The sequence below is a fragment of the Pseudomonas sp. yb_5 genome (assembly GCF_043103865.1).
GTDB lineage: Bacteria > Pseudomonadota > Gammaproteobacteria > Pseudomonadales > Pseudomonadaceae > Aquipseudomonas > Aquipseudomonas putida_Y.
The window spans coordinates 1-48,527 of record NZ_JBICKE010000019.1 but is presented as its reverse complement, the minus strand read 5'-3'; the positions used below and the strand labels follow the sequence as shown (position 1 = coordinate 48,527).

Annotated in this window: 36 protein-coding genes and 2 pseudogenes; 23 read left to right on the top strand and 15 right to left on the bottom strand. The window is 62.1% G+C overall.

Annotation, left to right across the window (positions count from 1 at the left end; all coding sequences use genetic code 11):
- Nucleotides 1-120: 120 nt before the first annotated feature.
- Together mcpH and ACF8GF_RS02515 are read left to right on the top strand one after the other, a co-directional pair.
- Nucleotides 121-1,194 (top strand): annotated as a pseudogene (gene mcpH / locus ACF8GF_RS02520) (methyl-accepting chemotaxis protein McpH); the annotation flags it as partial.
- 126 nt (nt 1,195-1,320) lie between these two features.
- Nucleotides 1,321-2,058: a methyl-accepting chemotaxis protein gene (locus tag ACF8GF_RS02515; RefSeq protein ID WP_370588310.1), complete on the top strand. Its 738-nt coding sequence runs from the start codon at nt 1,321-1,323 to the stop codon at nt 2,056-2,058.
- Between the two features lie 34 nt (nt 2,059-2,092).
- Here the strand turns inward: ACF8GF_RS02515 and ACF8GF_RS02510 are convergent, their stop codons facing one another.
- Nucleotides 2,093-3,133, bottom strand: a complete 1,041-nt coding sequence (locus ACF8GF_RS02510; protein ID WP_176683563.1) for a low specificity L-threonine aldolase — start codon at nt 3,131-3,133, stop codon at nt 2,093-2,095.
- Nucleotides 3,134-3,406: 273 nt separating this feature from the next.
- On the opposite strand from ACF8GF_RS02510, the gene ACF8GF_RS02505 reads away from it, so the two are divergent.
- The 7 genes from ACF8GF_RS02505 (at nt 3,407) to fdhA (ending at nt 12,461) form a co-directional block, all read left to right on the top strand.
- Nucleotides 3,407-4,660 carry a serine hydroxymethyltransferase gene (locus ACF8GF_RS02505; protein WP_021782655.1) on the top strand — a complete coding sequence of 418 codons (1,254 nt, stop codon included), beginning with the start codon at nt 3,407-3,409 and terminating at the stop codon, nt 4,658-4,660.
- 15 nt (nt 4,661-4,675) lie between these two features.
- Nucleotides 4,676-5,926, top strand: a complete 1,251-nt coding sequence (locus tag ACF8GF_RS02500; protein WP_003255680.1) for a sarcosine oxidase subunit beta family protein — start codon at nt 4,676-4,678, stop codon at nt 5,924-5,926.
- Between the two features lie 14 nt (nt 5,927-5,940).
- Complete coding sequence (locus ACF8GF_RS02495; protein ID WP_003255679.1) at nt 5,941-6,276, top strand: sarcosine oxidase subunit delta; 336 nt, start codon at nt 5,941-5,943, stop codon at nt 6,274-6,276.
- Nucleotides 6,273-9,287: a sarcosine oxidase subunit alpha gene (locus tag ACF8GF_RS02490; protein ID WP_021782656.1), complete on the top strand. Its 3,015-nt coding sequence runs from the start codon at nt 6,273-6,275 to the stop codon at nt 9,285-9,287. Before ACF8GF_RS02495 ends, ACF8GF_RS02490 begins: the two co-directional genes overlap by 4 nt.
- A gap of 170 nt (nt 9,288-9,457) precedes the next feature.
- Nucleotides 9,458-10,090: a sarcosine oxidase subunit gamma gene (locus ACF8GF_RS02485; protein ID WP_014589391.1), complete on the top strand. Its 633-nt coding sequence runs from the start codon at nt 9,458-9,460 to the stop codon at nt 10,088-10,090.
- A 12-nt stretch (nt 10,091-10,102) separates the two neighbouring features.
- Nucleotides 10,103-10,960 (top strand): formyltetrahydrofolate deformylase, encoded by an 858-nt coding sequence (gene purU, locus ACF8GF_RS02480; RefSeq protein ID WP_016714526.1) that lies wholly within the window; start codon nt 10,103-10,105, stop codon nt 10,958-10,960.
- A gap of 301 nt (nt 10,961-11,261) precedes the next feature.
- Nucleotides 11,262-12,461: a formaldehyde dehydrogenase, glutathione-independent gene (fdhA, locus tag ACF8GF_RS02475; RefSeq protein ID WP_011953256.1), complete on the top strand. Its 1,200-nt coding sequence runs from the start codon at nt 11,262-11,264 to the stop codon at nt 12,459-12,461.
- Between the two features lie 53 nt (nt 12,462-12,514).
- Here the strand turns inward: fdhA and ACF8GF_RS02470 are convergent, their stop codons facing one another.
- A complete protein-coding gene (locus ACF8GF_RS02470; RefSeq protein WP_392487843.1) occupies nt 12,515-13,489 on the bottom strand; it encodes an RHS repeat-associated core domain-containing protein in 975 nt (324 codons plus the stop codon).
- Nucleotides 13,490-13,582: 93 nt separating this feature from the next.
- Nucleotides 13,583-13,822: a hypothetical protein gene (locus ACF8GF_RS02465; RefSeq protein WP_176683474.1), complete on the bottom strand. Its 240-nt coding sequence runs from the start codon at nt 13,820-13,822 to the stop codon at nt 13,583-13,585.
- On the opposite strand from ACF8GF_RS02465, the pseudogene ACF8GF_RS02460 reads away from it, so the two are divergent.
- Nucleotides 13,745-13,994: pseudogene (locus ACF8GF_RS02460) on the top strand (formaldehyde dehydrogenase, glutathione-independent); the annotation flags it as partial. The gene ACF8GF_RS02465 and the pseudogene ACF8GF_RS02460 overlap by 78 nt on opposite strands.
- Before the next feature lie 203 nt (nt 13,995-14,197).
- Here the strand turns inward: ACF8GF_RS02460 and ACF8GF_RS02455 are convergent.
- Nucleotides 14,198-15,121, bottom strand: coding sequence for an RHS repeat-associated core domain-containing protein (locus tag ACF8GF_RS02455; RefSeq protein WP_392487842.1), 924 nt, complete (start codon nt 15,119-15,121; stop codon nt 14,198-14,200).
- Between the two features lie 193 nt (nt 15,122-15,314).
- Here ACF8GF_RS02455 and ACF8GF_RS02450 point away from each other — a divergent pair, with 193 nt between their 5' ends.
- Nucleotides 15,315-15,890, top strand: a complete 576-nt coding sequence (locus ACF8GF_RS02450) for a DUF2780 domain-containing protein (RefSeq protein ID WP_020191608.1) — start codon at nt 15,315-15,317, stop codon at nt 15,888-15,890.
- 312 nt (nt 15,891-16,202) lie between these two features.
- Here the strand turns inward: ACF8GF_RS02450 and ACF8GF_RS02445 are convergent, their stop codons facing one another.
- Nucleotides 16,203-16,661 carry an RHS repeat-associated core domain-containing protein gene (locus ACF8GF_RS02445; RefSeq protein ID WP_256122341.1) on the bottom strand — a complete coding sequence of 153 codons (459 nt, stop codon included), beginning with the start codon at nt 16,659-16,661 and terminating at the stop codon, nt 16,203-16,205.
- Nucleotides 16,662-16,872: 211 nt separating this feature from the next.
- Entirely contained in the window at nt 16,873-17,760 is an 888-nt protein-coding gene (locus ACF8GF_RS02440; RefSeq protein ID WP_076402456.1) for an acyltransferase, read from the bottom strand.
- A 182-nt stretch (nt 17,761-17,942) separates the two neighbouring features.
- Between ACF8GF_RS02440 and ACF8GF_RS02435 the strand changes: the two genes are divergently transcribed.
- The 4 genes from ACF8GF_RS02435 (at nt 17,943) to creD (ending at nt 22,143) form a co-directional block, all read left to right on the top strand.
- The gene (locus ACF8GF_RS02435) at nt 17,943-18,443 is read left to right on the top strand and encodes an ATP-dependent zinc protease (RefSeq protein ID WP_176683559.1); all 501 of its coding nucleotides are present in this window, start codon (nt 17,943-17,945) and stop codon (nt 18,441-18,443) included.
- A 147-nt stretch (nt 18,444-18,590) separates the two neighbouring features.
- On the top strand, nt 18,591-19,271 hold the full coding sequence (gene creB, locus ACF8GF_RS02430) for a two-component system response regulator CreB (RefSeq protein WP_176683558.1): 681 nt from the start codon (nt 18,591-18,593) through the stop codon (nt 19,269-19,271).
- Nucleotides 19,271-20,707 carry a two-component system sensor histidine kinase CreC gene (gene creC / locus ACF8GF_RS02425; protein ID WP_392460596.1) on the top strand — a complete coding sequence of 479 codons (1,437 nt, stop codon included), beginning with the start codon at nt 19,271-19,273 and terminating at the stop codon, nt 20,705-20,707. Before creB ends, creC begins: the two co-directional genes overlap by 1 nt.
- 107 nt (nt 20,708-20,814) lie before the next feature.
- Nucleotides 20,815-22,143: a cell envelope integrity protein CreD gene (gene creD, locus ACF8GF_RS02420; RefSeq protein WP_392460595.1), complete on the top strand. Its 1,329-nt coding sequence runs from the start codon at nt 20,815-20,817 to the stop codon at nt 22,141-22,143.
- 165 nt (nt 22,144-22,308) lie between these two features.
- Here creD and ACF8GF_RS02415 read toward each other — a convergent pair whose 3' ends face one another.
- From ACF8GF_RS02415 to aceE, 5 genes are all read right to left on the bottom strand, one after another.
- Nucleotides 22,309-22,932, bottom strand: a complete 624-nt coding sequence (locus ACF8GF_RS02415; RefSeq protein WP_392460594.1) for a glutathione S-transferase — start codon at nt 22,930-22,932, stop codon at nt 22,309-22,311.
- A 3-nt stretch (nt 22,933-22,935) separates the two neighbouring features.
- The gene (msrA, locus tag ACF8GF_RS02410) at nt 22,936-23,604 is read right to left on the bottom strand and encodes a peptide-methionine (S)-S-oxide reductase MsrA (protein ID WP_010951691.1); all 669 of its coding nucleotides are present in this window, start codon (nt 23,602-23,604) and stop codon (nt 22,936-22,938) included.
- Between the two features lie 168 nt (nt 23,605-23,772).
- Nucleotides 23,773-26,463, bottom strand: a complete 2,691-nt coding sequence (locus ACF8GF_RS02405) for a putative bifunctional diguanylate cyclase/phosphodiesterase (protein ID WP_392487841.1) — start codon at nt 26,461-26,463, stop codon at nt 23,773-23,775.
- 409 nt (nt 26,464-26,872) lie between these two features.
- Entirely contained in the window at nt 26,873-28,507 is a 1,635-nt protein-coding gene (gene aceF / locus ACF8GF_RS02400) for a dihydrolipoyllysine-residue acetyltransferase (protein WP_339444533.1), read from the bottom strand.
- 13 nt (nt 28,508-28,520) lie between these two features.
- On the bottom strand, nt 28,521-31,166 hold the full coding sequence (gene aceE / locus ACF8GF_RS02395) for a pyruvate dehydrogenase (acetyl-transferring), homodimeric type (RefSeq protein WP_003255651.1): 2,646 nt from the start codon (nt 31,164-31,166) through the stop codon (nt 28,521-28,523).
- A 383-nt stretch (nt 31,167-31,549) separates the two neighbouring features.
- On the opposite strand from aceE, the gene glnE reads away from it, so the two are divergent.
- The 8 genes from glnE (at nt 31,550) to ACF8GF_RS02355 (ending at nt 41,646) form a co-directional block, all read left to right on the top strand.
- The gene (gene glnE, locus ACF8GF_RS02390; protein WP_392460592.1) at nt 31,550-34,483 is read left to right on the top strand and encodes a bifunctional [glutamate--ammonia ligase]-adenylyl-L-tyrosine phosphorylase/[glutamate--ammonia-ligase] adenylyltransferase; all 2,934 of its coding nucleotides are present in this window, start codon (nt 31,550-31,552) and stop codon (nt 34,481-34,483) included.
- 202 nt (nt 34,484-34,685) lie between these two features.
- Entirely contained in the window at nt 34,686-35,735 is a 1,050-nt protein-coding gene (gene waaF, locus ACF8GF_RS02385; RefSeq protein WP_392487840.1) for a lipopolysaccharide heptosyltransferase II, read from the top strand.
- The gene (waaC, locus tag ACF8GF_RS02380) at nt 35,736-36,794 is read left to right on the top strand and encodes a lipopolysaccharide heptosyltransferase I (protein ID WP_176683550.1); all 1,059 of its coding nucleotides are present in this window, start codon (nt 35,736-35,738) and stop codon (nt 36,792-36,794) included. It begins immediately after the preceding gene.
- Nucleotides 36,794-37,918, top strand: coding sequence for a glycosyltransferase family 4 protein (locus ACF8GF_RS02375; RefSeq protein ID WP_176683549.1), 1,125 nt, complete (start codon nt 36,794-36,796; stop codon nt 37,916-37,918). Before waaC ends, ACF8GF_RS02375 begins: the two co-directional genes overlap by 1 nt.
- Nucleotides 37,915-38,721 carry a lipopolysaccharide core heptose(I) kinase RfaP gene (gene rfaP, locus ACF8GF_RS02370; RefSeq protein ID WP_176683548.1) on the top strand — a complete coding sequence of 269 codons (807 nt, stop codon included), beginning with the start codon at nt 37,915-37,917 and terminating at the stop codon, nt 38,719-38,721. The genes ACF8GF_RS02375 and rfaP overlap by 4 nt, the downstream gene beginning before the upstream one ends.
- A complete protein-coding gene (locus ACF8GF_RS02365) occupies nt 38,721-39,455 on the top strand; it encodes a lipopolysaccharide kinase InaA family protein (protein ID WP_176683547.1) in 735 nt (244 codons plus the stop codon). The genes rfaP and ACF8GF_RS02365 overlap by 1 nt, the downstream gene beginning before the upstream one ends.
- Nucleotides 39,452-40,204 (top strand): lipopolysaccharide kinase InaA family protein, encoded by a 753-nt coding sequence (locus ACF8GF_RS02360; protein WP_392487839.1) that lies wholly within the window; start codon nt 39,452-39,454, stop codon nt 40,202-40,204. The genes ACF8GF_RS02365 and ACF8GF_RS02360 overlap by 4 nt, the downstream gene beginning before the upstream one ends.
- Nucleotides 40,204-41,646, top strand: a complete 1,443-nt coding sequence (locus ACF8GF_RS02355) for a lipopolysaccharide kinase InaA family protein (RefSeq protein ID WP_392487838.1) — start codon at nt 40,204-40,206, stop codon at nt 41,644-41,646. Before ACF8GF_RS02360 ends, ACF8GF_RS02355 begins: the two co-directional genes overlap by 1 nt.
- 18 nt (nt 41,647-41,664) lie before the next feature.
- Here ACF8GF_RS02355 and ACF8GF_RS02350 read toward each other — a convergent pair whose 3' ends face one another.
- From ACF8GF_RS02350 to ACF8GF_RS02335, 4 genes are all read right to left on the bottom strand, one after another.
- Nucleotides 41,665-44,451, bottom strand: a complete 2,787-nt coding sequence (locus ACF8GF_RS02350) for a dermonecrotic toxin domain-containing protein (protein WP_392487837.1) — start codon at nt 44,449-44,451, stop codon at nt 41,665-41,667.
- A 66-nt stretch (nt 44,452-44,517) separates the two neighbouring features.
- Entirely contained in the window at nt 44,518-44,703 is a 186-nt protein-coding gene (locus ACF8GF_RS02345; protein WP_176683543.1) for a hypothetical protein, read from the bottom strand.
- Entirely contained in the window at nt 44,700-45,812 is a 1,113-nt protein-coding gene (locus tag ACF8GF_RS02340; RefSeq protein ID WP_176683542.1) for a PepSY domain-containing protein, read from the bottom strand. Before ACF8GF_RS02340 ends, ACF8GF_RS02345 begins: the two co-directional genes overlap by 4 nt.
- A gap of 56 nt (nt 45,813-45,868) precedes the next feature.
- Entirely contained in the window at nt 45,869-48,301 is a 2,433-nt protein-coding gene (locus ACF8GF_RS02335; RefSeq protein ID WP_176683541.1) for a TonB-dependent siderophore receptor, read from the bottom strand.
- Nucleotides 48,302-48,527: the final 226 nt, after the last annotated feature.

The following is a 48,527-nucleotide window of genomic DNA, read 5'->3' as shown; positions in this document are numbered from 1 at the left end:
CCGCATTCGCGGCTGAACCCGCTCCTACAGGGTGCATCTGATTGCTTCAGATCACTGGATTAACTGGATACGCAAGTGTATACACTTTCCGCAGAACAATAATGTGCGGGGAGTAGGGGCATGCGTATCTGGCGTAAGAGCATTCAGTGGCAATTGATCACCAGCATGGGCGCTGCCTTGCTGGCGAGCATCTTGGTTGTAGTCATTATCTTCACCGTGGCGCTCAACCGCCTCACCGACCGCTACCTGGTCGACACTGCCCTGCCTGCCAGCATCGAAGCCATCCGCAACGACATCGAGCGCATGCTGGGCCAGCCGCTGGTCGCTGCAGCGGACGTTGCCGGTAACACCCTGCTGCGCGACTGGCTTGCTGCCGGTGAAGATCCCGCGCAGGCACCCCAATTCATCGAATACCTGGCCGCCGCCAAGCAGCGCAATCAGGCCTTCACTGCGCTGTTCGCCTCGACCGAAACCGGCCACTACTACAACGAGAACGGCCTGGACCGTACCCTCAGCCGCAGCAACCCCAAGGACAAGTGGTTTTACGGTTATATCGACAGCGGCGCCGAGCGGTTCATCAACATAGACATCGATGGTGCCACCGGCGAGCTGGCACTGTTCATCGATTATCGTGTGGAAAAGGAAGGCAAGCTGGTGGGTGTGGCCGGCATGGGCCTGCGCATGACCGAGTTATCGAAGCTGATCCACGACTTCAGCTTTGGCGAGCACGGCAAAGTGTTTCTGGTACGCAACGATGGTTTGATCCAGGTGCATCCCGATGCTGCCTTCAGTGGCAAGCGTCAGCTTGCCGAGCAGCTTGGCGCGGACGCAGCCAAAGGCGTCATGACCGGAGGCGGGAGCCTGCGTAGCAGCCGCTTCAGCCGTGACGGTGAGCGCTACCTGGCGCTGGGCCTGCCGCTGCGCGACCTCAACTGGACCCTTGTGGCTGAAGTGCCAGAGTCGGAAATTTACGCGCAAATGCATCAGGCCGTCTGGCTGACCAGCCTGATCGGTGGCGCCGTAGCGTTGGTGTCACTGCTGTTGGTGGTACTGCTGGCGCGAGGCCTGGTGCGGCCGATCCGCCGCGTTACCGCCGCATTGGTTCAGATTGGCGGTGGAGCGGGTGATCTCAGCCACCGCCTGGACGATTCGCGCCAGGATGAACTGGGTGACCTGGCCCGTGGTTTCAACCGCTTCCTGGACAGCCAGCGCAGCCTGATCGGCGAGGTGCTGAGTACCTCCGAGCGGCTGCGGCGGGCCGTGGAGCAGGTAACCCAGGTGGTGGACAACACCGCCGAGCGCTCCGGGCGCCAGCAAGAGATGACCGAAATGGTCGCCACTGCTGTACACGAGATGGGCCTGACCGTGCAGGACATTGCCCGCAATGCCGGCGATGCGGCCCAGGCGTCGCAGTCGGCACGAGACGAGGCGTTGCAGGCCCGCGAGGTGGTGCAACGATCCATTCGTGGCATCGAGGGGATGTCGGGCGACATCGGCAAAGCGGCCGATGCGGTCAGCCAACTGGCCGACGAAGTCGCCTCGGTCGATGAAGTGCTCGCGGTAATCCGCAGCATTTCCGAGCAGACCAACCTGCTCGCGCTGAACGCTGCGATCGAGGCCGCGCGGGCAGGGGAGATGGGGCGCGGGTTCGCTGTGGTGGCCGATGAAGTTCGTACGCTGGCCAGGCGCACACAACTGTCCACCGATGAAGTGCAGCAGATGATCCAGCGGCTGAAGTTGGGTGCAGGTTCGGCGGTGAGTTCAATGCAGGCAGGGCAGCAGGCAACCGGCAGTGGTGTGGAGTCGAGCCAGCGCACCGGGGCATCGCTGAGCGCGATTACCGACCAGGTAGAGCACATCAGTGACATGAACCATCAGGTGGCCACGGCTACCGAGGAGCAGTCGGCGGTGACCGAGGAAATCAACCGGACAGTGCAGGGGATTTCCGATTTGGCGCGTGAGACGGCGGCTGAGGTGCAAGGGTGCCGCGAGGAGTGCCAGGCGTTGCGTGGGTTGGCTGATGACCTGGCGCGGCAGATGGGTGGGTTCAGGCTCTAGATCGCCGGGGCCGCAAGACGGCCCCGGCACTTGCTCAGCCACCAATGATCGTGCGGATATCCGCGGCCAGCTCACGCACCCGCGCTTCTTCGGTATCCCACGAGCACATGAAGCGCGCGCCACCGTTGCCGATAAAGGTATAGAAGCGCCAGCCCTTGCCCCGCAGCGCCTCGATGGCGTGCTCCGGCATCTGCAGGAACACCCCGTTGGCCTCAACCGGGAACATCAGCTCTACTCCCGGCAGGTCACTGACCAACGATGCCAGCAGCTGCGCGCAATGATTGGCGTGGTTGCCATGGCGTAACCAGGCGCCATCTTCCAGCAGCCCGACCCAGGGCGCCGACAAGAAGCGCATTTTCGACGCCAGTTGCCCTGCCTGCTTGCAGCGATAATCGAAGTCTTCGGCCAGTTGGCGGTTGAAGAACAGAATTGCCTCGCCTACCGCCATGCCGTTCTTGGTGCCGCCAAAGCACAGCACATCCACGCCGGCCTTCCAGGTCAGTTCGGCCGGGCTGCAGCCCAGGAATGCGCAGGCATTGGTAAAGCGTGCGCCGTCCATGTGCAGGTTCAGGCCCAGCTCCTTGCAGGTGGCGCTGATCGCCTTCAGCTCGTCGGGGCGGTACACCGTGCCTACTTCGGTAGCCTGGGTAATGGTCACCACGCGCGGCTTGGGGTAGTGGATATCCTGGCGTTTGAGCGCCACTTCGCGGATCGACTGTGGCGTCAGCTTGCCGTTGACGCTGGCCGCCGTCAGCAGCTTGGAGCCGTTGGAGAAAAACTCCGGTGCACCGCATTCGTCGGTTTCGACGTGGGCGGTCTCGGAGCAGATCACGCTGTGGTAGCTCTGGCACAGAGACGCCAGGGCCAGGGAGTTGGCCGCGGTGCCGTTGAAGGCGAAGAACACTTCGCAGTCGGTTTCGAACAGATTGCGGAAGTACTCCGATGCACGCTCGGTCCACTGGTCGTCGCCGTAGGCGCGGTCGTGGCCGCGGTTGGCTTTTTCCATCGCCGCCCAGGCTTCGGGGCAGATACCGGAATAGTTGTCGCTGGCGAATTGTTGGCTCTTGTCTGTCATGGCACGGTCCTGTGAACGACGCAGAACAGCACTCTAAACCATCGATTCAGCACTTGCCTATACAACCCGTGCAGCGATTTCTGTTCATTACTGTGCCGGCCTCTTCGCGGGCGCGCCCGCGAAGGGGCCCGCATGGGCGGCACAAAGAGAATGTCGTAAACGCGCCATTGCAAGGCGTGCGCAGGCATCTGACCCGACCCCGCCAGTCATAACATCGCCACAAAGGGCCACAGTGCCCCACGACAAAAAACGATCGCTGCCGGGAGATACACAATGTTCAGCAAGCAAGACCAGATCCAGGGTTACGACGATGCACTGCTGGCGGCGATGAATGCCGAAGAACAGCGCCAGGAAGATCACATCGAGCTGATCGCCTCGGAGAACTACACCAGCAAGCGCGTCATGCAGGCCCAAGGCAGCGGCCTGACCAACAAGTACGCCGAAGGCTACCCGGGCAAGCGTTACTACGGTGGCTGCGAGCACGTAGACAAGGTAGAAGCCCTGGCCATTGAGCGCGCCAAGCAGCTGTTCGGTGCCGACTACGCAAACGTCCAGCCGCACTCCGGCTCGTCGGCCAACGGCGCGGTCTACCTGGCCCTGCTGCAAGCCGGTGACACCATCCTGGGCATGAGCCTGGCCCACGGTGGCCACCTGACCCACGGCGCCAAAGTGTCGTCCTCGGGCAAGCTGTACAACGCTGTCCAGTACGGTATCGACACCAACACCGGCCTGATCGACTATGATGAAGTCGAGCGCCTGGCGGTCGAGCACAAGCCGAAAATGATCGTTGCCGGTTTCTCGGCCTACTCCAAGACCCTCGACTTCCCACGCTTCCGCGCCATCGCCGACAAAGTGGGCGCACTGCTGTTCGTCGACATGGCCCACGTTGCCGGCCTGGTTGCCGCTGGTCTGTACCCGAACCCGATCCCGTTCGCCGATGTGGTCACCACCACCACCCACAAGACCCTGCGCGGTCCGCGTGGCGGCCTGATTCTGGCCAAGTCGAACGAAGAGATCGAGAAAAAGCTGAACGCCGCTGTATTCCCGGGCGCCCAGGGTGGCCCGCTGATGCACGTGATCGCTGCCAAGGCGGTGTGCTTCAAGGAAGCGCTGGAGCCTGAATTCAAGGCCTACCAGCAGCAAGTGATCGAAAACGCCCAGGCCATGGCCAAGGTGTTCATCGACCGTGGCTACGATGTGGTTTCCGGTGGTACCGACAACCACCTGTTCCTGGTCAGCCTGATCCGTCAGGGCCTGACTGGCAAAGACGCCGACGCCGCCCTGGGTCGTGCGCATATCACCGTCAACAAGAACGCCGTGCCGAACGACCCGCAGTCGCCGTTCGTCACTTCGGGCCTGCGTATCGGCACCCCGGCCGTCACCACCCGCGGCTTCAAGGTCGCTCAGTGTGTGGCATTGGCTGGCTGGATTTGCGACATCCTCGACAACCTCGGTGACGCAGACGTCGAAGCCGATGTGGCGAAGAACGTCGCGGCCCTGTGCGCAGATTTCCCTGTCTACCGCTGAGTGGAGTCACACACCATGCAACGTTACTCGGGCTTCGGCCTTTTCAAGCACTCCCTCAGCCACCACGAAAACTGGCAGCGGATGTGGCGCACGCCAACCCCTAAAAAGGTTTACGACGTAGTCATCGTCGGCGGTGGCGGCCATGGCCTGGCCACGGCCTACTACCTGGCCAAAGAGCACGGCATCACCAACGTTGCCGTGATCGAGAAGGGCTACCTGGGCGGCGGCAACACCGCCCGTAACACCACCATCGTGCGTTCCAACTACCTGTGGGACGAGTCGGCGCACCTGTACGAGCACGCCATGAAGCTGTGGGAGGGCCTGTCCCAGGACCTCAACTACAACGTGATGTTCTCCCAGCGCGGTGTTTACAACCTGTGCCACACCCTGCAGGACATGCGTGACTCCGAGCGTCGGGTCAGCGCCAACCGCCTCAACGGCGTGGATGGCGAGCTGCTGAACACTGCCCAGGTTGCGGCCGAAATCCCGTACCTGGACTGCTCGAAGAACACCCGCTACCCGATCCTCGGCGCCACCGTACAGCGCCGTGGCGGCGTTGCCCGTCACGATGCCGTGGCCTGGGGCTTCGCCCGCGCTGCCGACGCCCTGGGCGTCGACCTGATCCAGCAAACCGAAGTGATCGGCTTCCGCAAGGAAAACGGCGCGGTCATCGGTGTGGAAACCAACAAAGGCTTCATCGGCGCCAAGCGCGTCGGCGTGGTCACCGCCGGTAACTCGGGGCACATGGCCAAGCTGGCCGGCTTCCGCTTGCCGCTGGAATCGCACCCGCTGCAAGCACTGGTATCCGAGCCGATCAAGCCGATCATCGACAGCGTGATCATGTCCAACGCCGTACACGGCTACATCAGCCAGTCCGACAAAGGCGACCTGGTGATCGGTGCCGGTATCGACGGCTGGGTCGGCTACGGCCAGCGCGGTTCGTACCCGGTGATCGAGCACACCCTGCAGGCTATCGTCGAGATGTTCCCCAACCTGTCGCGTGTTCGCATGAACCGCCAGTGGGGCGGCATCGTAGACACCTCGCCGGACGCTTGCCCGATCATCACCAAAACCCCGGTCAAGAACATGTTCTTCAACTGCGGTTGGGGTACTGGCGGCTTCAAGGCGACCCCCGGTTCGGGCAACGTCTTCGCCGCGAGCCTGGCCAAGGGCGAAATGCACCCACTGGCCGCGCCGTTCTCCATGGACCGTTTCTACAACGGCGCATTGATCGACGAACACGGCGCCGCCGCCGTCGCCCACTAACCGGAGACACCGTCATGTTGCATATTTTCTGTCCCCACTGCGGCGAGCTGCGCTCCGAAGAAGAGTTCCACGCCTCTGGCCAGGCGCACATCGCCCGCCCGCTGGACCCTAACGCCTGCTCCGACGAGGAGTGGGGTACCTACATGTTCTACCGTGACAACCCACGCGGTATTCACCATGAACTGTGGGACCACGTTGCCGGCTGCCGCCAGTACTTCAACGTCACCCGTGACACCGTGACCTACGAAATTCTGGAAACCTACAAGATTGGCGAGAAGCCGCAAGTGACCGCCAACGGCAAAGCCGCCAGCGCCACGTCGACCGTCAAAGGCCAAGGGGAAAAAGTATGAGCCAGACCTATCGCCTCGCCAGCGGCGGCCGTATCGACCGCAGCAAGGTCCTGAACTTCACCTTCAACGGCAAGACCTACCAGGGTTATGCCGGTGACAGCCTGGCCGCCGCGTTGCTGGCCAACGGCGTCGACATCGTCGGCCGTAGCTTCAAGTATTCGCGCCCGCGCGGCATCATCGCTGCCGGTACCGAAGAGCCGAATGCCATCCTGCAGATCGGCTCCAGCGAAGCTACCCAGATCCCCAACGTGCGCGCTACCCAACAGGCGCTGTACGCGGGTCTTGTCGCCACCAGCACCAACGGCTGGCCGAACGTCAACAACGACGTCATGGGCATCCTCGGCAAGGTTGGCGGCAGCATGATGCCGCCGGGTTTCTACTACAAAACCTTCATGTACCCCAAATCGTTCTGGATGACTTACGAGAAGTACATCCGTAAAGCCGCCGGCCTGGGCCGTGCGCCGCTGCAGAACGACCCTGACAGCTACGACTACATGAACCGGCACTGCGATGTGCTGATCGTCGGCGCCGGCCCTGCTGGCCTGGCTGCTGCACTGGCCGCTGCGCGCAGCGGTGCCCGTGTGATCCTGGCTGACGAGCAGGAAGAGTTCGGTGGCAGCCTGCTCGACACCCGCGAAACCCTCGACGGCAAGCCTGCCGCCGACTGGGTCAACGCCGTGGTCAAAGAGCTGGAAAGCCTGCCGGAAGTAACCCTGCTGCCACGTGCCACGGTCAACGGCTACCACGACCATAACTTCCTGACCATTCACGAGCGCCTCACCGACCACCTCGGCGATCGCGCCCCGATCGGCCAGGTTCGCCACCGCGTGCACCGCGTCCGCGCCAAGCGCGTGGTACTGGCTGCCGGCGCCCACGAGCGCCCGCTGGTGTATGGCAACAACGACGTGCCGGGCAACATGCTGGCCGGTGCTGTTTCCACCTATGTTCGCCGCTATGGCGTGGCGCCGGGTCGCAAGCTGGTACTGTCGACCAACAACGACCACGCCTATCGCGCCGCGCTGGACTGGCACGACGCAGGCCTGCAAGTGGTCGCCATCGCCGACGCCCGCCACAACCCACGTGGCTCGCTGGTTGAAGAAGCGCGTGCCAAAGGCATTCGCATCCTCACCTCCAGCGCCGTGGTCGAGGCCAAAGGCAGCAAGCACGTTACCGGTGCCCGCGTGGCGGCCATCGATGTGCAGGCGCACAAAGTCACCAGCCCAGGCGAAGTCCTCGAGTGCGACCTGATCGCGTCCTCGGGTGGTTACAGCCCTATCGTGCACCTGGCTTCGCACCTGGGCGGTCGCCCGGTATGGCGTGACGACATCCTTGGCTTCGTGCCGGGCGATGCGCCGCAGAAGCGTGAGTGCGTCGGTGGTATCAACGGCGTATATGCCTTGGGCGATGTGATTGCCGATGGCTTTGAGGGCGGCGTCCGCGCAGCCACCGAGGCCGGTTTCAAGGCCACTGTCGGCACCCTGCCAAAAACCGTGGCGCGCAAGGAAGAGGCCACTGTGGCACTGTTCCTGGTGCCGCACGACAAAGGCACCAAGGGGCCGAAGCAGTTCGTCGACCAGCAGAACGACGTGACCGCAGCCGGTATCGAGCTGGCCACCCGTGAAGGCTTCGAGTCGGTCGAGCACGTCAAGCGCTACACCGCGCTGGGCTTCGGTACCGACCAGGGCAAACTGGGCAACATCAACGGCCTGGCCATCGCCGCCCGTTCGATCGGCATCACCATCCCGGAAATGGGTACCACCATGTTCCGCCCCAACTACACGCCGGTGACGTTCGGCGCGGTAGCGGGCCGTCACTGTGGTCACCTGTTCGAGCCCGTGCGCTTCACTGCCCTGCATGCCTGGCACGTGAAGAACGGCGCCGAGTTCGAAGACGTCGGCCAGTGGAAGCGCCCGTGGTACTTCCCGAAAGCCGGTGAAGACATCCATGCTGCCGTGACTCGCGAATGCAAGGCCGTGCGCGACAGCGTGGGCCTGCTGGACGCCTCGACCCTGGGCAAGATCGACATCCAGGGCCCGGACGCGCGCGAATTCCTCAACCGCATCTACACCAACGCCTGGACCAAGCTCGACGTGGGCAAGGCCCGCTACGGCCTGATGTGCAAGGAAGACGGCATGGTCTTCGACGACGGCGTAACCGCTTGCGTCGGCGACAACCACTTCATCATGACCACCACCACCGGCGGCGCTGCCCGCGTGCTGCAGTGGATGGAGCTGTATCACCAGACCGAATGGCCAGAGCTGAAGGTGTACTTCACTTCGGTCACCGACCACTGGGCCACCATGACCCTGTCCGGCCCTAACAGCCGCAAGCTGCTGAGCGAGCTGACCGACATCGACATGGACAAGGAAGCCTTCCCGTTCATGACCTGGAAGGAAGGCAACGTCGGTGGCGTGCCGGCCCGCGTGTTCCGTATCTCGTTCACCGGCGAGCTGTCGTACGAAGTGAACGTGCAGGCCAACTACGCGATGGGCGTGCTGGAACAGATCATCGAAGCTGGCAAGAAGTACAACCTGACCCCGTACGGCACCGAGACCATGCACGTACTGCGTGCAGAGAAGGGCTTCATCATCGTTGGCCAGGACACCGATGGTTCGATGAACCCGGACGACCTGAACATGAGCTGGTGCGTTGGCCGCAACAAGCCGTTCTCGTGGATCGGCCTGCGTGGCATGAACCGCGAAGACTGCGTGCGTGAGAACCGCAAGCAGCTGGTGGGCCTGAAACCGGTCGACCCGACCAAGTGGCTGCCGGAAGGCGCCCAACTGGTGTTCGACCCGAAACAGCCAATCCCGATGGACATGGTCGGCCACGTCACCTCCAGCTACGCGTCCAACTCCCTGGGCTACTCGTTCGCCATGGGTGTGGTCAAAGGCGGCCTCAAGCGCATGGGCGAGCGTGTCTACTCGCCGCAGGCAGATGGCAGCGTGATCGAGGCGGAAATCGTGTCTTCGGTGTTCTTCGATCCGAAGGGTGAGCGGCAGAACGTCTAAGGCCCCCGGTCCAACCGGTGCCAGGCGTGGAATGAGCTCTCTGTGGGAGCGGGCGTGCCCGCGAAGAGGGCGGTGAATTCAACATCGCATTCGCGGGCATGCCCGCTCCCACAGGATGGCCGTCTCCCGCAGGCATCGTGGTCGAATCCAGAATTCAAGGCAGGTAAGAAATGAGCGCTATCAACGTCTTCCAGCAAAACCCCGGCGCCGAGGCCAAAGCCCAGTCGCCACTGCACCATGCCGACCTGGCCAGCCTGGTAGGCAAAGGCCGCAAGAACGCAGGCGTGACCCTGCGTGAACGCAAGTTCCTCGGCCACCTCACCCTGCGCGGTGATGGCCACAACCCGGAATTCGCCGCCGGCGTGCACAAGGCCCTTGGCCTGGAGCTGCCAGTGGCGCTGACCGTGGTCGCCAACAAGGATATGTCGCTGCAATGGGTCGGCCCCGACGAGTGGTTGCTGATCGTACCCGGCGGCCAGGAGCTGGCAGTCGAGCAAAAGCTGCGCGCGGCCCTTGAAGGCCAGCACATTCAGGTCGTCAATGTCAGTGGCGGGCAAAGCCTGCTGGAACTGCGCGGCCCGAACGTGCGCGACGTGCTGATGAAGTCCACCAGCTATGATGTTCACCCGAACAACTTCCCGGTGGGCAAGGCTGTGGGCACCGTGTTCGCCAAGTCGCAACTGGTGATCCGCCGCACTGCAGAAGACACCTGGGAGCTGGTGATTCGCCGCAGCTTTGCCGACTACTGGTGGCTGTGGCTGCAGGACGCTTCTGCCGAATACGGCTTGAGCATCGAAGCTTAAGGAGACCAGAACATGAGTCGGGCACCGGATACCTGGATTCTCACCGCCGACTGCCCGAGCATGCTCGGTACCGTCGACGTGGTGACGCGTTACCTCTTCGAGCAGCGCTGCTACGTGACGGAGCACCACTCCTTCGATGACCGGCAGTCGGGACGCTTCTTCATTCGCGTCGAGTTCCGTCAGCCGGACGATTTCGACGAGGCGGGCTTCCGGGCCGGCCTCGCCGAGCGCAGCGAAGCGTTCGGCATGGCTTTCGAGCTGACCGCACCCAACCACCGCCCCAAGGTGGTGATCATGGTGTCCAAGGCCGACCATTGCCTGAATGACCTGCTGTATCGCCAGCGTATTGGCCAACTGGGCATGGATGTGGTCGCGGTGGTGTCCAACCACCCTGATCTCGAACCGCTGGCGCAGTGGCACAAGATCCCTTACTACCACTTCGCCCTCGACCCCAAGGACAAGCCTGGGCAAGAACGCAAGGTGCTGCAGGTGATCGAGGAAACCGGCGCCGAGCTGGTGATCCTCGCGCGCTATATGCAGGTACTGTCGCCTGAGCTGTGCCGCCGTCTGGATGGCTGGGCGATCAATATTCACCACTCGCTGTTGCCGGGTTTCAAAGGCGCCAAGCCTTATCACCAGGCGTACAACAAGGGCGTGAAAATGGTTGGTGCCACGGCGCACTACATCAACAACGACCTGGACGAAGGGCCGATCATTGCCCAGGGCGTCGAGGTGGTGGATCACAGTCACTATCCCGAAGACCTGATTGCCAAAGGGCGGGATATTGAATGCCTGACCCTGGCGCGGGCTGTGGGTTATCACATCGAGCGGCGGGTGTTCCTCAACGCCAACCGGACTGTCGTTCTGTAATAACCGGTACCGGCCTCTTCGCGGCTAAAGCCGCTCCTACAGGTACAGCACAGCCCTCGGGTTGGTGCGGTCCCCGTAGGAGCGGCTTTAGCCGCGAAGAGGCCCGCGCCGGCCGCCCCTCTGTCTGCCCATATTCCCCAACGACAACCCTGCCGCTAAAAGGCATCTCCCTGTCGCTTCCAGTCAGTGCGTCCGGCCCCATCCGGCCCACAATTCCCTGCATTCCAGTAGTACATGCCGCCCACGGATGGCGGCGCTTCAACCAACGCTGCATAAATAATAATCAAGCGAGGTACAAGCAATGTCTGGCAATCGTGGAGTGGTATATCTCGGCGCCGGCAAGGTCGAAGTGCAACACATCGACTACCCGAAAATGCAGGACCCGCGCGGCAAGAAAATCGAACACGGCGTCATCCTGAAGGTGGTCTCCACCAACATCTGCGGTTCTGACCAGCACATGGTCCGTGGCCGCACCACTGCCCAGGTCGGCCTGGTCCTGGGCCACGAAATCACCGGTGAAATCGTCGAGAAGGGCCGCGACGTCGAGCGCATGCAGATCGGCGATCTGGTATCGGTCCCGTTCAACGTCGCCTGCGGTCGCTGCCGCTCCTGCAAAGAGATGCACACCGGTGTCTGCCTCACTGTAAACCCGGCCCGCGCCGGCGGTGCCTACGGCTACGTCGACATGGGCGACTGGACCGGCGGCCAGGCCGAATACGTGCTGGTGCCGTACGCTGACTTCAACCTGCTGAAGCTGCCCGAGCGTGACAAGGCCATGGAAAAGATCCGTGACCTGACCTGCCTGTCCGATATCCTGCCCACCGGCTATCACGGTGCCGTGACTGCTGGCGTTGGTCCAGGCAGCACTGTCTACGTTGCCGGTGCCGGCCCGGTCGGTCTGGCCGCCGCTGCCTCGGCGCGCCTGCTGGGCGCCGCCTGCGTGATCGTCGGTGATCTGAACCCGGCCCGTCTGGCCCATGCCAAGTCGCAAGGCTTCGAAGTGGTCGACCTGTCCAAGGACACTCCGCTGCACGAGCAGATCGTCGACATCCTCGGCGAGCCGGAAGTGGACTGCGCCGTCGACGCGGTCGGCTTCGAGGCCCGTGGCCATGGCCACGAAGGTGCCAAGCACGAGGCCCCGGCCACCGTGCTGAACTCGCTGATGCAAGTGACCCGCGTGGCCGGCAACATCGGTATCCCGGGCCTGTACGTGACCGAAGACCCAGGCGCGGTGGATGCTGCAGCCAAGATCGGCGCGCTGAGCATCCGCTTCGGCCTGGGCTGGGCGAAATCGCACAGCTTCCACACCGGCCAGACCCCGACCATGAAATACAACCGCCAGCTGATGCAGGCGATCATGTGGGATCGCATCAACATTGCTGAAGTGGTGGGGGTGCAGGTGATCAACCTGGATCAGGCGCCGGAAGGGTATGGCGAGTTTGATGCGGGTGTGCCTAAGAAGTTTGTGATCGACCCGCACAAGATGTGGGGCGCGGCTTGATCGCAGCCCATGATGCCCCTCGCTGAGAGGGGCGTTTTTTTGGGGCTGTGGGGCTAGCGGCGCACTGCCGATGCCCCACTGCTCACCCGAAACGTGCCTTTATCGTAAGCAGTCAGGTCGGACGGATCTGCCGCCCTGCGGGCCAACCACTCACCTATCATTACCAGCCCCTCGCGACGGTTTTGCAGATTGTTGATAATAGCCGGGCTCGCTGCGAACGTTGGATCCCCGAGCGCGTTCGCCGCTTCGGCGGCATGCAATTCCCTGCTGGCCTCCAGATAGCTATCGAGGCTGGTACGAGTGACATGCACCGTTGCTGGTCCCTTGTGCGGATCAGCAACTACCTCAATAAGCTCGGTTGTGCGCAACGTTCGGCGCGTCGAGGTGACGGCCATGGTTTTGCTGTTGCGCTGTGTTCCCACAGTCTGGATGACGGTATTGCTTGCGGTTTCATAGTGTTCGACCTCATAATGCCGCACGATGGGCGACTTTTGCGTGGTGAAGACGTGTGCGGGTAGCTTAGGCTTAGGGATGAGTAGCTGCTGGCTAGCAGGTTGAACAAGCGCCACTACATGTCCGCTTGGGTCGATGCGGTTGATCGGATCCCCGCTGCAATAGGCATAAGCGTTTACGCCACCACCTTCAAAGGGGCTCCAGCTGTCAGGGGAACCAAACCGCCTCAAGGCTGGGTGGTAGGCCCGATAGCCGTTGCCCAGCAGATAGCTGTTCGGCGCCGCAAGCAAAACCTCGCCATTGAAGCCCAGCTGCGTACGCGAGGAAGGTAATCCTGGATCGTGTCCATACGCCGAATAAGTGTGCTGCTCGTCTTCATCGGCTTGTTGCACCGACAGCACCGAGCCTTTGTCATCGGTGGCCAGCAAGCCGCAGGTTTGGGTGTCGCCTGTGCTCAGCTCTGCCAGCGGTTGTTCTGCATTTCGCAAGATGGCGCGATGCTGGTCCCCGTGTTTCACGGTTACGAGCTTGTTGTCGTAATAGAAGAAAAGGGAACTGTTCGATGCTTTGCTCATGATTCAAATCCCTACCGTGCTGGATGAATGAACGCGGCTTGCAACCCATTCTGAACTGCCACAGGAGTTTGGATACTGGCAGAAATAACAGTCTTAGATCGGTAGGTGAACCAAAACCCGGTGCACACGAAGTGCCCCATGCACAGCTGCCATGAAGGCGAAGCCTTGTGATTCATACCAAGGCAGCCTGTCAAAACTGGTCGCTGATTTCGCAGCGATCGCCCGATGTAAAAACCTGAAAGTCTTAGCAAAATTCGCGCGCTGAGCATCCGCTTCGGCCTGAGCCGGAGCAAATTGCACAGCTCCCACACCGGCCAGATAGCGACCAAGCATTACAACCGCCAGCTGATGCAGGCGATGATGTGGGATCGGATCAACATTGCTGAAGTGGTGGGGGGGGCAGGTGATCAACCTGGATCAGGCGCCGGAAGGGTATGGCGAGTTTGATGCAGGTGTGCCGAAGAAATTCGTTATCGACCCGCACAAAATGTGGGGTGCGGCGTAATCAGCGTCGAGTAAAAAGAGCCCCTCGCATCGAGGGGCTTTTTGTCTATTCTGATAAGGCATCTCGGCCGGAGGTGCTTGTAATAAGCCTTTCATCGCTTTTGAAATCGAGCGCCGCCCGCACATACCTCATCAGTTCCGAAGCCTGGTGAGTGGCCCTGGAGCGAAGGGCCACTGCGCAGTCATTTTCATGCAGACAGTTAATTACTTCGATTTTGGCCGGCGCGTCTCATTGTTTGAGTCGACTGCCCCGAATTGGTAGTTTCTGTCGTCATTAGGATCGTCATATTTTTTTTGCGTGTAGAACATGTTTCCACTATCGGTGTGCCCGCTCGTTGGGCGGTAAGTATCAGGTTTTGAACTTTTTATGGATTCTTCGGCGTAGTAATGTTCGGAGAAAATGTATGCATGATCTTTCTTTTCTACGTATTTATTTATGCCGTGTGCCTTTCTTTTGCTGTGTTTAAGCGTTTTTTGTACGGTTTTTGCATTGGCCTTAATTTGTTTCTCGACTGTTTTTCCTCCGTATGTTCTTTCCTCGACTAAACTGGTGAGATTGGTGGTTTGCTTTTTCAGTTCTGCATTAATAACCTCGATGCTTTCCAGACGCTGCTCCAATTTTACTTGGTTACTACGAAACCACGTTCTAGGCTTGAGAAGGCTCCACATCCCCGTTTCGTCTTTCCGATTGACTGGGTCATTCACACAGTACGCGAAAGCATTGAACCCGCCTCGGGCGAATGGGCTTTCAGCGTTGTCCGGTCCGATGAACCGTCTCATCTCGGTGCTAAAGCCACGGTGTCCCTGGCCTAGAAGATAAAGGTGCATGTTTTCCAATATGAACTCGCCGTTGAATCCCAACGCTGTGGATCCTGATGGCAGTTTGTCGTTGTATCCAAAGGGGGTATAGTTGTGATTGTTTTGCTTTCCGTCAGGCGTGCTCACGACAAGCACTGAGTCCATCTCATCCGTTGCGAGAAGCTGGGAGCTTCTTGCTTCTTTGCCAGCGGATTCAGCAAGAGGGAGCGTTCCAATCCGCAGGATTGAACGCTTCTGATCGTTTCCAATGACAGTGGTCAGTTTGTTGGTCTGGTAGAAATATTTGGGGGTATCAGGACTGTTTTTCACCGACGTGCTCCCGTTGTCTGCAGTTGGCCCCGGAAATGGATGGCGTGGGCACTACGATTATCTGGAGTGTCTTGAGCAATTGACTACTGGCAGAAATATCAGGTATGCGCCTGTTGGGGCCCGGAACAATCCCCCAGATTTCCAGTCAAACCCTTCGTTTTCCAGGCCATCCCGCCCGACGAGGTCCCTTCCGATGAAAGCACTCACCTTGGCAACCCTGATGACCCTGGCCGCCAGCCCGGTGTTCGCCTTCAACCTCAGCGACGCCGCCAATGCCGTGTCCGCCATGCAGAACCCGCAACAGCAAGGCCAGGTGCAGGCCCCCGAGGCGCAGGCCAATCTGCTCAACACCTTGGGCAGCGAATTGAAGATCACCCCCGAACAGGCCGTGGGCGGCGCAGGGGCGATGTTGGGGTTGGCGCGCAACAACCTTAGCAGTGAGGACTATGGCCAATTGACCAAGGCCGTGCCGGGTCTGGACCTGTTGTCCGGTGCCAATATGCTGGGTGGGTTGAGCGGGCTGGGCGATTTGCTGGGCAAGAACAGCGAAAGCCAGTCGGCATTGAGCAACGCGTTGGGCAACGACGTGGAGAACCGTAATGACCTGGACAATGCGTTCAAGGCACTGGGCATGGACACTGGAATGATCGGCCAGTTCGCCCCGCTGATCCTGCAGTACCTCGGCCAGCAGGGCATCGCCGGGTCGTTGCTGCAGAACCTGGGTAGCCTGTGGACCACCCCAGCGCCAGTGAGTACGCCATCGGTTTGAGATTATCACAAGGCCAGACGTCATACATCGAAGGTCTTGAGCGTCACTTCCAGGGCTCTGATTCGATATTGTGCTTCAGTCAGCCAGACTTCGCGTGATTCCATTTCTGTACGATATCGTTGGTCACTGATCCCTTGGATTTTGGCGAAGGCTTTCGAAGATGGTTTCAAAAGCTCGGTGTATTCTTGCTGTTTTTGCGCTGCGCGTTCAGTGAGATTTTTTATATAGATGGCTAATGACCGTCTTTCTTTGAGAAGGTGCTTTTTGTGGGCAATCTGTTCCTTCAGGTACGTCTTGATCGTTATGTCTTTGTTAAAGGCAACAGTCTTTGTTTTCGCCAAATGGTGTGAAGCGGAGTGCCTGGTGTTCAACAGAGGAGGCTCTATTACCTGCGCCGCAAGCTTTTTTTGTCAGCGGTGCTGTTCGGTGAGGTTTCGGGTTAGACTTTTGCTCCCAAAACTTTTGTAAATTGGCGAATTCCCGTTGTTGCCCTGTATCATCCCGGTAATTGATGGGGTCACAGGCACAGTATGCGTAGGCGTTATAGCCACCGTCGCTGAACGGGCTGAGATCATCGGGCTTGAGGAAGCGCATCAAGGCTGGACTATAGCTTCGGTATCCTCGCCCCAATGCATAGGTGCCAAGGAGCGGATCAAATCGTTCATCCTTGAAGCCTATTATCGTGGCTCTACCTGCTTGGCTGCCGATGTGCCCGTAAGGGCTGTAGACCAGGGCGGTGATTTTCACTTGAGAGCGGCTCGCAAGAGACATGCTGCTTAAGTCTTCGTCTTTGCGAGGCCGGGCACAACTAGCAGAATTATCAGGGGGCGCAACGTAACCGTGCTGATGTCAACCGGCTGCCTGCTTCGGCCTCTTCGCGGGTAAACCCGCTCCTACGCAGGTAGAGCCTATCCTTGGGGATGTGGTAATCCGCGTAGGAGCGGGTTTACCCGCGAAGAGGCCAGTTCAGGCGGCAGAGGTCTCAGCCCATCTCCGCCCGCAGCTGCTCGATCCGCTGGTCCTTCGCCACCCACAGCTGGTTCACCCAAGCCTGCACCGCCTGACGAAACTCGGGATCATTCTCGTAATCCCCCGCCCACAACGCCGGGTCCAGCTCCCGCACCTGAATGTCGATAATCACCCGGCTGATGCTGCCATTGAGCAGGTCCCAGAACCCCGGCGCCTTGTTGCCGGGGTACACGATGGTCACATCCAGCAGGGCATCCAGCTGCTCGCCCAATGCCGCGAGCACAAACGCCACACCACCCGCCTTGGGCTTGAGCAGGTAGCGATACGGCGACTGCTGCTCCTGGCGCTTGGCTTCGGTAAACCGGGTGCCCTCCAGGTAATTGACCACGGTCACCGGCTGGCGCTTGAACAGCTCGCAGGCCGCCTTGGTGATTTCCAGGTCCTTGCCCTTGAGCTCCGGGTGCTTTTCCAGAAACGCCTTGCTGTAGCGCTTCATGAACGGGTAATCCAGCCCCCACCAGGCCAGGCCCAGCAACGGTACCCAGATCAGTTCCTTTTTCAGGAAGAACTTGAAGAACGGTGTACGGCGGTTGAGGCTTTCGATCAACGCCGGGATGTCGACCCAGGTCTGGTGGTTACTCACGGCCAGGTACGAGGTGTCCTTGCGCAGGTTTTCCACGCCACGGATGTCCCACTGGGTAGGGATGCACAGGGCGAAGATGGCTTTGTCGATTTCCGACCAGGTTTCGGCCACCCACATCACCGCCCACGACGCGTAGTCGCGGCCACGGCCCGGCAACACCAGCTTGAGCAGGGCGAAGACCAGCAGCGGGCAGATCAACACCACAGTGTTGAGCAGCAGCAGGGTGGTAGTGAGAATGCCGGTCAGCAGGCGACGCATAAAGAGACTCTTGTTGTGGGAGATAAACGGTTGGCAATGATAAGCAGGGCGGTGGCCTACGCCAAATGTCCAATGCCCGGCGGCGCGAACAAATGTTTCACGTTATGTTGTTTAGTCTTGTGGAAGCGAACCTCTCTTGCCAGTGCAGTCTAAGCACTGACCCTTTTCAAGGAAGCCTGCCTGTGAAACCACTGCTAGCCCTGTTGTCGATGTTGGCGCTGCCGGTAATGGCCGCCGAGCCCACCCTCTACGGCCGTTACGAGAACATCGCCCTGCCCGAACTGGGTGAAACCCTGAAAGCCAAGATGGACACCGGCGCCTTCACCGCGTCGCTGTCGGCCAAGGATATCGAGCTGTTCACCCGCGATGGGGACGAGTGGGTGCGCTTCCGCCTGGCGACCAAGGACTCGGACGGCAAGGTGTATGAGCACAAGGTCTCGCGCATCAGCAAGATCAAGGGCCGTGCCGATGAAGAGGACGAAGGGGATGCGCCAGAGGTCTCCAAGCGCCCGGTGGTCGACCTGGCGTTGTGCCTGGGGGATGTGAAGCGCACCGTCGAGGTGAATCTGGTGGACCGCAGCAACTTCAACTACCCGCTGCTGGTGGGTTCCAAGGCGCTGCGCGAGTTCAAGGCGGCGGTAAACCCGGCGAAAAAGTTCACTGCTGGCAAGCCAGGCTGTTGATCTGAAGCGTGCGCCATACAATGTAGGAGCGGGCTTGCCCGCGAACACACATAATGTGGTGTCAGGCACCGGCCTCGCCGGTGTTCGCGGGCAAGCCCGCTCCTACACTGAGATGTGCCAACCTTCAAAACCGCAAGGCCGGACGCCATGCCCCATATCCTCATCGTCGAAGACGAAGCCGCCATCGCTGACACCCTGGTCTACGCCCTGCAGGCCGACGGTCACAGCACCGAGTGGGTAACCCTGGGCAGTGCCGCCCTCGACCAGCAGCGCCAGCGCCCGGCCGACCTGGTCATCCTCGACATCGGCCTGCCCGACATCAGTGGCTTCGAAACCTGTCGCCAGCTGCGCCGGTTCACCGAGGTGCCGGTGATGTTTCTCAGCGCCCGGGACGGTGAAATCGACCGCGTAGTAGGCTTGGAAATCGGCGCCGACGACTACGTGGTAAAACCTTTCAGCCCTCGTGAAGTGGCAGCGCGCGTTCGGGCGATCCTCAAACGCATGGCTCCGAGGGCCGAGGCTGCCGGCGGAACCACCTTGTTCCAGCTCGACACCCTGCGCATGCAGATCACCTACCGCAGCCAGCCGCTCACGCTGACCCGGCATGAGTTCCGCCTGCTGCAATGCCTGCTCGAACAACCGCAGCGGGTGTTCAGCCGCGAACAGCTGCTCGACGCTTTGGGCGTGGCCTCCGACGTGGGCTATGAGCGCACCATCGACAGCCATATCAAGAGCCTGCGCGCCAAGCTGCGCCAGGTAGCGGGTGATGCCGAGCCGATCCAGACCCATCGCGGCCTCGGTTACAGCTATAGCCCGGACCACGCCTGATGCGCTTGGGCATTCGCATCTTCCTGGTGTACTTCCTGTTCGTCGGCTTGGCCGGTTACTTCTTGCTCAATACCGTACGCGAACAGATTCGCCCGGTGGTACGCCAATCCTCTGAAGAAACATTGGTAGACACTGCCAACCTGCTGGCAGAAATCCTGCGGGATGAGGTCAAGGCCGGCACCCTGAACCAGGGCCGCCTGCCCGAGGTGCTCAAGGCCTACGGCTCGCGCAGCCCGGGCGCACAGATCTGGGGGCTGGCCAAGAACCAGGTCAGCCACCGCATCTACGTCACTGACGCCAAGGGCATCGTGTTGCTGGACTCCAGTGGCGAGGCCCTGGGCAAGGATTACTCGCAGTGGAATGACGTGCTGCTGACCCTGCGTGGCCAATATGGCGCCCGCTCCACCCGCAGCGATCCCAACGATGAAAGCACCTCGGTGATGCACGTTGGCGCACCGATCATCGACGACGGCAAGATCATCGGCGTTGTCACTGTCGCCAAGCCCAATAGCTCATTGCAACCCTACATTGACCGCTCCGAGCGGCGCCTGCTCACCCTGGGGCTGGGCCTGATCGGCCTGGGCTTGCTGATCGGCGCGGCTCTATCGTGGTGGCTTGCGCGCTCACTGCGCAAGTTGGCAGGTTATGCGCAGGCGGTCAGCGAAGGTGAGCGTGCGGAGCTTCCGCATTACAAGGGCGGCGAGCTGGCGAACCTGGCACAGGCAGTGGAGCGCATGCGCACCCAGCTGGAAGGCAAGGCCTATGTCGAGCGCTACGTGCACACCCTGACTCACGAGCTGAAAAGCCCGCTGGCGGCCATCCGTGGTGCTTCCGAGCTGTTGCAGGGCGAGGATATGCCCGCTGATCAGCGGGCACGCTTTGCCGGCAATATCGAGCGCGAGAGCAAGCGTTTGCAGCAGATGATCGAGCGGCTGCTCAACCTGGCCAGGGTCGAGCAGATGCAGGCGCTGGAGGACGAGCAGCAGGTGGCGCTGGCGGCGTTGGTCGATGAGTTGTTGCTGGCCCATGCGGCGCGTATCGAAGGCGCCAGTTTGCAGGTACGTCAGCGGGTGCCTGCCACTTTGCGTTTGCGCTGCGATCCGTTCCTGATGCGCCAGGCGTTGGCCAACCTGCTCGACAACGCGCTGGACTTCACCCCGGAAGGTGGCACGCTGCTGTTCGACCTGGAGCGCGATGGCGAACGGGTAGCGTTGAGTTTGTTCAACCAGGGGCAAGCGATACCGGCGTATGCCATCGGGCGGGTCAGCGAGCGGTTCTACTCGCTGCCGCGGCCCGGGAGCGGGCGCAAGAGCACTGGGCTGGGGCTGAATTTCGTGGCCGAGGTGATGCAGCTGCATGGCGGGGCCTTGGCGGTGGACAACGTCGATGGCGGGGTGCGGGTGCGGTTGTGGCTGCCGGTGCGGCGCATTAGCTGAGATAGCCGGGGCTGCACAGCAGCCCCAAATACACGTAAATCACACACGCTCTCCACAAAGCCTCCATGCAAGACGCAGACACTGCGCCCACTGCCACAGGAGGCCACATGAACAAGACCCTAGGTTTCAAACTCGGCATGATCGCCATGCTGATGTTGCTGTTGCTCATCCCACTACTGCTGATCAACGGCCTGATCGACGAACGCCAGGCCATGCGCGACGGCGTGCTGCGCGATATCGCCCAGAGCACCAGCTTCGATCAGCAACTCAGCGGCCCGCTGCTGGTGGTGCCTTACCGCAAGTACCAGCGCCGCTGGATCGAAAAGGACGGTGAGCGTACCCAGGAAACCAGCACCATCGCCGGCCACCTGTACTTTCTGCCGGAAACCTTCGACGCCGACCTGGGTGTGGACACCGAACTGCGCGCCCGAGGCATCTACCAGGCGCGGTTGTTCCACGCCAAAGGCCGTATCAGCGGCCGCTTCAAGCTCCCGGAGCATTGGGGGATCGACAAGGACTTTGACGACTACCGCTTCGACACGCCGTTCCTGGTGGTGGGCATCAGTGATATCCGCGGTATCGAAAGTGCTCTGGAGCTGAGCATGGACGAGCAAAAAGTGCCGTTCGAGGCCGGCACCCAGCTCGACTGGATGCGTGGCGGCGTGCACGCCAGCCTGCCGGGGCTGGACGGGCTACAGGCGCGAGCGTTCAGCTATGGCTTTGACCTGGCGCTGCAAGGTACCGGCCAGTTGCACGTGGTGCCCGTGGGCCGTACCAGCAGCGTGGACATGCGCGCCAACTGGCCGCACCCGAGCTTCGTCGGCAACTACTTGCCCAACCGCCGCGATATCGATGCTCAAGGCTTCAGTGCCCACTGGCAAACCTCGTTCTTCGCTACCAACCTTGAGGACGCGATACGCCAGTGCGCTAACGCCGGGCAGTGTGCAGATTTCAGTGAGCGCAGCTTTGGCGTGAGTTTTATAGACCCGGTGGACCAGTACCTGAAAAGCGAGCGGGCGATCAAATACGCGTTGTTGTTCATTGCCCTGACCTTTGCCGGTTTCTTCCTGTTCGAGGTAATGAAGAACCTGAGTGTGCACCCGGTGCAGTACATCCTGGTGGGCGTGGCGCTGGCGTTCTTCTATCTGCTGCTGCTGTCGTTGTCCGAGCACATCGGTTTTGGTTTGGCGTATGGGCTGTCGGCTTCAGCCTGTGTGCTGCTGATCGGCTTCTACCTGAGCCATGTGTTGCGCAGCCTGGGGCGAGGGGTGGGTTTTGCCGCGGGTTTGGCGGCGTTGTACGCGCTGCTCTTCGGGCTGCTGAGTGCCGAAGACTATGCGCTGCTGATGGGGTCGCTGCTGTGTTTCGGCCTGCTTGGGGTGTTCATGGTGCTGACCCGGCGGCTGGACTGGGCACGGGTGGGGAGGGCGGCATGAGGGAGGACAAAGAGATCGGGCGCTGGTTGGCCCTCAGGATCGGGCTGTTGTTTCCTGTGATACCGAGGTGAGGCCTTCGCGGGCACGCCCGCTCCCACAAGCCCACCACAGATAGCGAACACTGTGGAAACCTGTAGGAGCGGGTTCACCCGCGAAGGGGAACTGTCAGGCCACTGGCGCTGTAGCGACCATCGATGGCCGCTTGACCACCTCGGCATACCACGCCGCCAATCCAGGTTGGCGCTCACGCCAGCCGAATCCGGGCTGACGCAAATCCAGATAGCCCAGCGCACAGGCCACGCCAATCGCCGCCAGGTCGAAGCCGGACATCAGCTCCGGCAAGTGCTCCTGCTCCAGGTTGGCCAGGCTCCGGCGGATCTTGTCACCCTGCGCCTGCAGCCAGCCCTCCCAGCGCTTTTCTTCTGGCCGCAGGAAGCTCTCATAACGGCTCGACACCGCCGCATCCATGATCGCATCGGCCTGTGATACCAAGGTCATGCGCCGCCAGCGCGCCGAGCCTTCTCGCGGCAGCAGCGGCAGGCCTACGTGCTGCATGTCGAGGTACTCGCAGATTACCCGGCTGTCATGCAGCACGGTGCCGTCTTCCAGGCGCAGGGCCGGGATCTTGCCGATCGGGTTGTCCAGGTTGAGCTGCGGGTCGCCGCTCACCGGGCTGATGTTCACCGGCTGCAACTGCACACGCTCAAGCTGGCCGGTTTCGTGCAACACCACCATGACCTTGCGCACGAAAGGCGACAACGGCGAGTGGAACAGGGTCATCGTGCTCATGCTTCAGTTACCTTGCAGGCTGGGTGGCAGACACACGCCGGTGCCACCGATGCCGCAGTAGCCGTCCGGGTTCTTGGCCAGGTACTGCTGGTGGTAGGCCTCGGCGAAATATACGGTCGGTGCCTGGTCGATTTCGGTGGTGATTTCACCGAAGCCGGCCTTGCTCAGCTCGGCCTGGAAGGCGTCGCGGCTGGCCTTGGCCTGTTCCAGCTGTTCCGGGCTGGTGCAGTAGATGGCCGAGCGGTATTGGGTGCCGATGTCGTTGCCCTGGCGCATGCCTTGGGTCGGGTTGTGCAGCTCCCAGAACATCGCCAGCAGTTCGCGGTAGCTGACCTTGTCCTTGTCGAACACCACCAGCACCACTTCGGTGTGGCCGGTCAGGCCCGAGCAGACTTCTTCGTAGGTAGGGTGCGGGGTGAAGCCGCCGGCGTAGCCGACCACGGTGCTGACCACACCTTCACGCTGCCAGAAGCGGCGCTCCGCGCCCCAGAAGCAGCCCAGGCCGAAGATGGCGAAGTCGATGGCGCCTTCGAAGAACGGGCCGAGCAGCGGGGTGTCTTTGAAGACGTAGTGGAACTCGGGCAGGCTCATTGGCGTGTCGCGGCCAGGCAGGGCCTGTTCCGCAGTGGGCATGACGTTTTTGTTCACCAGGATTTCCGAACGCAGGACCATGGCCGTTCCTCTGTGTTTATTCAGTGGGGGAGTGGTTTGGGCCTTCGCGGGCATGCCCGCTCCCACAGGTACAGCACAGGTTTCAAAGGTTGTGGTGTTCCTGTGGGAGCAGGCGTGCCCGCGAAAGGGCCCGAATGGCTTCTATAGTGCCCGAGGATTACGCAGCTGTCAGGCCAGCGGGCCACGCGGATAGCGCTTCAGCCGTTCAGCCAGCTCGCGCCCGGGAATTGGCCGGTCGAACAGGTAACCCTGGCCCACGTCGCAGCGGTGGCGGCGCAGGAACGCCAGTTGCTCCGGCGTCTCGATCCCTTCGGCCACCACCTTCAGCTTCAGGTTATGGGCCATGGCCACCACCGCCGAGGTGATTTCCATGTCGTCCTGGTTGTCGGGGATTTCGTTGATGAAGCTGCGATCGATCTTGAGGATGTCGATCGGAAACTTCTTCAGGTAGCTCAGCGACGAATAACCGGTGCCGAAGTCGTCCATGGCCAAGGTCAGGCCCAGGGCCTTCAGTTCATCCAGCTGGCGGTGGGTGTCCTCGCTGGCTTCCAGCAGCAGGCCTTCGGTCAATTCCAGCTCCAGCAGGTGCGGGGGCAGGGCTTCTTCCTTGAGGATGGTGCTGATTGACGCCACCAGGTCCGGGTCGGAGAACTGTTTGGGCGACAGGTTGATGGCTACATGCAGGTTGCCCAGGCCGGCCTTGCGCAGTTGCTGGCTCATGCAGCACGCCTGGCGCACCACCCATTTGCCGATAGGGATGATCAGGCCGGTTTCCTCGGCCACGCTGATGAACTGGTCCGGGCGGATCATGCCGCGTTCGGGGTGGTTCCAGCGCAGCAGCGCCTCCAGGCCCAGCAGGCGACCGCTACGCAGGCACAGCTTGGGCTGATAGAACACGTCCAGCTCGTTCTGGGTCAGGGCACGGCGCAGGTTGTTTTCGACGAACAGCTTGTAGCTGGCTTCGGCATTGAGCACTTCGGTAAACACCTGTACCTGGTGTTTACCGTTGGCCTTGGCCTTGTGCAATGCAAGGCCGGCATTCTTCATCAGGCTGGCTGGGTCGACGCCGTGCAACGGTGCACAGGCCAAGCCTACCGAGGCGGTGACGTTGATCAACTGGTTATCGACGAACATCGGCTTGTCGAGGGTGCACAGCAACTGCTGGGCAACGCCTTGGCCATCTTCAAGGCTGGTGTCGTCGAGCAGCACGGCGAACTCGTTACTGGCAAAGCGCGCGAGGATGCCACCGCTGTGCAGGCTGTTGCGCAGACGCCTGGCCAGGCTGATCAGCAGCTTGTCGCCGGTCTGGTGGCCAAGGCTGTCGTTGATGCGCTTGAAGTTGTCGATGTCCACCAACAGCAGGCACATCGAGCTTTCGCCATCGCGGGCGAAGCGCTCGTCCAGGCTGCGAATGAACGCCGGGCGATTGCCCAGGTTGGTGAGGTTGTCGGTGTAAGCCAGGCGCTCGATGCGTTGCTGGGCCAGCTTGGTCTGGGTGACGTCTTCGTAGATGCCGATGTAGTGGGTCAGCTCACGGTTGTCACCGTATACCTTGGAGATCGACAACTGGCCCCAGTACGGCTCCAGGTTCTTGCGCCGGCTCTTGAACTCGCCCTGCCAACTGTTGCCCATGGCCAGGCTCGACGGCGAGTCGAACAGCAGTTCGCTGAGGTTCTCCAGTGCCGGTAGCTCGCCCAACTGGCGGCCCTGCACTTCGTCGGTACTGTACTGGGTGATGGCGGTGAAGCTGGGGTTGACGTACTCCACCCGGCCGTCGCGGTTCACCAGCAGAAAGGCGCTGGCGCTCTGCTCGACCGCGCGCTGGAACAGATGCAGGGCGCTGGCCGCGGCCCGCCGTTTGTGGTTTGTGATCACTTGGGCGAACTGGTCGGCCAGCTCGCCGGCAAAGGCAATCTCGTCCGACTGCCAGGCCCTTGGCTGGCCGCTTTGCTCCAGGCACAACACGCCGATCACCTGGCCATCGACGCGGATGCTGGCGTCGAGCATGGCCTTGTTTTCCGGGCGCATGCTTTGCGCCAGAGCACGGGTACGCGGGTCGTGGCCGGCGTTGTGAGCGTCAATGGCGCGGCTTGCGTGCAGTGCATCCAGGTAGTCGGGGAAGCGGCTGGCATCGATGGCTTCGGGCTGGCGGTGCTCCTGCGCATCGCGGTACCAGGCGATGATCGGTTCCAGGCGTTGGTCTTCCAGGTGCCAGATGCTGGCGCAGTCGACCTTGTAGATTTCGCAGGCGCTCTGGGTGATCAGTTGGGCCGCTTCGAGTAGCGAGTTGCCCGCGCTGTAGCGCTGGCGGGCGAGGCGCAGGATAAGGTCCTGCTGGCCGCGCACACGCTCCAGGTGCTCCAGCTGTTCTTGCTGTGTGCGCTGGTTCAGTTGCAGGGCCAGCTGCAAGCGATTGTTGCGTGACTCCAGGTCGCTGGCGCCAAGTTCGCCGCTATCTTCCTGCTGGTCGTCGAGTACGCTCAGGTAGCCGCGTAACAGCTGGCGGTTGTGTTGTTTGTAAGCTTCACCCGCTTCCAGCAGGCGCAGCGAGGTGCTCGGCGTGTGCAGGGTGTAACGCACGCGGTAGTAGCCGCGTTGGGCCAGTTGCAACTGGATTTCGTCGTGCAGCCGGTAGCGTGCTTCGGGTTCCATCAGGCTAGCGTAGGGCGCGTCAATCAGGGCACACAGCTCGCCGGTTTGCATGCCGAACTGGCGCTCACAGGCCGGGTCAAGGTAGAGCATGGCCCAGGTGGCTTCGTTGAGCCTTTCGAAACGCAGCATGCCGAGCCGCGAGGGCACGGGTAACTGCGTCACGACCTCGGCCGCCACACGGCTGGCGGCATCGGGTTGGCTTTTCATCGAAGACTCGCTTGAAGAGGGAACGCTGCCTTTTGGCTGCGGCGGATTTGGCAAGGTTGCATCATGTCCCGAGGGCTGGCAAGCGGCCATGCTTGATGCTGTGGACAGGTTATCGGCTGACGTGGCCGATTCTGTAGTTTGGCTGGAGATTTTGGGGCCGCTTTGCGGCCCATCGCGACACAAGGCCGCTCCCACACGGATCGCGCCAGCTTTCAGAAATTGAGCAAGACAGTTGCCCCCACAATGGACTGCGATTGCCTGTGGGAGCGGCCTTGTGTCGCGAAAGGAGGGCGAAGCCCTCCCAGCTTTCTCCAGGCAAAAAAAAGCCCCGCCAATCGACGGGGTTGAGGTACGAGCGTGGCAGCTCGAAAAGGGAACTGCCCCTCGCAAGGAGGGGCAGAGTGCTGCCTTACAGCAGCATGGTGCGGATATCGCCCAGCACGTCGCCCAGGCGCTTGGTGAAGCGCGCGGCGGCAGCGCCGTTGATCACACGGTGATCGTAGGACAGCGACAGCGGCAGCATCAGCTTTGGCTGGAAGGCCTTGCCATCCCAGACTGGCTGCATGGTCGCCTTGGAGACGCCCAGGATAGCCACTTCCGGCGCATTGACGATCGGCGTGAAGCCGGTGCCGCCAATGTGGCCGAGGCTGGAGATGGTGAAGCAAGCGCCTTGCATCTCGTCAGCCGACAGCTTCTTGGTGCGCGCCTTCTCGGCCAGTGCAGCGGCTTCGGCAGCCAGTTGCAGCAGGCTTTTCTGGTCGACGTTCTTGATCACAGGGACCAGCAGGCCGTCCGGGGTGTCCACGGCGAAGCCGATGTGCACGTACTTCTTGCGGATGATGGCCTTGCCGCTTGGCGCCAGCGAGCTGTTGAAGTCCGGCAGTTCCTTGAGCAGGAAGGCGCAGGCCTTGAGCAGCAGTGGCAGCACGGTCAGCTTCACCCCAGCCTTCTCGGCCACGGCCTTCTGCGCAACGCGGAAGGCTTCCAGCTCGGTGATGTCGGCGGAGTCGAACTGGGTGACGTGCGGTACGTTCAACCAGCTGCGGTGCAGGTTGGCAGCACCGACCTGCATCAGGCGGGTCAGGGCCACTTCTTCCACTTCACCGAACTTGCTGAAGTCCACGGCAGGGATTGGCGGGATGCCGGCGCCACCGGTCGCACCGGCGGCTGCCGGCGCTTCCTTGGCCTTCTGCATCATGGCCTTGACGTAAACCTGCACGTCTTCTTTCAGGATGCGACCGTGCGGGCCGGTGGCAGCAACTGCACCCAGCTCGACACCGAATTCACGGGCCAGCTGACGAACAGCGGGACCTGCGTGAACCTTGGCATTGCTGCCAGCGGCCGGTGCGGTAGCAGCCGGTGCGGGGGCAGCAGCCGGTGCGGCCGGTGCGGCGGCCGGAGCAGCCTCAGCCTTGGCTGGCGCAGGGGCGGCAGCTGGTGCCGGCGCGGCAGCCGGGGCTGCACCCGCCACTTTCAACTTGAAGATCAGGTCGCCAGTGCCGACTTCGTCTTCCAGCTTGCACAAAACTTCTTCAACCACGCCAGCAGCCGGCGACGGGATTTCCATGGAGGCCTTGTCGGACTCCAGGGTGATCAGCGACTGGTCGGTTTCGACGGTGTCGCCGACTTTGACCAGTACTTCGATGATCTTGGCCTTGCCCGACGAACCGATGTCCGGCACATGGATGTCCTGCACGCTGGCGGCAGCCGGGGCTGCGGCCGGAGCAGGGGTGGCTTCGGCGGCTGGAGCCGGCGCAGCTGCCTGAGCCGGAGCGGCAGCAGCCGGTGCCTCAGGGGCCGCAGCAGCGGCGCCCTCGGCTTCCAGGACCAGCAGCTCGTCGCCTTCTTTCAGGCGGTCGCCCAGCTTGACCTTCAGCTCCTTGATGACGCCGGCCTTGGGCGCCGGGATTTCCATGGAGGCCTTGTCGGACTCCAGGGTCAGCAGGCTCTGGTCAGCCTCGATACGGTCACCGACCTTGACGAACAGCTCGATGATTTCACCTTCACCGCTGCCGATGTCAGGTACGCGAATGAGTTCGCTCACTTAAAAATACTCCTCAGCAGTCCAGTGGGTTGCGCTTGTCCGGGTCGATACCGAACTTGACGATAGCGTCTGCAACAACCTTGGGTTCGATCTCGCCACGGTCAGCCAGGGCTTCCAGGGCAGCCAGCACCACGAAGTGGCGGTCGACTTCGAAGAAGTGACGCAGCTTCTTGCGGCTGTCGCTGCGACCGTAACCGTCGGTACCCAGGACTTTGAACTCTTTGCTCGGTACCCACTGGCGAATCTGCTCGGCGAACAGCTTCATGTAGTCGGTAGAGGCGATGACCGGGCCTTTGCGACCGTTCAGGCACTGCTCGACGTAGGTCTGCTGTGGCTTCTGGCCAGGCTTCAGGCGGTTGGCGCGTTCCACGGCCAGGCCGTCGCGGCGCAGTTCGTTGAAGCTGGTGACGCTCCACACGTCGGCACCGACGTTGAACTCTTCACGCAGGATCTTCGCGGCTTCGCGGACTTCGCGCAGGATGGTGCCGGAGCCCATCAGTTGTACGTGGTGTGCGGCTTCGCGGGTGTCCTCTTCCAGCAGGTACATGCCCTTGATGATGCCTTCCTCGACACCGGCCGGCATGGCTGGTTGCTGGTAGGATTCGTTCATCACGGTGATGTAGTAGAAGATGTCCTGCTGCTCTTCGGTCATCTTCTTCATGCCGTCCTGGATGATCACCGCCAGCTCGTAGCCGTAGGTCGGATCGTAGGTGCGGCAGTTCGGGATGGTGCCCGCCATCATGTGGCTGTGACCGTCTTCGTGCTGCAGGCCTTCACCGTTGAGGGTGGTACGGCCGGCGGTACCGCCGATCAGGAAGCCACGGGTGCGGCTGTCGCCAGCGGCCCAGGCCAGGTCGCCAATGCGCTGGAAACCGAACATCGAGTAGAAGATGTAGAACGGCAGCATCGGCTGGTTGTGGCAGCTGTACGAGGTACCGGCAGCGATGAACGACGACATGGCGCCGGCTTCGTTGATGCCTTCCTCGAGGATCTGGCCCTTCTTGTCTTCGCGGTAGAACATCACCTGGTCTTTATCGACTGGCTCGTAGAGCTGGCCGACCGACGAGTAGATGCCCAACTGACGGAACATGCCTTCCATACCGAAGGTACGGGCTTCGTCCGGGATGATCGGGACGATGCGCTGGCCAATGTCCTTGTCCTTGACCAGCTGCGCCAGAATACGCACGAAGGCCATGGTGGTGGAGATTTCGCGGTCGCCCGAGCCGTCCAGGATCGCTTTCAGCGTTTCCAGTGGCGGGGTCGGCACGCTGAAGCTCTTGGCACGGCGCTGTGGCACGAAACCGCCCAGGGCAGCACGGCGCTCGGCCAGGTACTTGGCTTCGGCAGAACCTTCTTCCGGCTTGAAGAACGGCAGGTTCTCCAGGTCGGCATCCTTGACCGGGATGTCGAAGCGGTCACGGAAGTGACGCAGGCTGTCGACGTCGACCTTCTTGGTGTTGTGCGCGGTGTTCTTGGCTTCGCCAGCACCGGTGCCGTAACCCTTGATGGTCTTGGCCAGGATGACGGTCGGCTGCTCTTTGTGGTTCACAGCCTGGTGATACGCCGCGTAGACCTTGTACGGGTCGTGACCGCCACGGTTGAGCTTCCAGATCTCTTCGTCGGACAGGTCTTCGACCATGGCCTTGAGTTCCGGGGTGTTGAAGAAGTGCTCGCGAACGTACGCGCCGTCTTTGGCTTTGTAGTTCTGGTACTCGCCGTCGATGACTTCGTCCATGCGGCGCTGCAGGGCACCGTTGGTGTCCTTGGCCAGCAGTGGGTCCCAGAAACGGCCCCAGACGACTTTGTTGACGTTCCAGCCACCGCCACGGAACACGCCTTCGAGTTCCTGGATGATCTTGCCGTTGCCGCGAACCGGGCCGTCGAGGCGCTGCAGGTTGCAGTTGATGACGAAGATCAGGTTGTCCAGCTTCTCGCGGCCGGCCAGGGCGATTGCACCCAGGGATTCCGGCTCGTCGCACTCACCGTCGCCCATGAAGCACCAGACCTTCTGCTTGCCGGCCGGGATGAAACCACGGGCTTCCAGGTACTTCATGAAGCGTGCCTGGTAGATCGCCTGGATCGGGCCCAGACCCATCGAAACGGTCGGGAACTGCCAGAAATCAGGCATCAACCATGGGTGCGGGTACGAAGACAGGCCGTTGCCGTCCACTTCCTGGCGGAAGTTGTTCATCTGGTCTTCGCTGATACGGCCTTCCATGAAGGCACGGGCGTAGACGCCTGGCGATGCGTGGCCCTGGAAGAAGACCAGGTCGCCGCCGTGTTCTTCGGTAGGGGCCTGGAAGAAGTAGTTGAAGCCGATGTCGTACAGGGTGGCACTGGAGGCGAAGCTAGAGATGTGTCCGCCCAGGTCCGAGTCTTTCAGGTTGGTGCGCATGACCATGGCCAGCGCGTTCCAACGCACCATCGAGCGAATGCGGCGTTCCATGAACAGGTCGCCAGGCATGCGTGCTTCGTGGGTGACAGGGATGGTGTTGCGGTATGGCGTGGTGATCGCATACGGCAGCTGGGAGCCACTGCGGGTGGCCAGCTCGCCCATACGGGTCATCAGGTAATGAGCGCGGTCTTCGCCTTCTTTGTCGAGGACCGACTCCAGGGCATCCAGCCATTCCTGGGTTTCGATTGGATCGAGGTCTTGCATGGCTTGCTCCAGGGCGGAAAGGCAACCAGAATCGATTGCCTGAGATTGCGACTGGCCTTATGGGCAGACGTCGTGAATTCTTGGATTACCGGGGTGTCTTCCGGCGCGTTGTAGTTTTACTACATTTGCTTTCGCATTTCATGCTTTTACACGACACGAGTAGTAGTAAAACTACATTTGTGCGACGTTTGGTCGCACCTTGGCTTGTGAGGAAAAACGTTCATGTTGGTTGGCATTGTGTCGCGAACGGGTGGTTCTTGATGTTTATTGCCAAGATTTCGTTTTTTTCAGCTATTTCCAACTTTTGTACGACAGTCCAACCGTGGTCCGGCTTCCCCTTGGCCGCTTTTTCCCCTCTATTTCACGCCGATCAAGGATAGACCATGCGCCTACCTTTGCCCTCCGATCTGCCCGCCACCTTGCAGCCGCTGGTCACTCGCAACCAGCAGTTCATCAGCGATGCCGTGGCCGGCCACCCCGAACTCGACCTGCAGGCCTGGAGCCCGCTGCACCGGCAGCAGTTCGACCAGGTGGCTGCTGCCAGTGAATTCGTGCTCAGCCTGGCCCAGCGCGAGCCGGCCATGCTGTTCGCCCTGCTGGCCAGTGGCGAGCTGGAGCGGCGTTACGCCCCCGGTGAGCTGCGCGGGCAAATCGCCGCAACGGCCCAGGCGGCACAGAGCGAGGACGAACTGGCGCGCAACCTGCGCCGCGCGCGCAACCGCCAGCAGCTGCGCATTATCTGGCGCGACATCACTCGTCAGGCGGAACTTGGCGAAACCTGCCGTGACCTGTCGGACCTCGCCGATGCGGCCATCGACGAAGCCTACCAATGGCTGTACCCGCGCCATTGCCAGCAGTTCGGGACACCCATCGGCAACCGCAGCGGCCAGCCGCAGCACATGGTGGTGCTGGGCATGGGCAAGTTGGGAGCGGTAGAGCTTAACCTGTCGTCGGACATTGACCTGATCTTCGGTTTCCCCGAGGGCGGTGAAACCGAAGGGGTGAAGCGCTCGCTGGACAACCAGGAGTTCTTCACGCGCCTGGGCCAAAGGCTGATCAAGGCGCTGGACCCGGTTACCGTCGACGGCTTTGTATTCCGCGTTGACATGCGTCTGCGTCCCTATGGTTCGGCGGGTGCCCTGGTGCTCAGCTTCAATGCACTGGAGCAGTACTACCAGGACCAGGGCCGTGACTGGGAACGTTACGCGATGATCAAGGCGCGGGTGGTGGCCGGCGACCAGGCGGCTGGCGCGCAGTTGCAGGAGATGCTGCGCCCGTTCGTGTACCGCCGCTACCTGGACTTTTCCGCAATCGAAGCGCTGCGCACCATGAAGCAATTGATCCAGCAGGAAGTGCGGCGCAAGGGCATGGCCGAGAACATCAAGCTGGGGGCCGGTGGTATTCGCGAAGTGGAGTTCATCGCCCAGGCCTTCCAGCTGATCCACGGCGGGCGCGACCTCAGCCTGCAGCAGCGGCCGTTGCTCAAGGTGCTGGCCACCCTGGAAGGCCAAGGCTACCTGCCGCCAGCAGTGGTGGCCGAGTTGCGTGAGGGCTATGAGTTCCTGCGGTACACCGAGCACGCGATCCAGGCCATTGCCGACCGCCAGACGCAAATGTTGCCGGAAGGTGAGACCGATCAGGCACGCGTGGCCTACATGCTCGGCTTTGCCGACTGGCAGAGCTTCCATGACCAGTTGATGTACTGGCGTGGCCGCATCGACTGGCACTTCCGCCAGGTCATTGCCGACCCGGATGATGAAGACGGTGAAGGCGAACTGGTGGTGGGTGGCGAGTGGTCGCCGTTGTGGGAGCAGGCGCAGGACGAAGAAGCCGCTGGCCGGCAATTGCAAGAGGCTGGCTTCAAGCAACCCGCCGAAGCCTTGCGGCGCCTGGCCGGGCTGCGTTCCAGCCCGCAGTTGCGCTCGATGCAGCGCATCGGCCGTGAGCGACTAGACGCATTCATCCCGCGGCTGTTGGCCCAGGCGGTGGAGCATGACAACCCCGACTTGGTGCTTGAGCGGGTGCTGCCATTGGTCGAGGCTGTGGCGCGGCGTTCTGCCTACCTGGTACTGCTGACCGAAAACCCGGGTGCCTTGCGCCGTTTGCTGACGCTGTGCGCTGCCAGCCCGTGGATTGCCGAGCAGATTGCCTTGTACCCGCTGCTGCTCGACGAACTGCTCAATGAGGGCCGTTTGTTCAGCCCGCCCTTGGCGCCAGAACTGGCCAGCGAACTGCGCGAGCGCCTGACGCGCATCCCCGAGGACGACCTGGAGCAGCAGATGGAGGCGCTGCGCCATTTCAAGCTGGCCCACAGCCTGCGCGTGGCCGCCTCGGAAATCAGCGGCAACCTGCCGTTGATGAAGGTCAGCGACTACCTGACCTGGCTGGCTGAAGCCATCCTCGACCAGGTGCTGGCCCTGGCCTGGCGCCAGACCGTGGCCCGTCATGGCCAACCCAAGCGCAGCGACGGCAGCCTGTGCGACCCGGGTTTCATCATCATCGGTTACGGCAAGATGGGCGGCCTGGAACTGGGCCACGGTTCGGACCTGGACCTGGTCTTCATCCATGACGGCGATCCGCAGGCGGAAACCGACGGTGCGAAGCCTATCGACAGTGCGCAGTTCTTCACGCGTCTGGGGCAGCGCATCATCCACTTGCTGACCACCCAGACCAACTCGGGCCAACTGTACGACGTGGATATGCGCCTGCGCCCGTCCGGCGCCTCGGGGCTGCTGGTCAGCTCGCTGGGTGCGTTCGAACGCTACCAGCAGAACGAAGCCTGGACCTGGGAACACCAGGCGCTGGTACGGGCCCGTGTGCTGGTGGGTTGCAAGCAGGTGGGGGCGGCATTCGAAGGTGTGCGCGCCAAGGTACTGGGCCAGGCGCGCGACCTGGAAAAACTGCGCAGCGAGGTGAGTGAAATGCGCGCCAAGATGCGTGACAACCTCGGTACCAAGGCTACGGTTGCCGGTACGGGGGCGAACGCCTTCGACGCCGGCGTGCCGTTCGATATCAAGCAGGATGCCGGCGGTATCGTCGATATCGAATTTATGGTGCAATACGCCGCTTTGGCCTGGTCCCACGACCATCCGGCCATACTTCGATGGACCGATAACATCCGCATTCTGGAAGAGCTGGAGCAGGCGAACTTGATGCCGGCCAGTGACGCGGTGCTGTTGCGTGAAGTGTACAAGGCGTTCCGCTCGGCCTCCCACCGCCAGGCCCTGCAGAAGCAGGCCGGGGTGATCGATGCGGCGCAGTTTGCCGATGAACGCCGTGAAGTGCGGCGGATCTGGGGTGAGTTGGGTTTAAGCTGATACCGTGTTGGTTTGTTCGCGGGCAAGCCCGCTCCCACAGGTACTGCACAGGCCCTGAGCAGTGTGCAATCCCTGTGGGAGCGGGCTTGCCCGCGAATAGGCCATGTGAGTGGTACACTGTCCGCCACATAGCCTGAATATAAAGAGGGGAGGCCAGGCTGGACCGCAGCCTGTAGCCTCCCCGAGCGTTTCTGGACTGAGCATGAGAATACTGATCATTGGCCCCAGCTGGGTTGGCGACATGGTGATGGCGCAGACCCTGTTCCAGTGCCTGAAACAGCAGCACCCCGACTGCGTGATCGACGTGCTGGCCCCCGAGTGGAGCCGGCCGATCCTCGAACGCATGCCTGAAGTGCGTCAGGCCTTGAGCTTCCCGCTCGGCCACGGTGCGCTGGAACTGGCCACGCGGCGGCGCATCGGCAAGTCCCTGGCCGGCCAGTACGACCAGGCCATCCTGCTGCCCAACTCGCTCAAGTCGGCGCTGGTGCCTTTTTTTGCCGGCATTCCAAAACGCACCGGCTGGCGCGGTGAAATGCGCTTCGGTCTGCTGAACGACGTGCGCAAGCTGGACAAGACCCGCTACCCGCTGATGATCGAGCGCTTCATGGCCCTGGCTTACGCGCCCGGCGCCGAGCTGCCGCAGCCATACCCGCGTCCCAACCTGCAGATCGAAGCGCAAAGCCGCGACGCCGCCCTGGCCAAGTTCGGCCTGGAACTGGACCGTCCGGTACTGGCGCTGTGCCCTGGCGCCGAGTTTGGCGAAGCCAAGCGCTGGCCGGCAGAGCACTATGCCGCTGTGGCCGATGCGATGATTCGACAAGGCTGGCAAGTGTGGCTGTTCGGCTCCAAGAACGATCACCCGGTCGGTGAGCAGATCCGCGACCGGCTTATTCCGGGGTTCCGTGAAGAGTCGTCCAACCTGGCCGGTGAGACCTCGCTGGCCGAGGCCATCGACCTGATGTCCTGCGCCCATGCCGTGGTGTCCAACGACTCCGGCCTGATGCACGTGGCCGCTGCGCTGAACCGTCCATTGGTGGCGGTGTACGGCTCGACTTCACCCGGCTTCACCCCGCCGCTGGCCGAACAGGTGGAAGTGGTGCGCACCGGTATCGAGTGCAGCCCGTGCTTTGACCGCACCTGTCGCTTCGGACATTACAATTGCCTGCGTCTGCTGGATCCGGGCAAAGTGATCGCCGCCCTGCACAGCCTAGGCGGACCGGACCTGATCGATACCGTGGCCGAGGTCGACTAAGTGCGGGTACTGATCATCAAGACCTCGTCGCTGGGGGATGTCATCCACACCCTGCCGGCGCTTACCGATGCCGCCCATGCCATTCCAGGCATCCGTTTCGATTGGGTGGTGGAAGAAGGCTTCGCCGAAATCCCCAGTTGGCACCCTGCGGTCGACCAGGTCATCCCGGTGGCGATCCGTCGCTGGCGCAAGAACCTCTGGCAAACCATCAAGAGTGGCGAGTGGAAGGCGTTCAAGCAGCGCGTTCGCGAGCGCAAGTATGACCTTGTGATCGACGCCCAGGGCCTGGTCAAGTCGGCCTGGTTGACCCGTTACGTGAAGGCACCCGTAGCCGGCCTGGACCGCTACTCGGCCCGCGAAGGCTGGGCCAGCCGCTTCTACGACCGGCCTCTGTCGGTCGCCACCGGCCAGCATGCGGTGGAGCGGGTACGCCAGCTGTTTGCCATGGCCCTGGCCTACGACCTGCCAGAAGGCATCGGCAACTACGGCCTGGACCTCGACCGCCTGCAACTGCCGCCGGCTGCGCCCTATGTGGTGTTCCTGCATGGCACCACCTGGGCGACCAAGCACTGGCCCGAAGCCTACTGGCGCGAACTCGCCGAGCGCATGGGCCGGCGCAAGCTGGAAGTGCGCCTGCCCTGGGGTAATCCGGCCGAGAAGGCGCGGGCCGAGCGAATTGCCCTAGGCTTGAACAACTGCCAGGTGCTCCCCAAATTGAACCTTGCCGGCGTCGCTCGTGTACTGGCGGCGGCAAAGGCCTGCGTGGCGGTCGACACCGGCCTTGGCCACCTGGCGGCGGCGCTCGATGTGCCCACCCTTTCGCTGTTTGGCCCGACCAACCCGGGCCTGACTGGCGCCTACGGACGGACCCAGATTCACCAGGCCAGTGACTGGCCTTGCGCTCCCTGCCTGCAGAAGAAGTGCACCTACAAACCGAGCGCCGATGACCTGGCCCGGTTCGATCTGAAACGCGAGTGGCCGCTGTGCTTCACTCGCCTGAATCCCGAGCATGTGGCGAGCCGCTTGAGCGCGTTGCTGCTGGCTGAGGATGTCCGTTGATGCAACTGGCTTTCGTGCTTTACAAATATTTCCCCTTCGGCGGGTTGCAGCGCGATTTCATGCGCATTGCCCTGGAGTGCCAGAAGCGGGGCCACCAGATCCGCGTGTACACGCTGATCTGGGAGGGTGACATTCCACCGGGTTTCGAAGTGCTGGTGGCGCCGGTGAAGGCGATTTTCAACCACCGCCGCAACGAGAAGCTCAGTGCCTGGATGGCCGCTGACCTGGCCAAGCGCCCGGTCGACCGCCTGATCGGCTTCAACAAGATGCCGGGGCTGGACGTGTACTACGCCGCCGACGGCTGCTTCGAAGACAAGGCGCAGACCCTGCGCGGTGGCTTGTACCGTCGCTGGGGCCGCTACCGGCACTTTGCCGAGTACGAGCGTGCGGTGTTCGCCAAGGACGCCCATACCGAAGTGCTGATGATTTCCGAAGTGCAGCAGCCGCTGTTCATCAAGCATTACGGCACCCCGGTAGAACGCTTCCACCTGCTGCCGCCAGGCATTTCCCAGGATCGCCGTGCGCCGGCCAATGCCGCCGAGATCCGCGCCGAGTTCCGCAAGGAATTCGACCTGGGGGATGACGACCTGCTGCTGGTGCAGATTGGCTCAGGCTTCAAGACCAAAGGCGTGGACCGCAGCCTCAAGGCACTGGCCGCGCTGCCGTCAGCCCTGCGCAAACGCACCAGGCTGATGGTGATCGGCCAGGACGACCCCAAGGTATTCCAGCTGCAAAGCGCTACCCTGGGCCTGGGCGACCAGGTGCAGTTCCTCAAGGGTCGCAGCGACATCCCGCGCTTCCTGTTGGGCGCCGACCTGCTGATTCACCCGGCTTACAACGAGAATACCGGTACGGTGCTGCTCGAAGCGTTGGTCGCCGGCTTGCCGGTGCTGGTGTCCAAGGTGTGCGGTTATGCCCACTACATTGCCGAGGCCGACAGCGGCCTGGTGCTGGACGAGCCGTTCGAACAAGAGCAGCTCAACGGCTACCTGCAGCGCATGCTCGAAGACCCGCAGGCGCGTGCCAGCTGGTCGCGCAATGGCCTGGCATTTGCTGATAGCGCCGATCTGTACAGCATGCCACAGCATGCTGCCGACGTGATCCTGGGGCAAAAAACCGCATGAAGCTGATATTGGCCGAGCCCTTCAAACGCCTGTGGGCCGGGCGTGATGCCTTCGACGCCGTGGAGGCGCTGCAAGGCGAGGTCTATCGCGAGCTGGAAGGGCGCCGCACGCTGCGCACCGAGGTGGCTGGCGAGGGCTTTTTCGTCAAGATCCACCGTGGCATCGGCTGGGGCGAGATCTTCAAGAACCTGTTCACCGCCAAGCTGCCGGTACTCGGTGCCGGCCAGGAATGGCGGGCGATCCAACGCCTGCACGAAGTGGGTGTGCCGACCATGACCGCAGTCGCCTACGGCGAGCGTGGCAGCAACCCGGCCACGCAGCACTCGTTCATCATCACCGAAGAGCTGGCGCCCACCATCAGCCTGGAAGACTTCAGCATCGACTGGGTCAAGCAGCCGCCCGAGCCGCGCCTGAAGCGTGCACTTATCGCAGAAGTGGCGAAGATGACCGGCGGCATGCACCGCGCCGGGGTCAACCACCGCGATTGCTACATCTGCCATTTCCTGCTGCACACCGACCGACCGGTGACGGCGGATGACTTCAAGCTGTCGGTGATCGACCTGCACCGTGCGCAAACCCGTGCCACGATCAGCCGCCGCTGGCGTGACAAGGACCTGGCTGCGCTGTACTTTTCGGCCCTGGACATCGGCCTGACCCAACGCGACAAGCTGCGCTTCCTGCGTGGTTACTTCCAGCGTCCGCTGCGGCAGGTGCTGAAGGAGGAAGCCGCGCTGCTCGCCTGGCTGGAGCGCAAGGCCCAGAAACTCTACGATCGCAAGCAACGCTATGGGGATGCACTCTGATGGCGAGTTGGACACTGGCGCCGGGGTACGAACACCTGGCGGCGGACTTCGGCAGCCTCGATGCGGTATTCGCCCTCCAGGGCGAACGGCTGACCCGCGATCCGCTCAGTGAGGTGGTACGCATCGAGCGTGACGGGATCAACTACTATGTCAAGCGCTACACCGGGGCCGGCAAGCACATGCGCCGGTATCTGGGGCGGCCACGCATCAAGGCCGAATGGCAAAACCTCAAGCAGTTCGCCAAATGGGGTATCCCCACCGCCGAAGTCGTGGCCTGGGGCCTGGAGCGCAACGGCCTGGCCTTTGGCCGTGGCGCGATGATCACCCGTGAACTGCCGCGCACCGAAGACCTGTCGGCCCTGGCCGAACACAACGATCCGCGCTTGGCCGACCGCACCTGGGTCGACCATATCAGCCGTCAACTGGCGCGCCATACCCGGGTCATGCACGAGCACCGCTTCGCCCATAACGATTTGAAGTGGCGCAACCTGCTGGTCGATGACCAGGGCACGCTATTCTTCATCGACTGCCCCACCGGCGACTTCTGGCGCGGATTCATGTGGCGCCACCGGATGATCAAGGACCTGGCATGCCTGGACAAAGTGGCCAAATACCACCTGTCAGCTACCCAGCGCCTGCGCTTCTACCTGCAATACCGTGGCCGTGACCGGCTGAATGTGCGTGACAAGAAGCGCATTCGTCGGGTACTGGGCTTTTTCGAGGGAAGGGAATGACCGATTACCTGGCCAGCGCGGACCTCGCGCTGCTCAAGCGCCATGGCCTGGACGACTTCGAGGCGCTGTGGGCGCTGCAACTTGATGCTGTGGACGAACCCAACACCGGCCGTGGTGGCTGGAGCAGCGTCTTCCGTCTGGAACTCGAAGGCAAGGGCTACTACCTCAAGCGCCAGAGCGACTACCTGACCCGTACCCTGCACCGGCCGTTCGGCGAGCCCACCTTCGCCCGGGAATTCCGCAACATCAGTCGCTACCAGAAGCTGCGCATTCCGGCATTGCAGGCGGTGTTCTACGGCGAGCGCAAGCAGGGTGGCAAGCACCGGGCCATCCTGATGACCCGCGCTCTGGACGAATGGGCCGACCTCGAAAGCCTGCTGGCGCAATGGCCGCGGTTGGGTAAGGCCGAGCGCACTGACATCCTGCAGGCCTGCGGCCAGCTGGCGCGTACCCTGCACAGCGCCGGCCAGGTGCATGGCTGCTTCTACCCCAAGCACATTTTCTTGCGCCAACGGCGCGACGGCTGGGATGCGCAACTGATCGACCTGGAAAAGACCCGTCCCCTGCTGCTCGGCATGCGTGACCGCCTCAAGGACCTGGAGCCGCTGCTGCGCCGCACCCAGGCGTGGAGCGTGCAGGATGTACGTACTTTGCTGGCTACCTACCTGGGGCAGCCCGCCGACGGCGCGCTGGTCGATAGCTGGCTGCAACGGTTGACGCAACGCCGTCGTGAAAAAGAGGCCCGCTGATGCGTTTGTCTGAATTGAAGGATGCCGGGCGCAGCCCATCGCTGCCCCTGAGCATCACGTTGGTTGATGCCGCTGGCAGCGCCGACTTGCAATTGCTCAGCCTGCTGCGCGTGCTGCCGGGCCAGCGTTATGTGGGCGCTGGTGTCTGGCGCGGTACACCGGTGCTGGCAAAGTTGCTGGTCGGTGGTAACGCTGCACGGCATTTCCAGCGCGAACTGCAGGGTGTGAAATTGCTGGCCAAACAAGGACTGACCACGCCGACGCTACTGGCCGACGGCCTCAAGGAAGGCGAGGGTGGCTGGCTGCTGTTCGAATTCCTTGACGGTGCCCAAAGCCTGGCCGATGCCTGGGCCGCAGTGGAAAACCTGCCAGTGCTGGCGGACGAGCAGCACCTGGTGCTGGGCGAAGCGCTCACGGCCGTGGCGCACATGCACGCCCAAGGCCTTTGGCAGGAAGACCTGCACCTGGACAACCTGCTGCGCCATGCCGGCAAGCTGTACCTGATCGACGGTGCGGGCATAAGGGCGGAAACGCCCGGTCAGCAGTTGTCGCGTCCACGCGTGCTGGAAAACCTCGGGGTGTTTTTCGCCCAGTTGCCCAAGCGCCTGGAGCCGTTCATCGAAGAGCTGCTGGTGCATTACCTGCTGGCCAACGCCGAGCATGCGTTGCCGCTGGAAGCGCTGCAGAAACAGGTGGACAAGGTGCGCAACTGGCGCCAGAAGGACTATCTGGACAAGGCTGGCCGCGAGTGCAGCTTGTTCAGCGTCCAGCGCACCCTTTCGGGCTTGCAGGCGATCCGCCGCAGTGAGGTCGAGGCCCTGCAGCCTGTACTGGAGCAGGCCGATGCGCTGATCGACACCGGCCATTTGTACAAGACCGGTGGCGCTGCCAGCGTGGCGCGCATTGAGGTCAACGGTCGCCAGTTGGTGATCAAGCGCTACAACATCAAGAACACCGCGCATTGGTTCAAGCGCTTCTGGCGCCCGAGCAGGGCTTGGCATTCCTGGATTGAAGGCCACCGCCTGGAGTTCCTCGACATCGCCACGCCACGCCCCCTCGCGGTGCTGGAACAGCGGGTGCTGGGCCTGCGCTGCCGTGCCTACCTGGTCACCGAGTATGTCGACGGCCCGGATCTGACGGCATGCTTCGCGCCCTACGTCGAAAGCGGCGATGCGCCCGAGGAGCAGGTGGAGGCCTTGGTGCACGTGATGCAGCAGCTGATTCGCGAGCGCATCAGCCACGGCGACTTCAAAGGCCATAACCTGTTCTGGCACAACGGCCAGTGGTCGCTGATCGACCTTGATGCCATGTGCCAGCATGCCACCCAGCTCAGCTTCGCACCGGCCTATGCCCGTGACCGGGCACGGCTGCTGCGCAACTGGCCCAATGGCAGTGCCTTGCATCAGCGGCTGGACCGGCTCTTGCCGAAACTGGTCGACTAAGGGCGCCGGTTCGGGCTTTCAGTGGGCCGGCGGTGGTTGATCTGGCAGTGTCAGCCAGTCACTGCTGCGCCCTGCCTGGCGAACGCGTATCAGCCACTGGCCGTTTTCGTGGCGCAGCACCGCCCACGGCACCACGCTGGCGTTGCTGGCAACGGCAATCTGCAAGTGGTAATGATCCGGCAGCAGGTGACGGCGCACAGGCAACTGCCCGTCCTTGAGCGCCAGGTACAGCTGATCGTCAGCCTGAAAAAGCCCTTGTTCGATGTTTACCGGCAGGCCAGCCATTGGCACTTGCAGATAGCAGTCCTGCAGCAACTGCTTCAGGTCGGGCAACCCGTCGTACCAGAGCACCGGTGAGTCGATCACCCATTGCCCGTCGGCTTTGCGCTTGAGCGGTTGCTGCAGATAGGCATCTGGCTGGCCAGGGTCGAGGGCCCGCCAGCGGTAGCCGTCGAAGCTGACCTGATAGTAGCGGTTGTCGTTGTCCTTGATGAAGTACAGCGACAGCCCACCAAACGCCGAGCGTTGTTCGTATACACCTTCATCGTAGATACCGTCTATGCGATAGCGCAGGCTGCTGCTGCCCGGTTTTACCTGGAGGCGTGCGGGTAGCGGCAGTGGCGGTGGTTTGGGGATCCCGCGCAGGGATCGGCGTAGCACTCTGGAACCCAGAAAACTGGTACCCGCATCGTTGAGGTGGCTAAGCGCCTGATAGGCATGCCGCATCACCCCTTCCACATCCTCTTGCTTGAAGGCCTCGGCGCCATCCCAGATGTCGATTGCCATGCGGCCGATCGACAGTACCAGCAACGCGCGGTTCGGCAGCAGCAGGCTGATGAAGTCCAGTAAGCGCCAGCTCAGCGCCATGACCGACTCCACATTCACTTCCCTGGTCGTCATGCTGTCGGCATCGGCCTGAGCAATCAGCGCCCGGGCTTCGGCCATGTAGTAGACGAAGAACAGGTCGTCCTGGATCTCGGGTGTCCTCAAATGCGTGCTCATGCGCCCCTTGTCCAGCAGCTGCTGCACCGTAGCAGCAGGCAGCAATGGCAGGCGTTCGGCCACATATGCTCTCAACGTGGGCTGCTGGCGCAATGTGCGAAGCAGTTCGCGGGTCGTGCGAAAACGGCGCCAGGCCCTGCGGTCCGGGGCCTCCGGGGTGTACAGCACGCATGCCGGAGACTTGTAGGGGGTGCTGTTGAGCAGCAGCACGCCCTGCACGGTATGGCCCATGATGTTCAACTGGCGAACAGTGACCGGGTAGCCTGCTACTGGCGCACGCAAGGCATTGTGTGGTTGGTCCAGCACTGCGCGCACCCAGTTGTAGCCATGTTCGAAAGGGTCTTCGCCAAAGTGTCCGGCGTAGTGCGCCTTGACTGCTTCAGCGCGCATGCGTGCACGGTTGACCTTGCTGTGCGCAGTCAGGCGCCATTTGCCTGCTCTGGAACTGATGAGTTGGGTGTGCAGGTACTTTGCGTAGCTGTCACCCACGTTCAGTTCCCGGACCATGTGCTTGACATACTGCGGCGTGAGCCCGGCGGGCATGGCTTTGCCGTGGGCATGGATCACCCGGGCAGTCAGCCAGTAGTCGGTATCGAACCACGGCAAGTTCTTGAGGGCGATCTCTTCGAGGGTGTTGATTTCCTCGACCATCTCCACCATCTCGTGGCCCACGCGTCGCATGCCTGCATAGGTGACATAGGATGAGAGGGCGAAGGGATGCATGATTGCGCCCGTGCGGCGGGCGCGTACGACCACGATCTTGATCTCGCGAGGATCTGTTTCGTACCCCAGGTCATGGCTCAGGCGCTCGCGAAGGCGTGCGTTGGCCCAGGCCAGCAGGCTATTGCGTTGCTTGAAGTCGTCAAGGCTCAGCACTCCCGGGGCAGCAGCCTGCTCGGCGATTGCCACCAGCGTTTGCATGGCCTGCATCATATGGCTCAGGCCTTGCGCAGATGTATTGCGCAGCCAGTTGGGCAGGTTCTTCTCAAGCAATTGGGAGTAGCGTGTTTGCAGGATGGGCTTGGCGCCGACTTCGTGCCATAGCGTGAGGGCTTTACGTATTCGGGTGTGCTGGTCGGGTGAGCCGTTGCTCCACAAGCCGGTGTCACTCAGGCGTTGGCGTTGGGCTTCTATCACGCTGTCGATCTGGGCCTCCAGCAGGCTGTCGGCGTACCATTCATAGCGCAGGCGCTGTGACCGGCGAGCGCGGTCCGCCTGCGTGTCAGTGTACAGATGCAGCAGCGGTCTGCTCTGGAGTGGGTCTTCCAGGCGTTCGCAAAGCTCCAGGTGCAGTGCGGCAAGGGAGTCGAAGGCCTCGATGCCTTGTGACAGGCTGCACAGCAAGGCAGCGCCTGCGGCATCCTGAGGCGTGAGCATAGGGCCTTCGGGGGTACCGGCAACGATGATCAGTGTGCCTGGCAGGTAGCTTCGCCAGTTGGGCCGTAGGCCTTCCAGCAGAACGCGGTAGACCTGTGGCCTTTTGGCCAGGGGCATATGCCTGCGCTGGGAGGGTAGTGGCTGTTGCAGGCAGGCCCATAGTTGATCGGCTGAGCGGTAGCCCAAGGTCTCGTCGCCCAGGCGCAGTTCAACCTCGGCCAGCATCAGCGCCTTGCGCAGTGCCAGCAGCTTTTGTCTGGGGGTTTCGCCTTGCTCATCGGCCGTGGTCCAGAAGCTGGCCAGTTCGCCGTGCAGCCAGGTGCGTGTGTCGGGGTCGATGGGGTGTTGAAGGTCGAGGGTCGGGAGGCCGTCGAGCAGGTCACCGATTTGTCGGTCGATCTGTTCCAGTTGTTCGAGGGGGCGCATGGGGCGGGTCCTTGGTTGAGGAAACCCCATGCTTGGCAATAGCTGCGGTTGCGGGGTGGTAGCGGGCTAGTGCCCCCGACGCCAGAGCAGCCCGCGCAGGCTCAGCAGGGCCGGCAGGCCCAGGCCGGCCCAGGCCAGAACGTCCCAGCCACCGTCGCCGAGCAGTGCGGCGAACAGGCCCAGGAAGCCAAGCAGGGAAATCAACGCTGGCCAGGCGAAGAGGCGTGCAGTGGCTTGTGACCTGTGGCTCATGCGCGCGCCTCCCTGGGTTTACGCTGCTTGCCCCACCACAGGTAGAGGCCGCTGCCGAGCACGATGATTGTCAGCACGTCCAGTAACGCCCAAAGGATCTGCATCGGTCGCCCGCCGTAGTCGCCGAAATGCAGTGGCTGCGACAGGCCCATGGCATCCATGTACCAGGGACGGTCGCCTACGGCAGTCACTTCAAGGGTGCGAGCATCGATCAGTACCGGCGTGAACAGGTGCGAACTCAGGTGGGTGGCACCGTTCATGAACACCGCATAGTGGTGCTCGCTGGAGAAACGCGTGCCTGGAAACGCGATGAAATCCGGGCGCATGCCGGGTGCGGCCTGCTCGGCAATTTCCAGCAGGCGAGTGGCTGGGGCGCGCTCGACGAGCGGCGGGGCGTCGCGGTAGGGGGCAACCATCGCAGCCAGGCTGTCATTGCGCCAGGCCGCGATGACCAGGTCGGACAGGGCACTGATTACCCCGGTCACGCTCACCGTCAATGCCCAGGCCAGGGTGACCACGCCGATCAGGTTATGCAGGTCGAGCCAGCGCAGGCGGCGGGATTTCTTGTGGCGTACGGTGCCGAATTCCAGGCGGCGCATGAATGGCGCATAGAGCACGGTGCCGGAGACAATCGCGACGATGAACAATACGCCCATGAAGGCCAGCAGCAGCTTGCCCGGCAGGCCTGCGAACATGTCCACATGCAGGCGCAGCATCAGCATCATGAAACCGCCGTTGGCGGCCGGCATGGCCACCGCCTCGCCGGTGCGTGCATCGAGCATGAAGGTATGCGACAGGTTGGGATCGGTGCCGGCGGTGGCGGCGGTAATGGCGACCACGCCGTTGGGCTCGTCTTCATCGTAGCCGAAGTACTGCATGACCTCGCCGGGGCGATGTTGTTCGGCCTTGAGCACCAGTTGCTGCAGGCCGAGGTGCGGGGTGCCTGCCGGCATTTCACGCAGCTCAGGGGCGTCGCCTAGCAGGTGTTCGAGTTCGTGGTGGAAGATCAGCGGCAGGCCGGTGACTGCCAGCAACAGCAGGAACAGGGTACAGACCAGGCTGCTCCAGGTGTGGATCAAGGACCAGCGGCGGATGGTGGGGCTTTTCATCACGGTACCGATTGTTGTCGGTTGGAACCCGGGGCCGCAAGGCGGCCCCAGTTCACTCAGAACTTGTAAGTGGCGCTGGCGACAACGCTGCGCTCATCGCCGTAATAGCAGTAGTACGAGTCACAAGTAGAGAGGTAATCCTTGTTCAGCAAGTTGGTGGCGGTGACCGCTACCGACGCGCCCTTCAGGCTGCCGTTCAGGCGACCCAGGTCGTAATGCACCGACCCATCGAAGACGGTGTAGGCCTTGGCCTTGCCCAGGTAGGTATTGCCTTGGTCACCGTAGGTATTACCGGTATAACGCGCGCCCAGGCCGATGCCGAAGCCGTCGAGTACGCCTGAGTGCCAGGTGTAGTCGCCCCAGATGGACGCTTGCTGGTTCGGCATCAGTTGCAGACGGTTGCCTTTGAAATCGCCGTCCTGAACCTCGGACTTGGCCAGGGTGTAGGCGGCAATGACCTTCAGGTTGTCGGTCACATCGGAAACCGCTTCCAGCTCAAGGCCGCGGACTTTCACTTCACCGGTCTGACTGGTGATGGTCACACCACCGACCGTGTTGGTGACCGAGACGTTTTTCTGAGTCAGGTCGTACACGGCTGCCGACAACAGGGTGTTGGACCCCGGCGGCTGATACTTCACGCCCAGCTCCCACTGCTTGCCTTCGGTGGGCTTGAACGAATCCGAGGCCGACACACTGGCATTGCTGGACGGCTGGAACGACTCGGCATAGGACAGGTACGGCACGAAGCCCGAGTCGAACACGTAGCTGATGGCTGCGTTACCGCTGAATTTCTTGTCCCGCTGGGTATTGGTGGCATCACCCTGGTTGAAGAACTTGGTGCCGGTATGCACCCAGTCTTCACGACCGCCCAGGGTCAGGCGCCAGTTACCAAGCGCCATCTGGTCCTGCACATACAGGCCGGTCTGACGGGTTTTCTGGTTGTAGTCGTAAAACGCGGTCGAGCGATCCGGGCGAGTGATCGGCAACCCGTAGACCGGGTTGTTGACGTTGCTGTCCGGCACGTTGAAGTCGAAGATCGACAGGTAGTTGGTGTTGATGCGCTGGTGGTCCAGGCCGATCAACAGCGTGTGGTCGATGTCCCCGGTAGCGAAGTCCGCCTGGAAGTTGTTGTCCACCGCGAACTGGCTGATGTCTTCATCGGTGTTGGTGGACATGCGGCTGACAGTGCCATCGTCCTGCACCGGTGGCGAGCTCTTGTTGTAACTGCCAGGGGTGATGGTCTGGAACGACAGGTCCGACTTGGTGTAGCGCAGGTTCTGGCGGAACTGCCAGACGTCATTGATGCGGTGTTCGAAGGCGTAACCCAGCGCGTAGTAAGTGCGGTCGTAGAACTCGTAATCCGGGTCACCCAGGTTCTTGTGGTGCGAGATCTTGCCGAACGGCATGTCGATCTTGGTGCCCTGGATGGGCCGGAACTGGCTGGTGGCACCGGTATCGTCACGGGTGAACTGGGTGAGGAAGGTCAGCGTCGTGTCTTCGTCAATGTTCCAGGTCAGGCTTGGGGCAATGTTGTAGCGCTTGTTGTCGATGTGGTCAATCTGGGTGCCACTGTCACGGATAACGCCACTGAGGCCATAGAGAAAGCGACCTTCATCGTCGATCTTGCCGGTGCTGGCGAAGTTGATCTGGCGATGGTTGTCGCTGCCGTATTGAAGCTCGATTTCGTGAGCGCTTTCCGCTTGCGGGCGGCGGCTGACCATGTCCAGCAGGCCGCCAGGTGGGGTCTGGCCGTAGATCGAAGAGGCCGGGCCGCGCAGCAGGGCGAGGCGGTCGAGGTTCCAGGTTTCGGCTTTCGGGTTGGCGTACACGCCGCGGGGCAGCGGCAGGCCATCGAGGAACTGCGTTGGCTCGAAGCCGCGCACGCGCATCCAGTCATAACGGGTGTCGCTGCCGAAGCTGGCGGAGACGATGCCTGGCATGTAGCGCACTGCATCATCCAGGCTGTGTACACCGCGGTCTTTCATTTGCTCGCGGGTGGCGACAGAGATGGAGCGGGGGACTTCCACAAGTGCCGTGTCAGTCTTGGTGCCAGCAGCGGTGCGCTTGGCCACGTAGCCTTCAACCGGGCCCCAGGCGCTTTCGCTGGCGCTGGTGGCATTCACGGTGGTTTCCGGCAAGGCCAGGGTGCCATCCGGCACGGCCACCAGGCTGTAGCTGCCCGCAGTGCTCTGCTGCAACTGCAGGCCGGTACCGCTCAGGGCGGCTTGCAGGGCGCCCAGGCCGTCGTATTGGCCGCTGACCGGGGCCGAGGTGCGGCCGCTGACCAGTGCCGGGTCGATGGCCAAGGCAATGCCGGCCTGGCTGGCGATCTGGTTGAGGGTGGTGGCCAGTGGCGCGCTGGGCAGGTTGTAGGCGCGCGACGTGGATTGCTCGGCGGCGAACAAGACAGGGCTGGTCAGCGGGGCAGCCAGGCCGATGGCCAGGGCCATCAGGCTGGGGCGCAGGATATGATCAACGGCACGGGACATGCGGCGGTTCCTCGACGGGTAAGTGCTTGCTGCTTCCTTGCCGAGCGAGATCTGAAAAGTGACAGGGTGAATCTGAAAAATATTGAGAATTATTTAAAAGAGGTTTTGCCAGTACCGCCCACTTCGCGGGTGAACCCGCTCCTACGACGACCCCGATGTGTGTCCACCACCGTGGTAGGAGCGGGTTTACCCGCGAATACGGTGGCGGCTGCAACGGTGAACGGCT

Coding starts and splice junctions, on each gene's coding strand:
- ACF8GF_RS02335 (WP_176683541.1), bottom strand. CDS start 48,301: ATGTCCCGTGCCGTTGATCATATCCTGCGCCCCAGCCTGATGGCCCTG.
- rfaP (WP_176683548.1), top strand. CDS start 37,915: ATGAAGCTGATATTGGCCGAGCCCTTCAAACGCCTGTGGGCCGGGCGT.
- ACF8GF_RS02495 (WP_003255679.1), top strand. CDS start 5,941: ATGTTGCATATTTTCTGTCCCCACTGCGGCGAGCTGCGCTCCGAAGAA.
- ACF8GF_RS02465 (WP_176683474.1), bottom strand. CDS start 13,822: ATGCTTGGTCGCTATCTGGCCGGTGTGGGAGCTGTGCAATTTGCTCCG.
- fdhA (WP_011953256.1), top strand. CDS start 11,262: ATGTCTGGCAATCGTGGAGTGGTATATCTCGGCGCCGGCAAGGTCGAA.
- creB (WP_176683558.1), top strand. CDS start 18,591: ATGCCCCATATCCTCATCGTCGAAGACGAAGCCGCCATCGCTGACACC.
- ACF8GF_RS02355 (WP_392487838.1), top strand. CDS start 40,204: ATGCGTTTGTCTGAATTGAAGGATGCCGGGCGCAGCCCATCGCTGCCC.
- ACF8GF_RS02360 (WP_392487839.1), top strand. CDS start 39,452: ATGACCGATTACCTGGCCAGCGCGGACCTCGCGCTGCTCAAGCGCCAT.
- ACF8GF_RS02440 (WP_076402456.1), bottom strand. CDS start 17,760: ATGCGTCGCCTGCTGACCGGCATTCTCACTACCACCCTGCTGCTGCTC.
- ACF8GF_RS02470 (WP_392487843.1), bottom strand. CDS start 13,489: ATGAGCAAAGCATCGAACAGTTCCCTTTTCTTCTATTACGACAACAAG.
- purU (WP_016714526.1), top strand. CDS start 10,103: ATGAGTCGGGCACCGGATACCTGGATTCTCACCGCCGACTGCCCGAGC.
- ACF8GF_RS02485 (WP_014589391.1), top strand. CDS start 9,458: ATGAGCGCTATCAACGTCTTCCAGCAAAACCCCGGCGCCGAGGCCAAA.
- creC (WP_392460596.1), top strand. CDS start 19,271: ATGCGCTTGGGCATTCGCATCTTCCTGGTGTACTTCCTGTTCGTCGGC.
- ACF8GF_RS02505 (WP_021782655.1), top strand. CDS start 3,407: ATGTTCAGCAAGCAAGACCAGATCCAGGGTTACGACGATGCACTGCTG.
- ACF8GF_RS02345 (WP_176683543.1), bottom strand. CDS start 44,703: ATGAGCCACAGGTCACAAGCCACTGCACGCCTCTTCGCCTGGCCAGCG.
- ACF8GF_RS02510 (WP_176683563.1), bottom strand. CDS start 3,133: ATGACAGACAAGAGCCAACAATTCGCCAGCGACAACTATTCCGGTATC.
- ACF8GF_RS02350 (WP_392487837.1), bottom strand. CDS start 44,451: ATGCGCCCCCTCGAACAACTGGAACAGATCGACCGACAAATCGGTGAC.
- ACF8GF_RS02500 (WP_003255680.1), top strand. CDS start 4,676: ATGCAACGTTACTCGGGCTTCGGCCTTTTCAAGCACTCCCTCAGCCAC.
- ACF8GF_RS02375 (WP_176683549.1), top strand. CDS start 36,794: ATGCAACTGGCTTTCGTGCTTTACAAATATTTCCCCTTCGGCGGGTTG.
- glnE (WP_392460592.1), top strand. CDS start 31,550: ATGCGCCTACCTTTGCCCTCCGATCTGCCCGCCACCTTGCAGCCGCTG.
- ACF8GF_RS02340 (WP_176683542.1), bottom strand. CDS start 45,812: ATGAAAAGCCCCACCATCCGCCGCTGGTCCTTGATCCACACCTGGAGC.
- creD (WP_392460595.1), top strand. CDS start 20,815: ATGAACAAGACCCTAGGTTTCAAACTCGGCATGATCGCCATGCTGATG.
- ACF8GF_RS02490 (WP_021782656.1), top strand. CDS start 6,273: ATGAGCCAGACCTATCGCCTCGCCAGCGGCGGCCGTATCGACCGCAGC.
- ACF8GF_RS02365 (WP_176683547.1), top strand. CDS start 38,721: ATGGCGAGTTGGACACTGGCGCCGGGGTACGAACACCTGGCGGCGGAC.
- msrA (WP_010951691.1), bottom strand. CDS start 23,604: ATGGTCCTGCGTTCGGAAATCCTGGTGAACAAAAACGTCATGCCCACT.
- ACF8GF_RS02515 (WP_370588310.1), top strand. CDS start 1,321: ATGACCGAAATGGTCGCCACTGCTGTACACGAGATGGGCCTGACCGTG.
- ACF8GF_RS02450 (WP_020191608.1), top strand. CDS start 15,315: ATGAAAGCACTCACCTTGGCAACCCTGATGACCCTGGCCGCCAGCCCG.
- ACF8GF_RS02445 (WP_256122341.1), bottom strand. CDS start 16,661: ATGTCTCTTGCGAGCCGCTCTCAAGTGAAAATCACCGCCCTGGTCTAC.
- ACF8GF_RS02405 (WP_392487841.1), bottom strand. CDS start 26,463: ATGAAAAGCCAACCCGATGCCGCCAGCCGTGTGGCGGCCGAGGTCGTG.
- aceE (WP_003255651.1), bottom strand. CDS start 31,166: ATGCAAGACCTCGATCCAATCGAAACCCAGGAATGGCTGGATGCCCTG.
- ACF8GF_RS02415 (WP_392460594.1), bottom strand. CDS start 22,932: ATGAGCACGATGACCCTGTTCCACTCGCCGTTGTCGCCTTTCGTGCGC.
- waaF (WP_392487840.1), top strand. CDS start 34,686: ATGAGAATACTGATCATTGGCCCCAGCTGGGTTGGCGACATGGTGATG.